General features: G+C 69.3%; 57 protein-coding genes and 1 tRNA gene (1 of these 58 running past the window's edge). 24 read left to right on the forward strand and 34 right to left on the reverse strand.

The features are described from left to right. Positions 1 to 271 precede the first annotated feature (271 nt). Entirely contained in the window at positions 272 to 1,372 is a 1,101-nt protein-coding gene (locus OO71_RS35455; RefSeq protein ID WP_033294473.1) for a LacI family DNA-binding transcriptional regulator, read from the reverse strand. Between the two features lie 176 nt (positions 1,373 to 1,548). Here OO71_RS35455 and OO71_RS35460 point away from each other — a divergent pair, with 176 nt between their 5' ends. From OO71_RS35460 to OO71_RS35470, 3 genes are read left to right on the forward strand one after another with little or no spacing between them, the layout of a single operon-like run. After that, complete coding sequence (locus OO71_RS35460; protein WP_033294386.1) at positions 1,549 to 2,460, forward strand: metal ABC transporter solute-binding protein, Zn/Mn family; 912 nt, start codon at positions 1,549 to 1,551, stop codon at positions 2,458 to 2,460. Further along, entirely contained in the window at positions 2,460 to 3,296 is an 837-nt protein-coding gene (locus OO71_RS35465; RefSeq protein WP_033294387.1) for a metal ABC transporter ATP-binding protein, read from the forward strand. Before OO71_RS35460 ends, OO71_RS35465 begins: the two co-directional genes overlap by 1 nt. A gap of 3 nt (positions 3,297 to 3,299) precedes the next feature. Further along, complete coding sequence (locus OO71_RS35470) at positions 3,300 to 4,175, forward strand: metal ABC transporter permease (RefSeq protein ID WP_033294388.1); 876 nt, start codon at positions 3,300 to 3,302, stop codon at positions 4,173 to 4,175. On the opposite strand, the gene OO71_RS35475 is transcribed toward OO71_RS35470, so the two are convergent. The 3 genes from OO71_RS35475 to OO71_RS35485 are packed head-to-tail and all read right to left on the reverse strand — an operon-like array spanning position 4,172 to position 8,020. Then, complete coding sequence (locus tag OO71_RS35475; RefSeq protein WP_033294389.1) at positions 4,172 to 5,485, reverse strand: alginate O-acetyltransferase AlgX-related protein; 1,314 nt, start codon at positions 5,483 to 5,485, stop codon at positions 4,172 to 4,174. The genes OO71_RS35470 and OO71_RS35475 overlap by 4 nt on opposite strands. A 50-nt stretch (positions 5,486 to 5,535) precedes the next feature. Then, positions 5,536 to 6,759 carry a DUF445 domain-containing protein gene (locus tag OO71_RS35480; RefSeq protein WP_033294390.1) on the reverse strand — a complete coding sequence of 408 codons (1,224 nt, stop codon included), beginning with the start codon at positions 6,757 to 6,759 and terminating at the stop codon, positions 5,536 to 5,538. Between the two features lie 40 nt (positions 6,760 to 6,799). After that, positions 6,800 to 8,020 carry a DUF445 family protein gene (locus OO71_RS35485; RefSeq protein WP_033294391.1) on the reverse strand — a complete coding sequence of 407 codons (1,221 nt, stop codon included), beginning with the start codon at positions 8,018 to 8,020 and terminating at the stop codon, positions 6,800 to 6,802. 128 nt (positions 8,021 to 8,148) lie between these two features. Here OO71_RS35485 and OO71_RS35490 point away from each other — a divergent pair, with 128 nt between their 5' ends. Beyond that, the gene (locus OO71_RS35490; protein WP_033294392.1) at positions 8,149 to 9,660 is read left to right on the forward strand and encodes a coiled-coil domain-containing protein; all 1,512 of its coding nucleotides are present in this window, start codon (positions 8,149 to 8,151) and stop codon (positions 9,658 to 9,660) included. Between the two features lie 67 nt (positions 9,661 to 9,727). Further along, entirely contained in the window at positions 9,728 to 10,378 is a 651-nt protein-coding gene (locus OO71_RS35495) for a class II aldolase/adducin family protein (RefSeq protein WP_033294393.1), read from the forward strand. 2 nt (positions 10,379 to 10,380) lie between these two features. Here the strand turns inward: OO71_RS35495 and OO71_RS35500 are convergent, their stop codons facing one another. The 7 genes from OO71_RS35500 to OO71_RS35530 all read right to left on the reverse strand — a co-directional run bounded on the left by OO71_RS35500 (position 10,381) and on the right by OO71_RS35530 (position 16,945). Then, entirely contained in the window at positions 10,381 to 10,752 is a 372-nt protein-coding gene (locus OO71_RS35500; protein WP_051792622.1) for a hypothetical protein, read from the reverse strand. A 320-nt stretch (positions 10,753 to 11,072) separates the two neighbouring features. Further along, a complete protein-coding gene (locus tag OO71_RS35505) occupies positions 11,073 to 12,506 on the reverse strand; it encodes an MBOAT family O-acyltransferase (RefSeq protein WP_033294394.1) in 1,434 nt (477 codons plus the stop codon). Positions 12,507 to 12,650: 144 nt separating this feature from the next. Beyond that, positions 12,651 to 13,322 (reverse strand): TetR/AcrR family transcriptional regulator, encoded by a 672-nt coding sequence (locus OO71_RS35510; protein ID WP_033294395.1) that lies wholly within the window; start codon positions 13,320 to 13,322, stop codon positions 12,651 to 12,653. Between the two features lie 16 nt (positions 13,323 to 13,338). After that, the gene (gene rlmB / locus OO71_RS35515; protein WP_033294396.1) at positions 13,339 to 14,295 is read right to left on the reverse strand and encodes a 23S rRNA (guanosine(2251)-2'-O)-methyltransferase RlmB; all 957 of its coding nucleotides are present in this window, start codon (positions 14,293 to 14,295) and stop codon (positions 13,339 to 13,341) included. 31 nt (positions 14,296 to 14,326) lie between these two features. After that, positions 14,327 to 15,703 (reverse strand): cysteine--tRNA ligase, encoded by a 1,377-nt coding sequence (gene cysS, locus OO71_RS35520; protein WP_033294397.1) that lies wholly within the window; start codon positions 15,701 to 15,703, stop codon positions 14,327 to 14,329. 42 nt (positions 15,704 to 15,745) lie between these two features. Beyond that, the gene (locus OO71_RS35525) at positions 15,746 to 16,432 is read right to left on the reverse strand and encodes an HAD family hydrolase (protein WP_033294398.1); all 687 of its coding nucleotides are present in this window, start codon (positions 16,430 to 16,432) and stop codon (positions 15,746 to 15,748) included. A 78-nt stretch (positions 16,433 to 16,510) separates the two neighbouring features. Continuing rightward, positions 16,511 to 16,945, reverse strand: coding sequence for a cupin domain-containing protein (locus tag OO71_RS35530; RefSeq protein WP_051792623.1), 435 nt, complete (start codon positions 16,943 to 16,945; stop codon positions 16,511 to 16,513). 104 nt (positions 16,946 to 17,049) lie between these two features. On the opposite strand from OO71_RS35530, the gene OO71_RS35535 reads away from it, so the two are divergent. Then, complete coding sequence (locus OO71_RS35535; protein ID WP_051792624.1) at positions 17,050 to 17,667, forward strand: TetR/AcrR family transcriptional regulator; 618 nt, start codon at positions 17,050 to 17,052, stop codon at positions 17,665 to 17,667. On the opposite strand, the gene ispF is transcribed toward OO71_RS35535, so the two are convergent. Genes ispF through OO71_RS35550 form a run of 3 tightly spaced genes read right to left on the reverse strand, consistent with a single transcriptional unit; the run spans position 17,612 to position 19,278 of the window. After that, complete coding sequence (gene ispF / locus OO71_RS35540) at positions 17,612 to 18,073, reverse strand: 2-C-methyl-D-erythritol 2,4-cyclodiphosphate synthase (RefSeq protein WP_033294477.1); 462 nt, start codon at positions 18,071 to 18,073, stop codon at positions 17,612 to 17,614. The genes OO71_RS35535 and ispF overlap by 56 nt on opposite strands. A 5-nt stretch (positions 18,074 to 18,078) precedes the next feature. Beyond that, positions 18,079 to 18,735, reverse strand: coding sequence for an IspD/TarI family cytidylyltransferase (locus OO71_RS35545; protein ID WP_033294399.1), 657 nt, complete (start codon positions 18,733 to 18,735; stop codon positions 18,079 to 18,081). A 51-nt stretch (positions 18,736 to 18,786) separates the two neighbouring features. Further along, positions 18,787 to 19,278 (reverse strand): CarD family transcriptional regulator, encoded by a 492-nt coding sequence (locus tag OO71_RS35550; RefSeq protein WP_033294400.1) that lies wholly within the window; start codon positions 19,276 to 19,278, stop codon positions 18,787 to 18,789. Positions 19,279 to 19,575: 297 nt separating this feature from the next. On the opposite strand from OO71_RS35550, the gene OO71_RS35555 reads away from it, so the two are divergent. After that, positions 19,576 to 20,154, forward strand: coding sequence for a copper chaperone PCu(A)C domain-containing protein (locus OO71_RS35555; protein WP_033294401.1), 579 nt, complete (start codon positions 19,576 to 19,578; stop codon positions 20,152 to 20,154). A 55-nt stretch (positions 20,155 to 20,209) separates the two neighbouring features. Then, entirely contained in the window at positions 20,210 to 21,571 is a 1,362-nt protein-coding gene (gene radA, locus OO71_RS35560; RefSeq protein ID WP_033294402.1) for a DNA repair protein RadA, read from the forward strand. Here the strand turns inward: radA and OO71_RS35565 are convergent, their stop codons facing one another. The 6 genes from OO71_RS35565 to OO71_RS35590 form a co-directional block, all read right to left on the reverse strand. Then, positions 21,572 to 22,636: a hypothetical protein gene (locus OO71_RS35565; protein WP_033294403.1), complete on the reverse strand. Its 1,065-nt coding sequence runs from the start codon at positions 22,634 to 22,636 to the stop codon at positions 21,572 to 21,574. Further along, positions 22,633 to 23,238 carry an RNA polymerase sigma factor gene (locus OO71_RS35570; protein ID WP_033294404.1) on the reverse strand — a complete coding sequence of 202 codons (606 nt, stop codon included), beginning with the start codon at positions 23,236 to 23,238 and terminating at the stop codon, positions 22,633 to 22,635. Before OO71_RS35570 ends, OO71_RS35565 begins: the two co-directional genes overlap by 4 nt. Before the next feature lie 39 nt (positions 23,239 to 23,277). Beyond that, the gene (locus OO71_RS35575; RefSeq protein ID WP_033294405.1) at positions 23,278 to 23,811 is read right to left on the reverse strand and encodes a hypothetical protein; all 534 of its coding nucleotides are present in this window, start codon (positions 23,809 to 23,811) and stop codon (positions 23,278 to 23,280) included. 126 nt (positions 23,812 to 23,937) lie between these two features. Beyond that, entirely contained in the window at positions 23,938 to 26,472 is a 2,535-nt protein-coding gene (gene otsB / locus OO71_RS35580; protein ID WP_033294478.1) for a trehalose-phosphatase, read from the reverse strand. A gap of 39 nt (positions 26,473 to 26,511) precedes the next feature. Beyond that, the gene (locus OO71_RS35585; protein ID WP_033294406.1) at positions 26,512 to 27,963 is read right to left on the reverse strand and encodes an alpha,alpha-trehalose-phosphate synthase (UDP-forming); all 1,452 of its coding nucleotides are present in this window, start codon (positions 27,961 to 27,963) and stop codon (positions 26,512 to 26,514) included. An 83-nt stretch (positions 27,964 to 28,046) separates the two neighbouring features. Next, positions 28,047 to 29,552, reverse strand: coding sequence for a threonine/serine exporter family protein (locus tag OO71_RS35590; RefSeq protein WP_033294407.1), 1,506 nt, complete (start codon positions 29,550 to 29,552; stop codon positions 28,047 to 28,049). A gap of 200 nt (positions 29,553 to 29,752) precedes the next feature. On the opposite strand from OO71_RS35590, the gene OO71_RS35595 reads away from it, so the two are divergent. Beyond that, positions 29,753 to 29,828, forward strand: a tRNA-Thr gene (locus OO71_RS35595). A 93-nt stretch (positions 29,829 to 29,921) separates the two neighbouring features. Here OO71_RS35595 and dacB read toward each other — a convergent pair. Then, positions 29,922 to 31,457: a D-alanyl-D-alanine carboxypeptidase/D-alanyl-D-alanine endopeptidase gene (gene dacB / locus OO71_RS35600; RefSeq protein WP_033294408.1), complete on the reverse strand. Its 1,536-nt coding sequence runs from the start codon at positions 31,455 to 31,457 to the stop codon at positions 29,922 to 29,924. Positions 31,458 to 31,968: 511 nt separating this feature from the next. Here dacB and OO71_RS50555 point away from each other — a divergent pair. Beyond that, the gene (locus tag OO71_RS50555; protein ID WP_281178505.1) at positions 31,969 to 32,529 is read left to right on the forward strand and encodes a S41 family peptidase; all 561 of its coding nucleotides are present in this window, start codon (positions 31,969 to 31,971) and stop codon (positions 32,527 to 32,529) included. 42 nt (positions 32,530 to 32,571) lie between these two features. Here the strand turns inward: OO71_RS50555 and OO71_RS35610 are convergent, their stop codons facing one another. Together OO71_RS35610 and OO71_RS35615 are read right to left on the reverse strand one after the other, a co-directional pair. Then, positions 32,572 to 33,189 (reverse strand): DUF4190 domain-containing protein, encoded by a 618-nt coding sequence (locus OO71_RS35610; protein ID WP_033294409.1) that lies wholly within the window; start codon positions 33,187 to 33,189, stop codon positions 32,572 to 32,574. 112 nt (positions 33,190 to 33,301) lie between these two features. Next, the gene (locus OO71_RS35615; protein ID WP_033294410.1) at positions 33,302 to 33,868 is read right to left on the reverse strand and encodes a helix-turn-helix domain-containing protein; all 567 of its coding nucleotides are present in this window, start codon (positions 33,866 to 33,868) and stop codon (positions 33,302 to 33,304) included. Between the two features lie 110 nt (positions 33,869 to 33,978). On the opposite strand from OO71_RS35615, the gene OO71_RS35620 reads away from it, so the two are divergent. Continuing rightward, positions 33,979 to 34,533 carry a TetR/AcrR family transcriptional regulator gene (locus OO71_RS35620; RefSeq protein ID WP_033294411.1) on the forward strand — a complete coding sequence of 185 codons (555 nt, stop codon included), beginning with the start codon at positions 33,979 to 33,981 and terminating at the stop codon, positions 34,531 to 34,533. Positions 34,534 to 34,858: 325 nt separating this feature from the next. Further along, a complete protein-coding gene (locus OO71_RS50560) occupies positions 34,859 to 35,005 on the forward strand; it encodes a hypothetical protein (RefSeq protein WP_156096726.1) in 147 nt (48 codons plus the stop codon). 421 nt (positions 35,006 to 35,426) lie between these two features. Here OO71_RS50560 and OO71_RS35625 read toward each other — a convergent pair whose 3' ends face one another. Continuing rightward, complete coding sequence (locus tag OO71_RS35625; RefSeq protein WP_033294412.1) at positions 35,427 to 35,639, reverse strand: hypothetical protein; 213 nt, start codon at positions 35,637 to 35,639, stop codon at positions 35,427 to 35,429. A gap of 517 nt (positions 35,640 to 36,156) precedes the next feature. Between OO71_RS35625 and OO71_RS35630 the strand changes: the two genes are divergently transcribed. Then, on the forward strand, positions 36,157 to 36,711 hold the full coding sequence (locus OO71_RS35630) for a hypothetical protein (RefSeq protein WP_033294413.1): 555 nt from the start codon (positions 36,157 to 36,159) through the stop codon (positions 36,709 to 36,711). A gap of 30 nt (positions 36,712 to 36,741) precedes the next feature. Here OO71_RS35630 and OO71_RS35635 read toward each other — a convergent pair whose 3' ends face one another. Together OO71_RS35635 and OO71_RS35640 are read right to left on the reverse strand one after the other, a co-directional pair. After that, the gene (locus OO71_RS35635) at positions 36,742 to 37,566 is read right to left on the reverse strand and encodes an acyl-CoA thioesterase (protein ID WP_033294414.1); all 825 of its coding nucleotides are present in this window, start codon (positions 37,564 to 37,566) and stop codon (positions 36,742 to 36,744) included. Between the two features lie 21 nt (positions 37,567 to 37,587). Next, entirely contained in the window at positions 37,588 to 38,316 is a 729-nt protein-coding gene (locus tag OO71_RS35640; protein ID WP_033294415.1) for an alpha/beta fold hydrolase, read from the reverse strand. A gap of 47 nt (positions 38,317 to 38,363) precedes the next feature. Here OO71_RS35640 and OO71_RS35645 point away from each other — a divergent pair, with 47 nt between their 5' ends. Beyond that, positions 38,364 to 39,635, forward strand: a complete 1,272-nt coding sequence (locus OO71_RS35645; protein ID WP_033294416.1) for a cytochrome P450 — start codon at positions 38,364 to 38,366, stop codon at positions 39,633 to 39,635. Between the two features lie 839 nt (positions 39,636 to 40,474). Here the strand turns inward: OO71_RS35645 and OO71_RS35650 are convergent. Together OO71_RS35650 and OO71_RS35655 are read right to left on the reverse strand one after the other, a co-directional pair. Next, positions 40,475 to 41,236, reverse strand: a complete 762-nt coding sequence (locus OO71_RS35650; protein ID WP_033294417.1) for a maleylpyruvate isomerase family mycothiol-dependent enzyme — start codon at positions 41,234 to 41,236, stop codon at positions 40,475 to 40,477. 92 nt (positions 41,237 to 41,328) lie between these two features. Beyond that, complete coding sequence (locus tag OO71_RS35655) at positions 41,329 to 42,327, reverse strand: small ribosomal subunit Rsm22 family protein (RefSeq protein WP_033294418.1); 999 nt, start codon at positions 42,325 to 42,327, stop codon at positions 41,329 to 41,331. A gap of 135 nt (positions 42,328 to 42,462) precedes the next feature. Here OO71_RS35655 and OO71_RS35660 point away from each other — a divergent pair, with 135 nt between their 5' ends. Genes OO71_RS35660 through OO71_RS35670 form a run of 3 tightly spaced genes read left to right on the forward strand, consistent with a single transcriptional unit; the run spans position 42,463 to position 44,576 of the window. Next, positions 42,463 to 42,891, forward strand: a complete 429-nt coding sequence (locus OO71_RS35660; RefSeq protein WP_033294419.1) for a YciI family protein — start codon at positions 42,463 to 42,465, stop codon at positions 42,889 to 42,891. Further along, positions 42,888 to 43,244 carry a YciI family protein gene (locus OO71_RS35665; protein ID WP_033294420.1) on the forward strand — a complete coding sequence of 119 codons (357 nt, stop codon included), beginning with the start codon at positions 42,888 to 42,890 and terminating at the stop codon, positions 43,242 to 43,244. Before OO71_RS35660 ends, OO71_RS35665 begins: the two co-directional genes overlap by 4 nt. A 54-nt stretch (positions 43,245 to 43,298) precedes the next feature. After that, the gene (locus OO71_RS35670; protein ID WP_033294421.1) at positions 43,299 to 44,576 is read left to right on the forward strand and encodes an RNA polymerase sigma factor; all 1,278 of its coding nucleotides are present in this window, start codon (positions 43,299 to 43,301) and stop codon (positions 44,574 to 44,576) included. A gap of 408 nt (positions 44,577 to 44,984) precedes the next feature. Here the strand turns inward: OO71_RS35670 and OO71_RS35675 are convergent, their stop codons facing one another. Further along, on the reverse strand, positions 44,985 to 45,725 hold the full coding sequence (locus OO71_RS35675; RefSeq protein ID WP_084145508.1) for an IclR family transcriptional regulator: 741 nt from the start codon (positions 45,723 to 45,725) through the stop codon (positions 44,985 to 44,987). A gap of 926 nt (positions 45,726 to 46,651) precedes the next feature. Here OO71_RS35675 and OO71_RS35680 point away from each other — a divergent pair. The 4 genes from OO71_RS35680 to OO71_RS35695 are packed head-to-tail and all read left to right on the forward strand — an operon-like array spanning position 46,652 to position 50,653. Then, positions 46,652 to 47,878 (forward strand): MurT ligase domain-containing protein, encoded by a 1,227-nt coding sequence (locus tag OO71_RS35680; protein ID WP_033294423.1) that lies wholly within the window; start codon positions 46,652 to 46,654, stop codon positions 47,876 to 47,878. Then, positions 47,871 to 48,578 (forward strand): type 1 glutamine amidotransferase, encoded by a 708-nt coding sequence (locus OO71_RS35685; RefSeq protein WP_033294424.1) that lies wholly within the window; start codon positions 47,871 to 47,873, stop codon positions 48,576 to 48,578. Before OO71_RS35680 ends, OO71_RS35685 begins: the two co-directional genes overlap by 8 nt. A 29-nt stretch (positions 48,579 to 48,607) precedes the next feature. Next, a complete protein-coding gene (locus OO71_RS35690) occupies positions 48,608 to 49,981 on the forward strand; it encodes a HAMP domain-containing sensor histidine kinase (protein WP_245633889.1) in 1,374 nt (457 codons plus the stop codon). A 3-nt stretch (positions 49,982 to 49,984) separates the two neighbouring features. Beyond that, positions 49,985 to 50,653, forward strand: coding sequence for a response regulator transcription factor (locus OO71_RS35695; RefSeq protein ID WP_033294426.1), 669 nt, complete (start codon positions 49,985 to 49,987; stop codon positions 50,651 to 50,653). On the opposite strand, the gene OO71_RS35700 is transcribed toward OO71_RS35695, so the two are convergent. From OO71_RS35700 to OO71_RS35710, 3 genes are read right to left on the reverse strand one after another with little or no spacing between them, the layout of a single operon-like run. After that, entirely contained in the window at positions 50,646 to 51,047 is a 402-nt protein-coding gene (locus OO71_RS35700) for a CoA-binding protein (protein ID WP_033294427.1), read from the reverse strand. The two genes, OO71_RS35695 and OO71_RS35700, sit on opposite strands and share 8 nt — an antisense overlap. Before the next feature lie 41 nt (positions 51,048 to 51,088). Then, the gene (locus tag OO71_RS35705; RefSeq protein ID WP_033294428.1) at positions 51,089 to 51,655 is read right to left on the reverse strand and encodes a hypothetical protein; all 567 of its coding nucleotides are present in this window, start codon (positions 51,653 to 51,655) and stop codon (positions 51,089 to 51,091) included. Positions 51,656 to 51,697: 42 nt separating this feature from the next. Beyond that, positions 51,698 to 52,201 carry a VOC family protein gene (locus OO71_RS35710; RefSeq protein ID WP_033294429.1) on the reverse strand — a complete coding sequence of 168 codons (504 nt, stop codon included), beginning with the start codon at positions 52,199 to 52,201 and terminating at the stop codon, positions 51,698 to 51,700. Positions 52,202 to 52,355: 154 nt separating this feature from the next. Between OO71_RS35710 and OO71_RS35715 the strand changes: the two genes are divergently transcribed. After that, positions 52,356 to 53,153 (forward strand): 2-keto-4-pentenoate hydratase, encoded by a 798-nt coding sequence (locus OO71_RS35715; protein WP_033294430.1) that lies wholly within the window; start codon positions 52,356 to 52,358, stop codon positions 53,151 to 53,153. Beyond that, complete coding sequence (locus OO71_RS35720) at positions 53,150 to 53,911, forward strand: 2-keto-4-pentenoate hydratase (RefSeq protein WP_211260778.1); 762 nt, start codon at positions 53,150 to 53,152, stop codon at positions 53,909 to 53,911. Before OO71_RS35715 ends, OO71_RS35720 begins: the two co-directional genes overlap by 4 nt. Here the strand turns inward: OO71_RS35720 and OO71_RS35725 are convergent. Together OO71_RS35725 and OO71_RS35730 are read right to left on the reverse strand one after the other, a co-directional pair. Then, complete coding sequence (locus OO71_RS35725; protein ID WP_033294431.1) at positions 53,901 to 54,764, reverse strand: alpha/beta fold hydrolase; 864 nt, start codon at positions 54,762 to 54,764, stop codon at positions 53,901 to 53,903. The genes OO71_RS35720 and OO71_RS35725 overlap by 11 nt on opposite strands. Continuing rightward, complete coding sequence (locus OO71_RS35730) at positions 54,761 to 55,222, reverse strand: DUF1579 family protein (RefSeq protein WP_033294432.1); 462 nt, start codon at positions 55,220 to 55,222, stop codon at positions 54,761 to 54,763. The genes OO71_RS35725 and OO71_RS35730 overlap by 4 nt, the downstream gene beginning before the upstream one ends. A 53-nt stretch (positions 55,223 to 55,275) precedes the next feature. On the opposite strand from OO71_RS35730, the gene OO71_RS35735 reads away from it, so the two are divergent. Further along, positions 55,276 to 55,637, forward strand: partial view of a MarR family winged helix-turn-helix transcriptional regulator gene (locus OO71_RS35735; RefSeq protein WP_084145506.1) — the 5' portion only. 133 nt of this gene lie beyond the right edge of the window; the window shows 362 of its 495 coding nt (coding positions 1–362); it begins with the start codon at positions 55,276 to 55,278; its stop codon lies beyond the right edge, outside the window.

Consider the following 55,637-nt stretch of genomic DNA (forward strand, 5'->3'; position numbering starts at 1 on the left):
ACGGTCTGAATGGCTTGTCAAGGCGGGAAAGATGCCTTGACAAGCCATTCAGACCGTGTGGGGGCTTCGGATCGGGGTGCAGGGCGGGGGCTGGGTGCCGGGTCTCGTTGGGTGCGTCGGCTGCGGTGGGGTGGTGGGGGAAGGCTGTGAAGGTGGCCTTCACGGAAGGTGGGGAAGTCCGTGAAGGGAACCTTCACGGAATGTGGGTCTGTGAAGGGAACCTTGAGGGAATCTGATTCCGTGAAGGTGGCCTTCACGGAACTTTGCCGGGTCAGCCGCCGAACCAGGGTTCTTCTACTGTGCGGGGTGGGGCGGAGGTGCGGCCTACGCGTAGTTCCGTGGGGAGGGTGATGATTTTCGGGCCTACGCGTTCGGCGGAGCCCAGTAGCAGGCGGCCGGCTACTTTTCCCTTTTCCAGTACCGGTTGGTGCACTGTGGTGAGGCCCGAGCGTTCTGCTTCGGCGATGCCGTCGAAGCCGGTTACCGTCAGGTCCAGCGGTACTCGCAGGCCGCGGCGCTGGGCTTCGGCCAGTGCGCCAAGTGCGAGGATGTCCGAGGTGCATACCAGGGCGGTGACCTGCGGGTATGCGTCCAGCAGCTGCCGTGCGGCGGAGGCGCCGTCGTCTACCGTGTGGTCGAAGCGTTCCACTACTGGCACCGTTGCCCAGTCGACTCCGGCTGCGGAAAACGCTGCCGCCAGTGCTTCCAGGCGGGTGCGCTGTACGTGGAAGTGAGCGCCGCTCTGGCGTTCTGCCGTTACGAAATCGTCGTTGCGTTCGCGGGCCAGGCGCATGCACAGCACGCCTACCTGCCGGTGCCCGAGGGCTATCAGGTGGTTGGCCAGCTGGGTGACCGCGGCGGCGTCGTCCGGGCCGACGCGGTCGACTCCTTCGATGCGGGGCTGGTCGATGATCACGGTGGGTACCGGCCGTTCGAGCACCGCGGCCAGATGCGGGTCGTCGTCCGGGACGGAGTACACGACGAAGCCGTCCACGCCTGCGCGGTGTACTGCGGCGACGTCCTCGCGGCCGGGGCTTGCCGGTACCAGGTGCAGCCCGACGCCTGCGTCCTCGCACGCCAGCGCGAGACCTTCGAGCACGCCGACGGCGGCCGGGTCGCGGAAGGCGTACGAGAGGTTCTCGGTGAGCAGCAGTCCCACCGCGCCGGCCTTGCGGGTGCGCAGCGAGCGGGCCACCGGGTCGGGGCCGGGATAACCGAGCCGCCGGGCCGTCTCCAGTACGCGCCTGCGCAGTTCGGGCGACAGCTGGTCCGGGCGGTTGTAGGCATTGGACACTGTGGTCCTCGACACCCCGAGCTCCGCCGCGAGCGACGCCAATGTCGCCTGCCTCCGGGTGCGAATAGGACGGCCCATCCGCAAACCGTAACGGTTCAGATCGTTTTCCAGAAGCGACACCCCTGTGGTGAGTGTCTCGATCCCCTGGGTGACGGTGAGCGCTTCGACCACCCGGTGGAGTGAGGTTCGTCGTTCGGATGGGGTAAAGTGAATCTGACAACGGTTTCCATTAGCGGTTCTACCCAGGAGTGCTCATGACTTCCCGCCGCACCACGAGCGTCCTCGCCGCCGCGTCGGCGCTGGCCGTGTTCGCGCTCGGCGCGTGTTCCGGCTCGTCCTCCACCGGATCCGGGTCCGGCTCGGGTGCGGGTGACCAGGTCAAGGTGGTCGCCTCCACCGACGTGTGGGGCAGCGTCGTGTCCGCCGTCGGGGGCGACAAAGTGCAGGTCAAGTCGATCATCCACGATCCGTCGGCCGATCCGCATTCGTACGAGTCCACCGCCGACGACGCCCTCGCGGCCAAGAACGCCCAGCTCACGCTGGCCAACGGCGGCGGGTACGACGCGTTCTTCACCAAGCTGTCCGGTGAGGCGGCCTCGGCGAAGAAGCTCGTCGCCTACGACATTGCCGCGCCGGGCGAGGAAAACGAGCACGTCTGGTATGACCTGCCGGGCGTCGCGAAGGTCGCCGACCAGGTCGCCGCCGCACTCGGCGAGATCCAGCCCGCGGCGAAGCAGACCTTCGCCGACAACGCCAAGACCTTCAAGAGCCAGCTCGAAGGTCTGGTCAAGAAGGCGGGTGACCTGGGGGCCGCGCATCCGGACACCAAGGTCGTGGTCACCGAGCCGGTCGCGCACTACCTGCTCAAGAGCGCCAAGCTCACCGACGTCACGCCGAAGGCCTTCTCCGACGCGATCGAGAACGAGACCGACGTACCTGCCGGGGCGGTCGCCGAATTCACCAAGCTGATCAAGGAGAAGCAGGTGAAGGCGCTGGTCAACAACGTGCAGACGGTCACCCCGCTCACGACGCAGGCGGTCACCGACGCGAAGGCGTCCGGGGTCGCGGTGGTCGACGTGGCCGAGACGCTCCCGGCGAACGTCACGGGTTACATTGACTGGATGACGAAGGAAGTGGACTCGCTGGCCGGGGCTCTGACCAGCTGATGTCCGCCCTGCTTCCCGAAGCCGGCCCTGCGGTCCGCGTCCGCGGGGCCGGTCTCGCCTTCGGCAGCCGCACCCTCTGGTCCGGGCTGGACCTCGACGTCGAGCCGGGCGAGTTCCTCGCCGTCCTCGGCCCGAACGGGTCCGGCAAGAGCAGCTTCCTCAAGGCACTGCTCGGAATGCAGGCCCTGTCGGCGGGAACGGTCGAGATCGCGGGCAGGCGCCCGGGCGGGGCCAACCGCAAGATCGGCTACATCCCACAGCAGCGCGCGATCGACGACTCCCTCACGCTGCGCGGCGTCGACCTGGTCGGCCTCGGGCTCGACGGCCACCGCTGGGGCACCGGTCTCGCCGGAATGCGCGCGCGGCGGCGCCGGGTGGCCGAGGTGATCGAGTCGGTCGGCGCGACGCGGTACGCGAAACAGCCGGTCGGGCGGCTGTCCGGCGGCGAGCAGCAACGGCTGCGGGTGGCGCAGGCATTGGCGGGCGACCCGGCGGTGCTGCTGTGCGACGAACCGCTGCTGTCGCTCGACCTCGCGCACCAGCGCGCGGTGAGCGAGCTGATCGACGGGCGGCGCCGCGATTCGGGTACCGCGGTGTTGTTCGTGACGCACGAGATCAACCCGGTGCTGCAGTTCGTCGACCGCGTGCTGTACCTGGTGAACGGCCAGTTCCGGATCGGCAAGCCGGACGAGGTGATGACGTCGGAGACGATGTCGGACCTGTACGGCACGAAGATCGAGGTGCTGCGCGTCGGCGGCCAGATCCACATCGCCGGTGCGCAAAGTGCGCTGTGCGAGGACGAACCGCACCACCACGAGCAGGAAGCAGTGAGCTGAGCCTTGGACGGCATGTTCGACTTCGCCAAGACGTGGGAGCTGATCGCGGCGCTCGACAGCGTGCGCACTGCACTCGTCGCGGCCGCGGTGCTCGGGTTGCTCGCCGGGGTCCTCGGCCCGCTGATCGTCATGCGCCGCATGTCTTTTGCCGTGCACGGCACGTCGGAGCTGGCGTTCACCGGTGCGGCCGGTGCGTTGCTGCTCGGCGTGGGTGTGGAGTACGGCGCTTTGGCCGGCGCGGTGGCCGCGGCGCTGCTGCTCGGCATCCTCGGCATCCGCGACGCCGACCGCGATTCGGTGATCGGCGTGATCCTGTCCTTCGGGCTGGGGATGGGCGTGCTGCTGCTGTCGTTCTACAAAGGACGGTCGGCGAACAAGTTCGGCATTCTGACCGGCCAGATCATCACGGTGGACAGCACTAACCTCACGGCATTGGTCGTCTCGGCGGCGGCGGTGCTGGCGGTTCTGGCGCTGGTGTACCGGCCGCTGCTGTTCGCCAGCGTCGACCGAGCAGTGGCCGAAGCTCGGGGTGTGCCGGTGAAGACGCTGACGGTGTTGTTCGCGCTGCTGGTCGGCGTGGCGACGGCGTTGAGCGTGCAGGTGGTGGGCTCGCTGCTGGTGGTCGCTTTGATGGTGACCCCGGCCGCGGCGGCTGCACGAGTGACGTCGAGTCCGTTGCGCGCCACGGTGTTGTCGGTGGTTTTCGCCGAGGTTGCCGCGTTGGGCGGCATCATTCTGTCGCTGGCGCCGGGCAAACCGGTGAGCGCCTTCGTCACGGCGATTTCGTTCTTGATCTACCTGGTGTGCCGGGTGATCGCGTGGGTACGTGACCGTCGTCGTGGTGTGCAGGCGAGTCCGGTGGCTGTCGCTGTCGGTTAGCGGATCGGGTGTTCGGCCAGTGCCGTTTTCACCGCGGAGATGAAGCCCTCGTCGGTGAACGGCACCAGTCCGCCGTTCACATTGCGTTCCACCGCTTGCAAAACCACGACGTGCGAGTTCACGAACTGGTTCACGGCTTGTTCCTTCGGGGTCTTCTCCGTGGAATAGGCGAGATACGTCAGATTCGTGAACGCCGCCTCCAGATACCGCGATGATGCGAGGCTGAACGAATCGCCGTACACCAGGGTCGGCTGGTTGATCGTGCCGGTGATCGGGGTGCTCGTGCGGTGTACCGGCTCGTCGATGGTGGCGAGGAAGTCCGAGGCGCGGTCGGTGACGCCGTCCGGGCGCAGGTCGTAGCGTGTGTTCGATTTGGTGCCGGTTTTGCCCACCAGCAACGGCAAATCGGCGACCGCCTGGTAAAGCCCGTCCTTGGTGCTCGTCCAGGTGTTGGTGGTACCCGGCTTCACCGCGTCGGCGACCGCGCGGGTGAGGACCAGGCCGCCCTCGTCCTGCCAGTGTGTGTCGTTCGGGGCGTAGATCGGGTGGCCGGCGCGGGCGGCGGCCGCGGCCAGCGCCGGGCGCAGGTCGAGGGAATGCCCGACGGTGGTGATCTTGTACCAGTTGTTCGGCGCGGCTTCCTGCGAGCATTCCTTGCCGGGGTAGCTGGCGGGCAGGTACTGCGGCACCATCGTCGTTTTGTCCGGTGTCACCACGAAGACGAACTTCCGCCCGGAAGCTTCCACGGCCGCGCGCAGCTCGTCGACCCGCTTCAGCGTCGTGTCGATGTCCTGGGTCGGCGCGCACTTCGACTCGGTGTCGTAGCCGTAGTACAGCCAGCCGTCGCTGCCCTGGATGACCTTGCGGTACCCGCCCTGGCTCGAGCCGGGCAGGCTCGGCGCGGGGCCCGCGTTCGGGGCCCCCGGCTGCTGCAGCGGCGGTGCCGGGATCGGCCCGGAGCTCGCCGCCGGGCTCTGGTCGAGCGGAGCGTCCTCGCCGAAGAACGTCTGGCTGATCGCGCTCGCCGTGGCGATGGCGCCGGCGCGGAAGGACAGCTGGTCGGTGGCCCAGTTGGGCAGTCCGGTGAAGAACGCGAAGCCCGCGGACAGCCTCGGGAAGCCAGCGAGCTTGTGGTTCTCGATCTCACTCGGCCGGACGCCGACCACCCACAGCAGGCTCGGCGTCGTGAAGAACACCAACGCGCTGATCAGGGCGGTCAGCTGCCGTTTGCCATGCCGCGGACGGTGCAGCGCGTGCTCGCGGGGCAGGTACGCCTCGTGGACGGCGGGCAGCTGAGGTGGCTCGGACACGCGTTCACGTTAGTCAATTCGGGTGAGCCAGGTGCGAACACCACCGAAAATCAGCCGAGCATGAGCAGAACCTGCAGCTCACCGACCAGGAACCCGATCACGCCGCCGACCGCGATCAGCTTCCACTCGTCCTGCCGGAACGCCGGCCGGAGCAGCCCTTCGAACTCCAGCGGCGTGAGCGCGAGCATCCGCTGCTCCACCATCTTGGCCACGTCCATCGCCTCGGTCAGGTACCCCTCGGCGTGCCGCGCGGTGAGCGGCAGCTCGGCCAGCGCCCGCTGCGCCGCGGCGTGCTTCATCTCCTGCAGCCGCTGCGTGCCGACCGCGAGCGCGACCACCGGTTTCGCGGCGCTGACCTGCTGGTCCACCGCGTGTCCGACGGCGTGCTCGACCATTGCCACGAGCCGGTCCGACTTCGGGCCGCGCAGCAGGGCGTCGAGCAGGTTCGGCACGGTCAGCACCTCGTTCGCGACCAGCTCGCCGTACTGGCGGGCCACCTCCGCCCGCCGCCGCTGGAACTTGCCCTGCAGGATCACCCGGCCCAGCCGTACCGGCTCGCGCGGCAGGAAGATCATCTTGATCGCCAGCCAGTCGGTGAAGAGACCGATCGCGCCGCCGAAGATCGGCAGCACCAGCGGCTGCTTCGTCAGCGCCCACACCAGCGCCTGCACGAGCCCGAGCACGAACCCGAAGACGATGCCGGCGCGGGCGATGAACGTCATCTCCGGCCGGGAAGTCTCCCGGATCAGCCGGACCAGCAGCGCGCGGTCGCGGGTGAGCCGTTCGACGGTCATGTGCCGGACGTCGAGGACCTCGTCGAGATTGTCGCGGACCTCGTCGAGGAATTCCCGGACCAGCTGCGGCGCGCTGACCTGGATCTGCTTGATCAGCATTTCCTGCGCAATCGTGGGCAGCATCTCCCACAACCGCGGATGATGCTGTTCGAGCACCTCGCGGGCAATGCCGTCGACCGCGCGCAGCAGCGGCTGTTCGAGCTCGCGGGTGATGATCACCGGGTCGACCCTGGCGAAGACCTCTTTGATGTCCAGGAGGTTCGCGGTGAGCAGGTCAGTGGCGATCGCGGCCATCCGGCCACCGTGCTTCGGGACCACGCCCTGCCAGCCGAGCACCGGGGGAAGGCCGACGAATTCGAGCGGGCGGAACATCATCTCGATCGCCACGCGCTTGGTGACATACCCGATCAGCGCGGCGACGAACGGCATCGAGGCATACACCGGCCAGTGCCGCGCGAGGTCGTCCAGCACCGCGTCCACCGGGCCTCCCTCCCGCTCCCGGGGAAACGGTAGCGCGTGGTCAGTGGAGCAGAAGCAGGACCTGCAGTTCGCCGACCAGCCCGCCGATGATCGCACCCACCGCGATCAGTTTCCATTCGTCCTGTTTGAACGCCGGCCGGAGGATTCCTTCGAACTCGACCGGCGTGAGCTGCTGCATTTTCTCGACGACGGTATTGCGGACGTCGAGTGCGCCGGTCGCATAACTCTCGACGTGTTTCACCGTTTCCGGCAGATATTCGATGGTCTTCTCCGCGGCGGCCTGTTTCATCTGCTGGTATTCCCGGCCGCCGACGGTGAGCGCGACCAACGGCTTGGCGAGGCCGGTCTGCGCGTCGATGGTCCGCCGCACTTCCCGCGTGACGAGGGCGAACAGTTTGTCCGCGCGAGGGCCGGTGAGTACCGCTTCGAGCACATTCCGCACGGTGAGGACTTCCTCGGCAATCAACGCGCCGTAATCCGCGGCGACCTGCTCGCGGCGTTTCTGGAACATGCCCTGCCAGGTGAAGAATCCGAAACTGCGCGGCTCCCGCGGGTAGAAGATCATTTTGAGGGCAAGCCAGTCCGTGACGAAGCCCGTGACGAAACCGAAGATCGGCATGATCACCGGTTGTTTCGTGAGTGCCCACGCGACGAGCTGGACGAGTCCGATGACGAATCCGAACCAGATTCCGCTCCGGGCGATGAACCGGAACTCGGGCGCGGCGACCTCGCGGATCAGCCGGCAGGTGAGCGATTTGTCCCGGACCATGGCGTTGATCAGCATGTCGTTGACGTCGAGGACCTCGTCGACATTCGCCGACACCTCCCGCAGCAGCCGCTTGACCACTTCGGGCGCCTGCGCGCGGACGCGGTCCACGAGCAGTTGCTGTGCGCGGGCGGGCAGCAGCTCCCACAGCCGCGGCTGGTAGGTCTCGAACACCTCGCGGGTGACCTCGTCGACCGCTTTGAGCAGCGGTTCTTCCAGCTGCGCGACCATTTCCTCCGGATCGAGCCTGGCAAAGACCTCACGCGGGTCGAGGAGGTTCTTGGTGAGCAGGTCGACCGCGGTGGTGGCCATCCGCCGAGCGTTCGCCGGGATCACGCCCTGCCAGCCGAACACCGGGCGGAGGCCGCGGAACTCGAGCGGGCGGAACATCATCTCGATGGCTACGCGTTTGGTGAGGTAGCCGATGAGTGCCGCGATGAACGGCATGGTCGCGTACACGTGCCAGTGCGCGGCGAGGTCGGCGGAGAAGGTCATCCGCCCTCCTTTCGCCGTGCGGTCCGGTCGGGTAGACAGGATGCCATGCGTGACGGCCCGATTCGCGCTTCGTAATGCAGCCGTTTGGCGGTACGTGCTGGCGGTGCCCCGATCACTAAGGTGGCCCGATGGTCGCGCCCGAAAAGCCGCAGCACCCGTCCTTCGCCGTCACCAGGCGGGGCTATCACCAGGAACAGGTCGATGAACGTTTCGCGGAGCTGAACCGCGAGCTTCACACGACGTCGAGGGGCCGGGACGAGGCGATCGCCACCGCAGGCGAGCTGACCAAGGCCCTCACGACGGCCCAGAACGAGCTCACCGAGGCAAAGGCGGCGCTCGTCCGCGTCACGTCGAGCCCGGCGGGGGCCGGGGCGATCTCCGAGCGCGTGCGGATGATGGTCCAGCTCGCCGAGGAGGAGATCGCGGACCTGCGCCGTTCCGCGGACGCCGACGCGACGTCGACCCGGTCGGAAGCCGACCGCTACGCCCACGACACCTTGCGCGCGACGGACAAGGCGGCCAAGGACGCGGAAGCCGAACGGCAGCGGCTGCAGGCCGAGACCGAGGCGGACGTCACCGCTCGGACCGCGGCGCTCGAGTCGCACATCGCCGCCACGGAGGAGGACCTGGCGGCGCGGCAGGCGGACATGGAGTCCCGGGTCCGGGCCGCGGACGAGGAGATCGCGACCCGGCTGGCCGACCTGGAGTCGCGGGTCGCGGCGGGTAATGAGGACATCGCGACCCGGACGGCTGCGGCCAATGCGGACATCGAGTCCCGCACCGCAGCGGCCGACACTGCCCGTCGCGAGGCCGACGAGACCGCCGCCGCTGCCCTCCGCGAGGCGGACGAACTGGCTGCCGCCGCCCGGTCCGACGCGGATGCCGAAGCCCTCCGCATCCGCACCGAAGCGGATCAGGCTGCCGACGCCGCGCGTCGTGAGGCCGACGAAGCCGCCGCCGCAGCCCGAGCCGAAGCAGACGCCGAGGCGTACCGCGCCCGCACCGAAGCCGACGACGAGGCGCTGCGACTCCGCACGGAAGCAGACGCCGAGGCCCTGCGAATCCGCACCGAAGCCGACGAAGCCGCAGCCACCGCCCGTCGCGAGGCCGACGAAGCCGCCGTTGCCGTTCGCGTCGCAGCCGACGAAGCTGCCGCCGTGGCCCGGTCCGCCGCCGACGACGAGTCGACCCGAGCCCGTGCCGAAGCCGACGCCGCCGCGGAAGCAAAGTCCGCCGCCGCACGCGCTGATGCCGACCGTCGCGCGACCGAAGAGATCGCCATCAAGAAGTCCCAGGCAGAGACCGCACTCGCCGACGCGCTCGGGAAGCAGACCGAAGCCACCAACGCGCGCACTCAGGCGCTCGACTTGCGCACGAAGGTCGCAGATCGCATCGCCGCGACGAACGAAGCGGTACAGGAAGCGTTGCGGTTGCTGAGTTCTTCGGAGGACGGTGCTGCCGCGGATTCGGAATCAACGGCGGATTCGGATTCGGCGGAGGTCTCTGCTGCGTCCACTGTGGACCAGTCGGTGAGCCGTCCGGTCGTGGATCTGCCGCAGCCGACCGGCTCTTCCCCGGACGCCGACTCGCCAAAGGAGCCGCGCGGCAACGGCCGCCGCCCGAGGGCAAGCCGCCCCTGACCTTCTTTCCACAAAGGACTCATCGCGGCCGCGGTAAACTCCCCTTGTCCCGCGCAAGGAGGCCGCGATGATCCTGGAAAACGAGCGGGCCGCGGTCTGTGCCTACGCCCGCCGTCTCCTCGCCGACGGCCTGGTTGCCGGAACCTCGGGCAATGTCTCGTTGCGCGCCGGTAACCTGGTCGCCGTCACCCCCACCGGCGTCGACTACGCCACCCTGACCCCGGCCGACATCCCGGTGGTGAATCTGGCCGGAGCCGTCGTATCCGGCTCGCTGAAGCCGACGAGTGAACTCCCGATGCACCTGGCCGTGTACACGAGAGCCACGGATCCGGACGGTTTGCCCGTGACCGCAGTGGTGCACACCCATTCCGCCCACGCGACCGCAGTGTCCACTTTGGTTAGTGAAGTCCCGTCGATCCATTACGCACTGGCGACAATAGGCCCGACGGTCCGCGTGGCTCCGTATGCGACTTACGGAACTCCCGAACTTGCCGGGGCAATGCTGTCGGCATTGACCGATCGCCGAGGCTGCCTGCTGGCCAACCACGGCACTGTCACCTACGGCGATTCGCTTGCCGCTGCGTACCACCGAGCGCAGCAATTGGAGTGGGCCTGCCAGGTATGGCTGCTGGCCCATTCCGCGGGCACCCCGAAGTTGTTACCGGGGGCGGAAATGGAGCGGGTGGTGGAAAAGCTGAAGGGGTATGGCCAGGGCTGATCTTACTTCTGCTCACCTGGATCCCCCAAGCCGAAAACCTCGTCCCGCACCCGTCTGGACTCGTCGTCGTCAAGCCACTCGACGTGGTAGGTGTCCTCCCCGGCGCTCAGCCTGCCCTCGCCCCATTCGAGGACCTCGTCCGCCAAATCGGCAGCTTCGGTGACCCGGTCCGTGAAGCCGAAGCCTGGAAGGTCGTAGTACTCCTCGACCTGCTCGGACGGCTCCGACCACCGCCGCCACCACAGCGCGCCACCGACCTGCCAGGCAGAAGGGCTCATCCGCACGAAAACGTAGCCGGTCCCGCCGTCCTCGGCAGTGAGCCGACCGGCGCGCTCGCGGTAGGGATCGAAACGATGATCAGGAGGAGCATTCAAGTCCGCCGGTTGCCAAGGCGTGGCCCTATCTTTCCGGACCCATCCGTCGGTGACTATGCCCGCGTAGCCGAGTCGGAGCGCATGGCACCCGCTTCACCTGGCCTTCGTCAAGGCCGGGTCCCCACACCTGCTGGTGGTAGGCTGGCCGGGACACGGCAGTCAGGTCCCATGGCAGACGATGATCGCATGCGGGCTCTTCGTCGGCATCCAGGACGATCAATATGCCTATGCAACCTGGACGCGCCGCCGCGTACCCTTCAATTCCGTCGACTTTGGTTGTGGAACTCTTTCCGTTGAGTGGGATCGGCTTTCCGCGGACATCAGAACTGGTAATACAAAAACGGGCTGAAGGTCCCCGTGGCAACCAGAATTGCCGCGTAAACCAGCCCCACCGTCATTACCCCGATGCGTAGCACCGTTGCCGGGCGGCTGCGGGACGATTCCAGCAACGGCCCCGTCACCGGGTGGGCCGGGAGGACGAACACCAGGAGCGCCGCCAGCAGGATTACCAAGCGCTGGTTCGTCAGTGCGCTTTCCACCACGTCGCCCAGCCCGGCGAAGTCCGGGAGCAGCATGTGGCCGATCATGGACAGGGCGTGGGCCAGGTCGGGCGAGCGGAACAACACCCAGCCGATCACCACCAGGAGCAGGGTCAGGACACGGCGGGCGGCTCGGGCGATCGGGTTGGCCGGGGTGCCGCTCAGTGCGAAGCGGCGTTCGATCACCAGCAGGGCTCCGTGGTAACACCCCCAGATCAGGAACGTCCATTGGGCGCCGTGCCAGAAACCCGTCAGTACGAAGACGATGCACAGGTTCCGGTACGTCTTGCCCGCGCCCGAGCGGTTGCCGCCCAGTGGGATGTACACGTAGTCGCGGAACCAGCGGGACAGGGACATGTGCCAGCGGCGCCAGAATTCCGTGATCGTCACCGACGAGTACGGGCGCGCGAAGTTTTCCGGCAGCCGGAAGCCCAGCATGCGGCCGAGGCCGATGGCCATGTCCGAATAGCCCGAGAAATCGAAGAACAGCTGCAGCGTGTACCCGATTGCGCCCAGCCATGCGGTCGCGAACGTCATCTGGTTTGCCGGGGTCGAAAAACAGGCTTCGACCATCGGGCTGAGGGAGTCGGCGATGATCGACTTCTTGCACAGGCCCAATGCGAACCGGGGGAAACCGGCGGCGATGTCGTCGAGGCGGTGGGACCGGCGCTGCGGCAGCTGGTCGGCGATTTCGCGGTACCGCACGATCGGGCCCGCCACCAGCTGCGGGAACATCGCGATGTACGCCGCGAACGAGACCGGGTTGCGCAGGGCGTGCCGTTCGCCGCGGTAGATGTCCACTACGTACGAAATATGGTGGAACGTGTAGAAGGAAATGCCGATCGGCACCACGATGCTCGCCACGCCGACGTCGCCGCCGAACCAATGCGCGACGGCCGCGATCTGCTGCGTTGCGAACCCCGCGTACTTCCAGATGACGAGAACCAGCACGTCGAGCGAGACGACGCCGATCAGGATCCGCTTCCGGCGCGTCCCGCGGACGTCCCACGGGCTGGGTTCGAGCGCGGGTCCGGCGAAGAAGTTCACCGCCATGCAGAGCAGCAGCAGGAAGAGGTACGGCCCGGCGCCGATCGTGTAGAACAGCAGGCTCGCGACCGCCACGATGCCGTTGCGCCAGCTGCGCGGGCACACCAGTACCGCGATCAGCACCGCGGGCATGAAGTACCACAAGAACAGCGGCGACACGAACGACATCGGTGATGGACCCCCTCGGTTCCGGAGGAGACCTTAGCCCGAGTGGGTGGCGCCGCGAACGCATCGGTGCACGAATCACCGTCGGTAACGGCCTTTCGTCCCTGCGCGGCACCAGCAGGCCGGGCACGGCAGCGAGCGCTCAGCTCAACCGCTGATCCGCGTCAACCACTCACCCAGCAACGACTTCTCCGCCCCCGTCAGGCCTTCCACCTGCGGCAATGCCGCCTGCAACGCCGTCGCCACCGCGGCCGGACCCGGCGTGCGGGACACCGGCCGGTCGGTACTGATCGCGGCGATCACCGCTTCCCGGGCGGTCGGCGACAGTGCTGGGTCTCGCTCGGACACCGGCGTCGCGATCAGGCTCAGCGTCGTCCCGGAACCGGCGGCGTGGATCAGGCCCGCGGCGAGTGGTTCCGGTACCCGCAGACGTCCGGCCTCGGCGACGCGGCGCACGCGGGCCGACAGCATCTCCAGGGAGGCTGCCAGCGCCGGCGACGGCGGACCGTCTGGGCGGGGCCGGGTATTCATCAGCAGGTACAGCGCCGGGTTGGCCAGCCCGAACTCGACGTTCAGGTCCCAGCCTTGCCGTAGGTCGTCCAACGGGTCGGTGACCGGCGGGAGCGCGGTTTTTACAGCCAGGTAATCCGAGAAGCCCTGCACCGCGATTGCGTCCAGCAGGCCGTCCTTGTCGCCGAACAGGCGGTAGATCGTCGGTGGCTGGACGCCTGCTGCCGTGCTCACCGCGCGCGTCGAGACCGCCTCGCCCTTCGCCAGGAGTTCCAGGGCGGCCGTGATGATGCGGGTGCGGGAGGTCATGGCGAGTGAACGAGCGTCAGACCCGTCCGGCCGCGCGGCGCCGGCGGGCGACCTCGGCCAGCAGGACCCCGGCCGCCACCGAGGCGTTCAGGGATTCCACCCCGGCCGCCATCGGGATCGACACCGTCGCGTCGCAGGTTTCCCGCACCAGCCGCGACAGGCCGCGGCCCTCCGAGCCCAGCACGATCACCAGCGGGTCCGCGGCGAGGTCCAGCGAGTCGATGTCGACCGTGCCGTCGGCGTCGAGGCCCACGATCATCAGGCCCTTCGACGCCCACGCGCGCAGCTGGCGCGTGAGGTTGGTGGCGACCGCGATCGGCAGCTTCGCCGCGGTACCCGCGCTCGTCCGCCAGGCCACCGCGGTCATCCCGGCGCTGCGACGCTCCGGCAGCAGCACGCCGTGCGCACCGAACGCCGCGGCCGACCGGATCACCGCGCCCAGGTTGCGCGGGTCCGTGACGCCGTCCAGCGCGACGAACAGCGGCGTGTTACCCGAGTCCTGCGCGGCCTGCATCAGATCGTCCGGATGCGCGTATTCGAACGGCGGGACCTGCAGACCCAGCCCCTGGTGCATCGCGCGGTTGGTCTTGCGGTCGAGCTCCTCGCGCGGGATCTCCAGGATCGAGATTCCCTTGTCACCGGCCAGCCGCACCGCCTCGTTCACGCGGTCGTCGATGTCGATGTTCAGCGCGACGTACAGCGCGGTACCCGGCACGTCCGCCCGCAGCGCCTCGACCACCGGGTTGCGCCCGGCGATCAGCTCCGGCCGGTCGGCCTTCTTCTGCCGCGCCTGGTCGCGCGTGCGGGCGGCGTTCGCGGCGCGGTGCGCCTTGTGCCCCGGCCGGTCTTCGGCCTTCGGCGTGGGGCCTTTGCCCTCGAGCGCCTTGCGCCGCTGCCCGCCCGAGCCCACGACGGCACCCTTCTTGGAGCCGCTCTTGCGGACGGCGCCCTGACGCCGTGAGTTGCCTGCCATCAGTCCTCAATCCTTCGCTGCCGCAACGGGGTCAGGCGTTCCTGACCGTCCACTGCGGACCGTTCGGGGTGTCCTCCACCGCGATGCCCGCCTCGATCAGCCGATCGCGGGCGGCGTCCGCGCGGGCGAAATCCTTCGCCGCACGGGCCTCCTGGCGCTCGGCCAGCTGGGCTTCCACGAGCTTGCCAAGCGCGTCGCGGACGGGCGCGTCCGAACCGCCGTCCGACCACCGCGGCGACAGCGGGTCGAGACCCAGCACGCCGGTCATCGCGCGCACCGTACCGGCCAGTTCGAGCGCCTTCGTGGTGTCGCCTTCGTCCAGTGCCGCGTTACCGTCGCGCACCGTGTTGTGCACCACGGCGAACGCGGCGGGCGTGGCCAGATCGTCGTCCATGGCCGCAGCGAACTCCGGCGCGACCTCGCCCACCGGAGCGTCCCCGGCCCGGCGCAAGAACGCCTCGATCCGCCGATACCCTTGTGCCGCTTCGGAAACCGCGCCGTCGGAGTATTCGACGGTGGACCGGTAATGCGGCTGCACGAGGTAGTACCGCAGCTCCGGCGCCCGGTAGCGCTCCAGCATCGCCGGGATCGAAACCGTGTTGCCCAGCGACTTCGACATCTTCTCGCCGGACATCGTCACCCACGCGTTGTGCAGCCAGTACCGCGCGAACCCGTCGCCGGCCGCATTCGACTGCGCGCGCTCGTTCTCGTGGTGCGGGAACACCAGGTCGACGCCGCCGCCGTGGATGTCGAACTCGGCGCCGAGGTAGTTCGTCGCCATCGCCGAGCACTCCAGGTGCCAGCCGGGTCGCCCGTCACCCCACGGCGTCGGCCACGACGGCTCGCCCGGCTTCGCGCTCTTCCACAGCGTGAAGTCGCGCGAATCGCGCTTGCCGCGCGTCGGCGTCTCGCCCTGCTGGACCTCGTCGAGCTGCTGGCCGGACAGCTGCCCGTACTCCGGGAACGACTTCACCGAGAAGTACACGTCACCGTCGGCGGCGTACGCGTGCCCGCTCTCGATCAGCCGCTCCATCAGCTCGACCATCTGCGTGACGTGCCCGGTGGCGCGCGGCGTGACCGACGGCGGGAGGCAGCCGAGATCCTCGTACGCCTGCTCGAACGCCCGCTCATGCGTGGCTGCCCACTCCCACCACGGACGGCCCGCGTCGGCGGCCTTGGTGAGGATCTTGTCGTCGATGTCGGTGACGTTGCGCACCAGCAGCACGTCGAGTCCACTGTGGAGCAGCCAGCGGCGCAGCACGTCGTAGTTCAGCATCCCGCGGACGTGCCCGATGTGCGGAACACCCTGCACGGTGGCCCCACACACGTAGATCGACGCCGTTCCGCTGCGGACGGGAGTGAACTCCCGGGGGGCACGGGTCGCGGTGTCGTACAGGTGCAAAGCCACGTACAAAGGGTACGGGGTCGGTGTGGGCGACGTCGCAGGACGTCAGAGCACGCCGTGCGCGCGCAGTGCGCCGAGCAGCGCGTCCGGCCGTTCTGCCGTGGGCAGCGGGTCGACGAGGGCGAAGCGGCAGCCCAGCGCGCGGGCGCCGCCGTCGGCCTCCTCGCTGTCACCGACCATCAGCGTCTCCTCGGCCCGTACGCCCAGCCGGTCGATCGCCGAGGCGAAGATCTCCGGCTCCGGTTTCACCGCTCCGACCTCGTAGGACAGCGTGAACTCGGCCACTTGCGCGTCCCAGCCGCGCTGGCTGAACGCGGGCCGGATGTCGAACGCGATGTTGCTGAGCACCCCGGCCTTGCGCCCGCTGCCCGCGACTGCCTTGAGCGCGGCCTCGGTGTCCGGGTACGGCGTCCACTTGCCGGGGGTGATGAGCTGCGCGTACAGCGATTCCGCCTGCTCGCGCCGGGGGACCCCGGACAGCCGCAGCACCTCCAGGTACACCTTCCGGTGCAGCGCCGGGTCGCGGTCGCGGTTGTGCCAGGCGTACAGGTGTTCCTCGTCGAGTTCGACGGACTGCCCGACCGGCGCCGTCATCCGCCGCATCAGCTCGGCCTGTGCTTCGACGTCGAGGGTGACCCCGTCCTCGTCCCGGACGTCGGCGAGCCAGGACTCGTCCTGCTCGAGCCGGAAAAGGGTGCCGGAGAAGTCGAACAACACCGCGTTGATGGCCACGCACCAACCCTATCCGGCAATCCGGGTACTCCGCCGCCGGTTTGTGGCGCCCGGCTCACCCGGTGGTCTGGACCGCGCTCACGCCGGGACCGAGTCGAAGCGGCCTTTCAGGCGGGCACGCAACTCCTGAGTCGGCGTCCCGTCCGCGAGGCCGCCGCCGAGTTCGGCGAAGAACCCTTCGAGACCGGCGGGGGTGACGAGGATCAGCGCGCGGGCGTCGGCGCTCGCGCGGAAGCCGTGGCGGGTGCCGCGCGGGACGTACACCCAGGTCCCGGGCTCGACCTCGAACTCCTCGGTGCCGATGGTGAAGGTGAACTGGCCTTCGAGCACCTGGATGCATTCCTCGCGTTCGCGGTGGATGTGCGGCGGCGGGCAGGCGGCGTTGCCGCGGAAGTCGATCAGCTCGAACGCGCCGCCGGTCTGCGCGCCGCTCACCGCCACCCGCCCGATGACGGGCAGCTCGCGGCCTTCGTCGGGACCGATCACGAGGGGTTGGATTTGCTGCTCGGTCATCTCAAGTCCTCTCCGGGCTGGCACTCGACTGCTATCCTGTCACTCAACTGCCTTCGTGGCACATGAGTGACAGTAATCCGGCGAGAGAGCGAGGTCAACGGGCGATGAGTCGGGACAGCCAGAAACGCCGCACGCGCAAAGCGCTCGTCGAGGCGGCGGGACGGCTGATCGCGGCGGGACAGCGGCCGTCGGTGGCCGAGGTCGCGGATGCCGCCGAGATCTCCCGGCGCACGGCGTACCGGTATTTCCCCAGCGCAGAGCAGCTGTCGGTGGAGGCAACGCTGGAGGCGACCCGGCAGAACATGGAGCTGTCGATCGAAGCGGGCAAGCCCGGCGAGCCGGTGTCCGGCCGGGTCGAACGCCTCGTCGACGCGCTCTCCCGGATGACCCTGGACAACGAAACGCTGCTCCGGCAGATGATCCGCTTCACTATCGACCGCGACGCCATCGAGCCGGGCGTGCCGCCGCGGCCGAGCCGACGGCTGGAGTACGTCGAACGTGCACTGGCTCCGCTACAGGACGAACTGGCGCCGAACGAACTCGACCGGCTGGCCCACGCCCTCACCGTCGTCATCGGCATCGAGTCGACGATCGTGCTGCGGGACATCTGCGGCCTCGATTCCGCGGAAATTCTCCGCGTGCAGCAATGGGCCGCGCAGGCGTTGGTCAGCGCATCAGCAACGCCGTCGCCACCGCGGCAATCCCCTCACCGCGACCGGTGAGGCCGAGGCCGTCGGACGTCGTACCCGACACGCTCACCGGGCCGCCGACGGCGTCGCTCAGCACGCGTTGTGCCTCGTCCCGCCGCTTGCCGACCCGCGGGTGGTTGCCGATCACCTGCACCGTGGCGTTGGACACGCGCCAGCCCCCGGCTTCGAGCAGCGTGCGGACCTCGGCCAGCATGTCCGCGCCGTGTGCGCCGTCCATGCGCGGGTCGCCGGTGCCGAACACCGCGCCGAGATCGCCGAGACCGGCAGCGGACAGCAGAGCGTCACACAGGGCGTGCGCTGCGACGTCGCCGTCGGAATGCCCGGCGCACCCGTCGACGTCCGGCCACTTCAGCCCGGCGATCCAGCATTCCCGGCCCGCTTCGATCGGGTGGACGTCGACACCATTGCCGACCCGCAGCTCGTTCACAGGGGATCCTCCCGGTCCCCGCCCGCGACGAGCGCTTCGGCGAGGGTCAGTTCGAAGGCGCTCGCGACGCGCATCGCGTCCGGATCGCCGGGGACGGTGATGGCGCCTGCCGTGTCGGCGAGGCCCGGGTCGGCGGACGTCTCGAGCGCAGACCTGAACGCGCGCAAGGAAAATCCGATCGGAGTCTGCGCGCTGCGAAGGCTGTCCCGGTCCACGGTGGCGGTGACAACGCCGGTCTCGTCCGTGGTTTTCACCGTGTCCGACATCGGGAGCACCGGCACCACGACGGACGCGCCTTCACGGACCGCGTCCAGCACGTGACGGACAGTCTGTGGCGGAGTGAACGCCCGGAGCGCGTCGTGCACCAGCACGGTTGCGCCGGGAGACAGCGATGGCTCGACGGCGGTGAACACCTGCCGGAGCGAAGCGCCGGACTCGACCCGGCAGGGCAGCCCGCCGAGGGCCGCCGAAAACGACTTCGCACACCGCTCGGGGGCTGCGACGATGACCAGATCGATCTCCGGTACGCCGAGCAGCCCCCGCACGGTGTGCGAGAGAAGTGCAGCACCATCGACCTCGGTGAGCGCAAGCCCGGGATCGGCCGGATGGTGTGCGACAGTCACGAACGCGACACTGACTACCTGCTGGTTCATCAGGTCGTGATCGTAGGGAACCGGTCCGGCGAGGCGAACCGGAGGACCCGGTCAGACCGTCGCGGTCTCCAGAACCTCGTCGAGAAGTGTTTCCGCCTTGTCCTCGTCGGTGCCTTCCGCAAGCGCGAGCTCGCTGACCAGGATTTGCCGTGCTTTCGCCAGCATGCGCTTCTCGCCGGCTGAAAGTCCGCGGTCCTTTTCCCGCCGCCAGAGGTCGCGCACCACTTCGGCCACCTTGTTCACGTCGCCCGAGGCGAGTTTCTCCAGGTTGGCCTTGTACCGACGAGACCAGTTCGTGGGCTCCTCGGTGTGCGGAGCACGCAGAACATCGAAGACCTTGTCCAGTCCTTCTTGCCCGACGACATCACGCACACCGACGATCTCGGCGTTGTCTGCGGGCACGCGAACCGTAAGATCCCCTTGCGCGACTTTGAGGACGAGGTACTTCTTCTCCTCGCCCTTGATCACGCGGGTTTCGATGGCTTCGATGAGTGCGGCACCGTGGTGCGGGTAGACGACGGTCTCTCCGACCTTGAAAACCATGTGTCCTCTGCCCCTTTCGCTGACTCCATCCTAGCACGGTCCCGAGACGGCCACCTAGCGGCCCGGGATCGTCGTCGCAGGTCAGCGGCCTGGACTGGGGTTGACAAACCGGAGCGGCCCGTGCTCATGCAGGTGAGCCGGGAACGGCTGCCCGGCACCGGAATCCCCATTCCGGAATCCACAGTGGACAGTGGTGGAGCGGCGAGCCGCCGATCGACCCCCACCGGTTCCACGTGCGCGGACGCGCCCGGCTAGTCTTCGACGGGACGAGTGCCGTTGGAAGGGAAGGACTCTGACGTGAGGCTGCAGAATCGCCGCGTGCTCGGTGCCGGGGTGGCGGCGCTCGGTGCCGCACTCGTGCTCGCCGGTTGCGGAGCCGGTCAGATCACCCAGACCGACACCCAGGAGCCCGCGGTCAACGGCACCTACGCGCAGGTGAAGACCATCGTGCTGCGCAATGCGGCCGTGCAGTACCCGGCGCAGGGTCCCGGCTACGCGGCAGGCCAGCCCGCGCCGCTCACGCTCACCATCGTCAACCAGGGCCAGCGTGACGACAAGCTCGTGTCGGTGATGTCGGAGGGCACCACCTCGCCCGCGCAGCTCTCCGGCGACACCGCGATCGTCGCCGGCCACTCGCTCGTGATCGGCCCGAAGGACGCCACCGAGTCCACCGCCGAGCACGCCCCGGCGTCCTCGAGCGCACCCGGCTCGGGCGCCACGCAGACCGACCTCGGCGTCGGCAAGGTCGTGCTGCAGGGCCTCAAGCAGCCGCTGTGGCCGGGCGCCACGATCAAGGTCGTCTTCACGTTCCAGAACGCCGGTCCGATCTCGGTCGACCTGCCGGTCGCCGCGCCTGCCACCACCTCGGCGCACTGACCCGGCACACTGACGTTCCGCGATTCTGTCGGTACCCGCCGCTAGCCTCGCTCCTGTGGTGAAGAAGACCAGCACCGTGCACCGGTGCGCGGAATGCGGATACGAGACGCCGAAGTGGGTCGGGCGCTGCCCGGAATGCCAGGCGTGGGGCACGCTCGAGGAACGCGGTAACGCCAAACCGGCGATCGCGCGGGTGGCCGCCGGGGCGCCGAGTGCGCCCGCACGGCCGATCGCGGAGGTCGACGTCGAGGCCGCCAGGGCCAAGGCCACCGGCGTGGCCGAGCTCGACCGCGTGCTCGGCGGCGGTCTCGTTCCCGGCGCGGTGGTGCTGCTCGCCGGTGAACCCGGGGCAGGCAAGTCAACGCTGCTGCTCGAGGTCGCCTACCAGTGGGCGGTCACGGCGGGGCGGGCGCTGTACGTCACGGGCGAGGAATCCGCAGGTCAGGTCCGGTTGCGGGCCGAGCGCACCGGCAACGTGCACGGGGAGATGTACCTCGCCGCGGAGAGCGACCTGTCGTCGATTCTCGGGCACGTCGACGCGGTGAAGCCGGGCGTGCTCATCGTCGATTCGATCCAGACCATGGCATCACCGCAGGTCGAGGGCTCGCCGGGCGGGGTGACGCAGGTACGCGCGGTCACCGCGGGGCTGGTCGCGCTCGCGAAGGAACGCGGGCTGCCGGTGGTGCTCGTGGGGCACGTCACGAAGGACGGGTCGGTCGCCGGTCCGCGCGTGCTGGAGCATCTCGTGGACGTCGTGCTGCAGTTCGAGGGGGACAAGCACTCCACGCTGCGGATGGTGCGCGGCATCAAGAACCGCTTCGGCGCGGCGGACGAGATCGGCTGTTTCGAGCTCACCGAGGAAGGCATCGTCGGCGTACCCGATCCGTCCGGGCTGTTTCTCAGCCGCACGGCGGAACCGGTGCCGGGCACGGCGGTCACCGTTGCGGTGGAAGGCAAACGGCCGCTGCTCGGGGAGGTGCAGGCGCTCGTGTCGAGCAGCGGGATGCCGCAGCCGCGGCGCGCGGTGAGCGGTCTCGATTCGGCACGCGTCGCCATGGTGCTCGCGGTGATGGAAAAGCGCGGCCGGATGAAGCTGGGCGACAAAGACGTGTACGTCGCCACCGTCGGCGGCATGAAGATCACCGAGCCGGCCATCGACCTCGCGCTGGTGCTCGCGCTCACCTCTTCACTGCACGACGTGGCGCTGTCGCCGCGGCTGGTCGCGGTCGGGGAGGTCGGGCTGGCGGGAGAGGTCCGGCGGGTGCCGAACGTCTCCCGCCGCCTTGCCGAGGCGGCCCGGCTTGGGTTCACGCATGCGCTGGTACCGCCGGATTCGGGCAAGCTCCCGGACAGTATCCGGGTGCTGGAGGTGCCCGACGTGGCGAGTGCGCTCAACGCGGCCAACCACGCGAAGTGATCAGCCCGGCTGGTTGGTGATCTCGTAGGTGTACTTCGCCGAGCTGATCCTGGTGCCGGGTTGGAAGCCGTACGCCTGGTTCATCGCCAAGGCCTGCACCTCCACCAGCTGGTTGGTCCTGCGGTCGACGGTCGCGATCAGCTTCACCCACCCGCTGACCGAGATGAACTCCGAATCCGTCGCCGACGACCGGTGGAAGCCACTGTCCGGGTTCCCCATCGCCGAGATGAGCGCGGCCCGCAGCGGGGCCGGAGCCTGCCCGGAGGCGAGCACGCTGAGGATCATCCCGGTTGCGCTCTGGTAGGGGAACCTCATGTCCCGCTGCGGTGCGCCGTAGGTCTCCGGCTGAGCCAGTGGCCCGTATTCGTGGGACCCCTGGGCGGCCATGTCGGTCATGATGCGTTTGATCAGCTTGTTGGCCTCGAGCGGCAAGGAATCGATGAACGTCGGGTCCGGCCGATACCAGCCGGTGCTCAGCGTCGGGCTGGGGTACGGGAAGGCCCCGGCGAAATGTCCGCCCGGCCCGGTCTCCTCGAGCGTCGCCGGCTCGGGCGGCTGGTCGACGACCGCGCGGAGGACGCCGCCGATCGGCTGCGCCCCGGCCATCCGGGTCCAGCGGCGTTTCCACAGCCCGGACGGGTCGGACGGAATCCACCAGTCCACTCGTTGCGGCACGGAGAACGCCGTGCGCCCGTTCACCACCACGGTGCCGGTGTACTCGTTCACGACGTGGGTGAACGGCGCTCCCGCAACCCGGGTGGACGATTGCGGACCGGCGGGGGCGACCGTGGTCGAGGAGTTGCTGATCTCCCGTGCCACGACGACGCCGCCGGTCACCACGATGACGGCCGCAGCCACGGCAATCCACCGCCACGCGCCGGTACGCGTTTTCCTTGGCGGGGAAGACGAATCGGCCGAATCGCTCTCCGCGTCGGCCGCGCGCATCAGGCTCGCCCGTGCCCGGTCGAACTCCGTCCGGTCGGCGCTGCGGTGCGGATGCAGTGCGGCCAATGCCTCGTCGAGCTCGGCGTCGGACCACAGGTGCCGGACATTTTCGTCTCTCACAGTTCCTTCGCCTCCTCGCGGTTCGATGCGGCTGCGTTCGTGCGCAGCCATCGGCGGATCCGGTGCAGCCGGGACCGGACGGTGCCCGGTGGTACGCCGAGTGCTTCGGCGACTTCCACCGGTTCCAGCCCCGCCCAGGAAACCAGCAGGAGCGTGTCGCGGTCGGCCACGCTGAGCTTGGCGAGCGCTCCGGCGAGCTGGGCCGCGCGAGCCTGCGCGTCCACTTGCTCGGCGACGCGGGTGTCGTGCCCGCCGTGGCCGCGCTCGCCGGAGTTCGCCAGCCGCGCCGTGGCCCGCAGCGCCCGGGTTTCGCTGCGGACGTGGTGCCGCAGCAGGTTCGTCGCGATCCCGTACAGCCACGAACGCGCGGTGCCGAGCTCCGGCCGGTACGACTCCCGCCGCCGCAGCGCGACGAGGAACGTCTCGGCGACGAGGTCGTGTGCGGTCTCCGTGCCGACGCGCCGCGAAAGGTAGCGGTGCATCGCGGCGGCATGAGTGTCGAACAGCCGTCCGAAGGCTGGGGCCGGATCGGGTCCGCCCAGGTCGGGGCGGTCCTGCGCGCCGGGTAACACCGGGTCGGGACCGTCGTGGATCACCTGCATACCGGCAATTGCCCGCAGCGCTCCGCAGCGTTCACGGCATCACCAGATCGGGTGATCGCTGAACTTCTCGAGCGTGCTCACTGACGGCCGGACGTACCAGAGCCCCGCCGCGTACCCGGCGAGGCCGATGGCGAAATTCGCCCCCGTCGCCAGCAGTTCGGTGAGGCCGAGCCTGCCGTGGTCGCCCCACAGGTCCACCAGCGCGGACAGCGTGAGGGCGAACAGGCAGCTGATGCACAGCGCGGTGAAACAGGCGGTGAGCACCGTGCGGGTGCTACGGGCGCGGGCGATGACCAGGTAGTCACCCTGCAGGCAGCGGCGCGCGGACAGCACTACCAGCGCGGTGGCGGCCACCGACAGCGCGGGCAGCAGCAACCCGAGGGCGCCGAGCGGTACGCGCGGGAGCCCGTGCCCGTGCAGCGGGCGGTTGACGAACACGGTGAGACCGAGCACGAGCAGCGTGCCGATGAGCAGCGCGACCCCGGTGACCAGGGAACCTGCGCGTACCCGGGCGGCGAAGAGCGCCGGCAGCGGAGCGTACTCCGCGGCCTGCTGCCCGTAGTACTGCTTCACCCGTCACCTCCGCGCCGCAACCCGAATGAACGTGCAAATGCTCGTGAAGACCACCTTAACGGAATCGGATTCCGGCAAGGAGGCCTTCACGGCACTTGTCACCGAGGTGTGCTAACGCCGTGCCCGTCAGTCCTTGGCCGCGAGCAGGTTCGCGCAGCGGATGAGCCCGAGGTGGGAGTATGCCTGCGGGTGGTTGCCCAGTGACCGTTCGGCGACCGGGTCGAACTGCTCCGGCAGCAGCCCGGTGGGACCGGCGGCGTCGACGATCTGCGTGAACAGCTCCTGTGCCTCGTTGCTCCGCCCGGTGCGCAGGTAGGCCTCGATCAGCCAGGCCGCGCAGATGTGGAACCCGCCCTCACCGCCGGGCAGGCCGTCGTCGCGGCGATAGCGGTACACCGTCGACCCGCTGCGCAGCTCCGCCTCGATCGCCGTGACGGTCTTCTGGAACCGCTCGTCGGCCGGGTCGATGAGACCGGTGAGGCCCACGAAGAGCGAAGCCGCGTCGAGGTCGGTGCCGTCGTAGGCGGTGGTGAACGCCTGCACCTCCTCGTTCCAGCCGTGTTCCAGCACGTCGGCCTTGATCCGGTCGCGCAGCTTTGGCCAGGCACCCGGGATCCCGCGGCCGTACTCGTTGCCGAGCTTCACCGCGCGGTCGATCGTCACCCAGCACATGACCCGCGAGTACACCCGGTGCCGCGGCACGTGCCGCTCCTCCCAGATGCCGTGGTCCGGCTCGTTCCAGCGCCGCGTGACGGCCTCGGCCATCGCCCGCACCAGCTGCCAGTCCTCGTCCCTCAGCTCGCCGCGGACCTCGGCCAGCGTGCCGACCAGCTCCACGACCGGGCCGAACACGTCGAGCTGGACCTGGTGGTTGGCGAGGTTGCCGACGCGTACCGGCCGCGACCCGGCGTACCCGGGAAGGGATTCGATGACCGCCTCGGCCCCGATCACGCTGCCGGCCAGCGTGTACAGCGGGTGCAGCCGTTCCGGACCGGCCAAAGTGGACAGCACGCCGTGCAGCCAGCGCAGGTAGCCCTCGGCTTCCTCGAGCGAACCGAGGTGCACGAGCTCCCGCACGGTCATCGCGGCATCGCGGATCCAGCAGTAGCGGTAGTCCCAGTTGCGGACCCCGCCGATCTCCTCCGGCAGCGACGACGTCGCGGCGGCCAGCACGCCGCCGGTGTCGGTGTTCACCAGCCCGCGCAAGGTCAGCGCGGACCGGCGCACCAGCTCGGTCTCCACGGTGGGCAGCTTGAGCTTCGCCGCCCAGTCGCTCCAGTACCGGCCCGCGCGGTCGCGACGGTCCACTTCGGACAGTTCATGGTCGCTGAGATCCGTGGTACCGCACCGGAGTTCGAGCACCACCGGCTCTTCCGGCTTCGGCTCGACGAGCGCGGTCGCGGTGTCGTGCAGACCGTCGGACGTGATGGACCATTCGACGCCGGGCGCCCGCAAGACGAACGGCTCCGACGTGCCGAGCACGCGCAGGCCCTCGGCCTCGGCGACCAGTTTCACCGGCACGCCACCGAATTCCGGCCGCGGAGCGAACACCACCTGCGCCGACGTCTCGCCGGAGATCACCCGCACGATGTCGGTGCGGTGTGCGGGACTTTCCGGTTCGAGGTAGTCCGTGACGAGCAGCCGGGACCAGCGGGTCTCGACCGTCATCGTGTTCGGCAGGTAGCGCTGCCCGAGCGGAAGCCCGTTGCGGTGCGGCTTGATCGAGAAGTGCCCGGCACCCGGTCCGCCGAGCAGGTCGGCGAACACCGCGGGCGCGTCGGCACCCGGGTGACACAGCCAGGTCAGCCTCGCATCCGGCGTGACCAGCGCGACCGAACGCTCGTTGGCGAGCATCGACAGCCGCTCGATCGGCGGCGCCGATTCGCCGTACAGCCAGTTGCGCCGCTCTTCGAGCATGAAGGCGAGCACGATCGCGACGTCGACGGTGTCGGGCACCCGGTAGGCGGCCAGCGATTCGCCGTCGCCGACCTTGATGCCGAGGTCCGGCCCGGACAGCCGGGCGAACGCCTTCTCGTCGGTGACGTCGTCGCCGAGGAAGATCGCGGCGGTGGCGCCGACCTGGTGGCGGAGAGCGTCGAGCGCGTTTCCCTTGTCCGTCTGCACGACCGCGAGCTCCACCACCTCCTTGCCGTCGGTGGTCGACACGCCTTCCCACTTCGCCGGTCCGTCGTGCACGGCGGCGAGCACGCGGCGGCCGGCGGTGTGCTCGGCGCGGCGCACGTGCACCGCGATGCTCGCCGGCTTGACTTCCAGCGACACCCCGGGCACGTCGAGCACCAGCTGTTCCAGCTCGTGCTCCAAGCGCCGGTGCAGGGACTTCGCCTGTTCGTCGAGGGCATGGATGAACCCGATGTCGAACTCGGACCCGTGGCTGCCGACCAGGTTGACCTCGGCGGGCAGCCGCGACAGCGTCGCGAGGTCCCGCAGCGCCCGCCCGGAAATCACGGCGGTGGTGGTTTCGTGCAGGCCGGCGAGAGATCTGAGCGCCCCGACGGACTCCGGCAGCGGCCGGGCCTCGTCGGGGTTGGCGGTGATGGGGGCCAACGTGCCGTCGTAGTCGCAGGCGACCAGCAGGCGCGGGGTACGGGCGATCTGCACGATCGCGCGCCGTAGTTCCGCGGGCAACGCCTCGGCGGTCAACACTCCTCCTCAGGAGGTCCAGCGCGGTACGGGGGGAGGTCAGTCGACCGGCTCGGCGCCCAGTGCCTGCAGGAACGAGCGCGCCCACCGGTCGACGTCGTGGGTGAGGACCTGGCGACGCATGGCGCGCATCCTGCGTCGGCCCTCGGCGGGGTCGAGCGTAATGGCAGCCTCCAACGCGTTCTTCACCCCGTCCAGGTCGTGCGGATTGACGAGAAAAGCGCTGGTCAGCTCTGCCGCCGCGCCGGCGAACTCGCTCAGCACGAGCGCCCCGCCCAGATCGGGGCGGCACGCGACGTACTCCTTGCAGACGAGGTTCATCCCGTCGCGCAGCGGTGTCACCACCATGACGTCGGCCGCGGAGAAGAACGCGGCCAGTTCGGTGCGGTTCACCGACTGGTGCAGGTAGTGCACGACCGGATGCCCGACACGCGCGAACTCGCCGTTGATCCGGCCGACCATCTGCTCGATCTCGCCGCGCATCCGCTGGTAGTGCTCGACGCGTTCGCGGCTCGGGGTGGCCAGCTGCACGAACGTGACGTCGCCGGGTTCGAGCCGCTCCTCGTGCAGCAGCTCGTGCAGGGCCTGCAGGCGCAGGTCGATGCCCTTGGTGTAGTCGAGCCGGTCGACGCCGAGCAGCACCGTCTTGGGGTTGCCGAGGCTCTGGCGGATCTGCTTGGCCCGCTCGGCGACCCCCTTGCTGCGCGAAAGGGTGTCGAGACCGGCCGCGTCGATGGAGATCGGGAACGCGCCGACGCGCACCGTGCGGTCGCCGACCTGCACCATGCCCGGCCGCGACCGCACGCCGACCGCGCCGCGCGTGGGTTCGAGGCCGACGAGCTGCCGGGCCAGCCACAGGAAGTTCTGCGCGCCGCCGGGGCGGTGGAAGCCGATCAGGTCCGCGCCGATCAGCCCGCGCACGATCTCCGCCCGCCACGGCAGCTGCATGAAGAGCTCGACCGGCGGGAACGGGATGTGCAGGAAGAAGCCGATGCGCAGGTCGGGCCGCAGTTCGCGGAGCATCGTGGGGACGAGCTGCAGCTGGTAGTCCTGGATCCACACGGTGGCGCCGTGCGCGGCGACGGATGCGCTGGCCTCGGCGAACCGGCGGTTGACCCGCACGTAGCTGTCCCACCACGCACGGTCGAACACCGGCCGCGCGACGACGTCGTGGTACAGCGGCCACAGCGTGGCGTTGGAGAAGCCTTCGTAGTAGTCACGGACCTCGGCCGAGGTGAGGGAAACCGGGTGCAGCACGAGACCGTCGTCGTCGAACTCGTCCACGTCGACGTCCGGAACGCCCGGCCAGCCGACCCAGGCGCCTTTGCGGGACCTGAGGAAGGGTTCGAGCGCGGACACCAGCCCGCCCGGGCTGGCCGTCCAGCGGCGCTCGCCGCCTGCCGTGTGGTCGAGGTCGACGGGCAGCCGGTTGGCGACCACCACGAAGTCCGCGGACGGTGCGCTGTTCCGGTCGGCGATCACGTCAGTCACTCCAGCTGCTCCCTCGTCATCGGCGGGTCGCGGCCCCACTGAAACCCTAGCGCGCGAGGTGTGACCGGCCGGTGACCATCCGGTTACTCCAAACGCCGTTCCGTGGGCTCCATCGGCCCGGCGAGGCGGGGTCCGGCCAGCTTGCGCTCGAGCCTGCCGAGACCGCTGCGGACCGGCTGCGCGAGGTATTCGCCCAGTACAACGCCCGCGGCGAGGGCGAGCCCGATGGCGACCGCGGTCATCAGGGTGGAGATGTTGCCGCCCGGCTCCACCCCCAATTGGTATAGACCACGATAGGTGGAGAGGCCGGGTAGCAGGGGAGTGATCCCGGACACGGCCACCACGAGCGGGGTCACCTTCAGCCGGCGCGCCATCACTCCACCGCAGAACCCGACGAGCGTCGCCGCGATCGCCGACGAGCTGACGGCGTCGAATCTCGCCAGCATCAACCCGCCGTACACGAGCGCCCCGATCGAGCCCGCCGCCGCGGCGACGAGCATCGCGCGCATGGTCGAGTACGACGCGATCGCGAAGCAGGCCGCCGCACCCGCACCGCCGATCACCACGAGCGGCAACTGCTGCGGCGTCGACCCGGCGGCTTCCGGCAACGGTGTCCGCGGCAATCCGACGAGCACTGCAATCCGCAGCGCAAGCACGACTCCGGCAATCAACCCCGCACTCATCAGCGCGGTTTCCATGGTGCGTCCGGCGGCCGTGACGTTGTACCCGGTGATCGCGTCCTGCACCGCCGAAACGGTGGAAAGCCCCGACAGCAGCACGGTGACGGCCGCAGCGACGACGAGTGTCGGCCGGTCGGTGGTGAGGATGTCGCTGCTGACGATCACCATCGCGGACAGCGTCGCGAACAGCCCGCCGACCACCTGCTGGAAGAAAAACGGCAGGTTGAAGCGGTTGAGCAGGCGCCCGATCCGGTCGATCGCGGAGGATATGACCAGCGCGACGAGCGCGACGTCGAGCCCGCCGCCGAGCAGCAGCGTGATGAACGCGGCCAGCCCGCCCCAGGCGATGGTGGCGATCCAGCGCGGGTACGGATGCGGCGCCGACGTGATCCGGTTGAGCTCGGTGTGCGCCTCCTCGGCCCCGATCTTGCCGCGGACGATCTTGCGCACCAACGCTTCCGCCTGGGTGAGCCGGGTGTAGTCGAGGCTGCGCGACCGCACGACCCGCAACGCGGTGACCGGCGCGAGGTCGGTACCACGGTGACAGGTGACGGTGATCGACGTGAAGATCACGTCGACCTCACAATGCGGCAACCCGAGCGCAGAGGTGAGCGCGAGAATGGTGGCGGTGACGTCGGACGCACCGGCGCCACTGGCCATCTGCACCTCGCCGATGCGCAGGGTGACATCGAGAACGAAGTTGACGGTCGCATCGTCCGGCGGCTTGGGCCCGAGCGCCTCCTCCGCCTCGACGGCAGGCTGTTCGGCAGTCGGCGCCTCGAGAATGTGCCACGCCCGGCGACGCAACAGATTCGGCCGATGCCGCTGACTGGACCGCGGGTCCGGAGGCTCGAGAATCGGCCACCGTCTACGCCCCCCGCCCTGGCCGGCACGCTCGTTGATCTTCATGATCGATCCCCACCTCCTCGTTCGTTCCCGGGGACCATCGGCGCCAGTGCCTCGGCCGTTGCAGTGGCGTGCCCCACACCTGAAGACGATCGTGCCGCAAGCCGCCGGATCGCGCCGCTTTGCGCCCCTGAGCTGGTCCACCGCGACTCTTTGCAAACCGCCCGATATACTGCGACGCGCCCCGTTCGGTGTGGGGGTGTGCCGGTATAGCTCAGCTGGTAGAGCATCTGTCTTGTAAACAGAAGGTCAGGGGTTCGAGCCCCCTTGCCGGCTCCACTTCGCAGCTTCGTTTTTGGCGGCGTGATGGATCCGCCCGGTTCCACCTGTTCGGGGAACCGGGCGGCGACGGTCATCGTCGGGGGTGGGCTCTCAGCAGGCCTTGACCCATGAACACTCGCGAGCGGTATCGCCCGGCACTGCCGGGACGTCACCACGCCCGGCGGATTTGGCCCGCGCGGTGTCCCCGGGCCCGGAGGCAAGCCGGACGGCGACCGCGTCCTCCACGTCTCGCACCGAGCTGGCCAGGAAGTTGTTCTCCACCATGGAAAACACCAGATGCTCGCCGTTGGCGGTGGTAACGTAGCCGGACAGCGCACTGACCCCGGTCAGCGATCCGGTTTTGGCGTGCACGTTGCCTGCCGCCGGGGTGCCGGTCATCCGCTTGCGGAGAGTGCCGCCGACCAGCCGGTCCGGATTGCCGGCGATCGGCAACGCCTCGTACCAGGTCTGGAACCACGGCCGGGACTTGACCGCCGTCAGCAGGCCGGCCAGCTGGTCGGTGGTCACGATGTCCATCCGGGACAGCCCGGAACCGTCCACGGTCTGGAACTGCGCGGGATCCAGGCCCAACGACGACAGTTTCGCTTTCAACGCGCGCACCCCGGCGTCCCAGCTGCCCTCACCGCTTACCTTGCGCCCGGCGGATTTGGTGAGAATCTCGGCGTGCAAGTTGTTGCTCAGCTTGAGAAACGGCACCAGCAACTGGCTCAACGGCATGGATTGGCGATCGGCCACCGGGGTGGCTGATTCGGGGGCAGCGCGGTATGTCGTACTCCCGAGCACCCGCACACCGCGTTCCTCCAACGCCTTGCGAAACACCGAGGCGACCAGCGCGGTCGGGTTCCACACCGACATGAATTCGTTGACTGCCGCGCCGCCCGCGGGAATCGAACCGGACACAGTGATCGTGTTGGTGCCGTGTTCACGGTCGACGGTCACGGCCGGCTGCGAGCCGGCGGCCGACGTCGTCGCGGTGTTGACGATGCGCACGTAGCTGGTCGGCGGGTCCACGGCCACGGCGGCGGGCTTGCCGTTCTGGCCGGGCGCGACGCGGATGATCACCGAACCGGCGTCGTAGTCGGTGTCCGGGGAGATGGTCAGCGCGGAGACCTGTGCGTTGTAGGAATAAGGCTCGTCGTCCCACGCCCAGCCGGAACCGAGCCGGACGTGATCGAACCAGGTGTCGTCGGCGACGAGATCGCCGGTCACGACTTTCACCCCGCTGGCGGCGACCTTCGCCGCCAGCTCCTGGTAATCCTTGGCCAGCATCGTGGGGTCGCCGGTGCCCTTGAGATAGAGATTCCGTCCATCGGTGGACACCGTGGTGGTGAATCGATGGTCCGGACCAAGGACGTCCAGCGCGGCCGCCGAGGTCAGCAGCTTGGCATTGGACGCCGGTACGAGCCGGTTACCGGCATTGCGGGAGTACAGGGTGGCCCCGGTGTCGGCATTGCGCACGATCAGCCCGACTTGGGCGCCGGCAAGCTTGGGATTTGCGAGCAGAGCATCCAGATCCGGCCCGAGTCCGGTGGAATCAGGTCCGGCCGCCGCTGCGCCGGGCATGCCGAGTACCAGAAGCGCGGCCCCTGCGGGCACAAGACGCCGCCAGCCGATTTTTCGTCCCATGTGGTTCCCCTCGCACTGTGTCAGTTGCCGATCGGACGACGGCCTGCCGCAGAATCCCGGGAACCATACACCGGGCGAGCCCGAGTGTGGAAAAGTTTCCGATGTGTTGGTGTGACAGGGAAACTCTTGCTGTCTCATCCGGTGTTTTGGGTGAGCAGGCTTGCCGAGGTCCGCGCAATTCGGCCTGCACCATCGACCCCGCAGACGTATCTCATCGGGGCACTGAACCTGCTGCGACTGCATTCGATCGACCGCGACCGCGTGGATTGGCCGAGAGCGGAGGCGGCGGCTCTCCGCAAGGCAGCGGATGTCACCGCCACCGCCGGGACGTACTCGATGATCCGGCAGGTGATTGCCGAACTCGGGAATCCGCACCCGATGCTGGCCGGTCCGGCGCAGGCGCGGCCGCCGATGCCGACGGCGATCGACGTGCCGATGAGCCATGCGTTGGACGGGGTGGCCGTCGTGACGGTGCCCGGATTTCTCGCTGATCCGGCGGGCGAGCGGCGGTATGTGGCGGCGGGAGTGGCCGCACTGCAAGCGGTCGAGGCTCAAGCGACGTGCGGCTGGGTCGTCGACTTGCGTGACGACACCGGCGGCGACATGTGGCCGATGCTCACCGTGCTGGCGCCGCTGCTGGGTGACGGCGTCATCGGGTCATTCACCGGACCCCGGGTCACCCCGAAGACGTGGTCGGTGCTCGACGGCAGAGCACTCCTCGACGGTTCAGCCCCCGCGGAGGAGACCAATCCGGTACGGCTCACCCGGCCACGTCCGCCGATCGCCGTGGCTCACATCGCGGCACACTGCGAGTTCCGGCGAAGCGACGCTCGTCGCGTTCCGGGGAATGCCGCGCGTCGAGACGTTCGGCGCGTCCACCGCCGGCGTCGCCACAGGCAACGAAGTCTTCTCCCTGAGCGACGGTGCAAAGCTGCTCGTCACGAGCGTTGTCGACGTCGACCGCACCGGCCGGGTCTACGGGAACGTGGCGATCGAGCCGGACCACCTGGTGTCACCGGCCGACGCGGAAGCCGTTGCCGTGCAATGGGTACGTGCGAATGGCTGCGGCTAGCACGATGAGCCCACCACCTCGCGTGGCGGGCCCATCGTCCGGTCAGAAGCCGTCGCAGGAGGCGGTTGCGAAGTTGCCCGACGCTTGGGACGTCTTGGCTTCCTTGCCATCCACGACGACCTTGCACGTGACGTCTCCGCCTTCGGTGCCGGTCGTCACGGTGAGGGTGCCGCCCTTGATCAGGCCCTTCGTGGTGAGATCTTTGGACCACGGAAGGGTTTTGGGCTGTTCCTGGCTGGTGGAGACGCCGTTGTCGCCGAGAGTGGTGTACGTGATCGAGGCGTCCTTCGCGGTGCCGGTGACCTCGTAGTGGACCGTCACGGTGCGGTTCGCCTCGGTGTTGACGTCGTTGACCGCCTTGGTGAACGCCGTCGCCCACACGATCGCGATGATCAGGCCGATCACCGACAGCACGAGCCCCGCGATGGCGATCCCCTTGTTCGTCGCCTTCTGGGCGCGGACCCGGGCGATCCCGAGTGCGGAGAAGATCACGCCGAGGATCACCAGCGGCCATGCGATGAGGCCGATGATGGGGATGAACGAGAAGATCAGGCCGAGCAGTCCGAGCACGAACCCGGCGGTGCCGAGACCGTTCTTCGGCTGGAGTTGCTGGGTTTGCTGGGGCGGGTACGGGGGCGGAGGGTAGTCAGGGGCGGACATGGGTGCCTTTCGTGATCGGTTGTGCAGAAAGTGGTCGCGTGGGCGGCCTCGGGTGTTACGCACGATCACCCGATAGAGTCGCCGACCGGCCTTCCGCACTGGGGATTCCCGGTCACGTCGTCCGCGGCCGGACGTGCGCCCGTTCCCCCTCCATCCCGAAGAGGATCAGCACTTCGACCGCGCGCCCGTCCGCCGAACCGAGCCAATGCGGTTGCGTGGTGTCGAACTCTTCGGCTTCCCCTGGCGAGATTGTGCGGTCGCGGTCACCGACGATCAGCCGGAGCCGTCCGTTCAGGACGTACAGCCACTCGTGACCGCTGTGGGTCTGCAGCGTCGGCTCGCCGGTCGCGCCTGGGACGAGCATCTTGTACGCGTGGATCCCGCCGGGGCGCCGGGTGAGCGGGATGAACGTCATGCCGTGCCGGTGGATCGGATGCAGGTGAATCCGCGGGTCGCCGGTACGGGGCGCACCGACGAGATCGTCGAGCGGAACGTCGTAGACCTGCGCGAGGGGCAGCAGCAGTTCGAGGTTGGGCCGCCGAAGCCCGCTTTCGAGACGGGAGAGGGTACTTTCCGAAATCCCGGTCTCCCGCGCGAGCGCGGCCAGCGTGACCCCCCGTTGCCGGCGCAGCGCCCGCAACCGCGGCCCGACCGCGTCGAGTACCTCGTCGATCTCCATGCGCTCCAGCCTTGCCGGTTGTCGTGCTACGTCCATAGTGGACCTCCGCGGTCTCATGGCGCGCTGTTCGGTAGGTCTTTCCCGGCTGTTTTTCGCGTAGCGTTGACGGCATGAGCGTTGGAGAGGGGCCTCGGCGGGCGGATGCGCGGGAGAACCGGGAGCGGATCGTCGAGATCGCGCGTGAGGTGGTCGCCGGGTCGGGTGAGCTGCGGCTGAACGCGGTGGCGAAGCGGGCGGGCGTCGGCCAGGGCACGCTGTACCGGCACTTTCCGACGCGCGAGGACCTGCTGGCCGAGGTGTACCGGCAGGAGGTACAGGAACTGGTTGCGCTCGCCCCGGACCTGCTGACCTCGCACGGACCGGTCGACGCGCTGGTCCGGTGGTTCGACCGCTTGGCCGACTACGCAAAGGTCAAACGAGGCGTCCTCGCGGCGGTCGAGGTGGCCGTGTGGAAGGACCTGTCGAAGGAAAGCCACGGCCCGATCGGCGACGCAATAACCGTCCTGCTGGACGCGGGAAAGTCCGAGGGGACCATTCGCGCAGACATCGACGCCCGCGACCTGATCACCCTGTCGGGCTATCTGACCCGCCTGGACGAGGACGAGTGGGACACCCGCGCGCGGCACCTGCTGGACGTTCTGCTGAACGGAATCCGGACCCACTGAGCCGGCGGTTTTCTGCGCGGGACCAAGGTGCTCCCGAGCGGGCGCGGGTGGAATCGGGCACGAATCTTGATCACGCGGTGCTGCCGAGGTGACCGACTCCGCTGGTCGGGCGCGGGCGGAACATTTGGCCGGAGGCCAAGAACTGGGCCGACAACCGCGGCGGACCTCCTCGGCCATGAACGATGACTGACCTTGGTGCGGGGTCCGCGGGTTCACCGCACGTCAGGCACCGTGGCTAGGAAGATTCGCGTGCCTGGTTGCCGCAGCGGATGCTGATCTTCCTGTCGAGTAGCCATGCCGGGGACTGCTAGTTCGGCTGGCCGCGGTGACGAAGTTGATCTTCCTGTTGAGTGCCCTGCCTACATTTGCTTGTTTGGCCACTGCCACGGCGGGCACCGACCTGCCGGTCTGGGCTGTTGTTCGCCTGGCTGCGATGGCCAAGGTTGTTTTGCCGGTCGAATGCCGGGCCTGATTGCTCGGCTGGATGCGGCGGTGATAGTTGTCCTGGCCGGTCGAGTGCCGGGATTGTTTGCTCGGCTGGATGCCGCGGTGAAAGTTGCGCTAGCCGGTTGAGTGCCGGGGCTGTTTGCTTGGCTGGCCGCCGTGGTGAGTGTTGCGCTAGCCGGTCGAACGCCGGGCCTGATTGCTCGGCCGGCCGCCGCGGTGAAAGTTGCCCTAGCCGGTCGAGTGCCGGGGCCGTTTGCGCGGCTGGATGCCGTGGCAGAAGCTGATCCACCCACGAGACTCCGCGGCGAGGGCTGGACCATCCGCCGGGCGCAGCAACCGAGGCAAATCACCAGCCATCAGCGGCAAAACCCCACTCTGTGTCCATAGTGGACCCGACATCGCAACTCCCCCCGGCCCGGCCCCGGATGACCGAACGGCGACCAGGCTCAGGACGCGACAGCGAGGCGGACCCGGCGGTCACGGGCATACGAGACCAGTTCCCGGACCTCGTCGGTGGTGATGATGCGGACGGCGTCGTCCAGTACCTCTGCGGTGGCGACCTGAAGTGGCCACGACCGCAGGCCAGGGGCGGGTTCGTGCCAGAACCACTGGCCCTGTGTGAGGTCCTCGGCGGCGACGGTGGGTTCGTCGGTTTTCATGCCCGCAGCCTAACCGGGACCACCGACAGAAAATCGCTCTGCCGGACATTGCGCGGTACCCGGGTGGGGTTTGGTGCGCGGAAGGCCGGTGGGCGAGGTGGTTCGTGCAGGTCGACGGGCGGTCCGGGGAGGTACGGGTGGCGCGGGTCACGTTGGGCAGGCGCCGATTTCCGGCCGACGGACGGGCTGGGAAACCCGAGCGGCAAGAGTAAACCGGGGCGCGGCGCCGCCACCGCCTCGCGCGGGTCGTCAGGTCCGGCACGGCCGCCATCGGCTCGCGCGGGCACGGATCAACACGGTCGTCAGGTCCGGCACGCTCGTCACGGCCGCCATCGGCTCGGCGGGCACGATCAACACGGTCGTCGGGTCCGGCGCGCTCGTCACGGCCGCCATCGGCTCGCGCGGGCACAATGCCTGGTCTTCCGGGTGGATTTTGCGTGGTCGGGCGGCCTGCCCTAGGCTGCGCCGGTCACCGCCGCACACACCGGGGGTTTCCGGGACGAAGGGAACGGTGCGAATGGCTTTGCGTGACGCCGAGGCGTACCGCGACGTCGATCTTCCGACGATCATCCGGATGGAGCGGCGGCTGCCCTGGTACGGCTGGCCGCATCTGCCGCTCGGGCTGCTGGTCTGCGTGGCCGCGATCCTTGCCGCCTACCGGGTTCCGGTGTCGTATCACCTCACCACCGCGCTGGTCGCGGGTAGCGGGGTCGTCGGCGGGTTTTCCGGTTACGGCTGTGGTCTGGTGATGGTCAGCACCCCGGACCTCGTCAAGACCGGGTACCTGCAGTGGCGCCGCACCCGCGTGCTGCGGGCGTTGCTGATCGTGCTCGGCGGGCTGTCCGCGGCGTCGATGGTGGTCGTCGTGGCGTGTCACATTTCGTTGCTGGCCGGGGCTTCCGGGCAGCATCCGTTCCGGCTTTCCCTGCAGGCCGGGCTTTACCTCGTGCTCGTGGTGGCCAACACCGTCCTCGCCGGGCTCGAGGCGTGGCAGCTGTCGAAGGTGCTGCGGCCCCCGGCTGCCGACCCCGACGAGAAGCACGCCGGGCCGGTGCGCGTCCGGCTCGGCTGAGCGTCTACATCGGACGGACACAAAGGACGGTCAGCGCCTGCGCAGCAGCACTTCCTGCGTGACGGACGCGACCAGGCGCCCGTCGGTCGTGAAGAACTCGCCGTGCGTGAGGCCGCGGGTGCTCGCGTAACTCGGGCTTTCCATGTCGAACAGCAGCCATTCGTCCGCGCGGAACGGCCGGTGGAACCACACCGCGTGGTCCAGCGATGTCAGCTGCGGCTCGCCGGGATCGTTGCGATGCGGCAGGAGGGCGGTCCCGGCCAGGCGGATGTCCGAGATGTAGGTGAGCGCGCAGACGTGCGCCAGCGGGGTGTCCGGGAGCGCGTCCTTCGCCCTTACCCAGATCTGCTGGCGTGGCCCGCGGCCGGTGTCGGGCACCCCGGTCTCGGGGTCGCTCACGAACCGCACCTCGATCGCGGACAGCACGATCGGCGACCGGTCCTGCTCGACCACGGCGACCTCGTCCGGCGCCGGGACGTCCGGCATCCGCGCCTGGTGTGCGCTGCTCTCGGCCTCGACCTGGAACGACGCGGACAAGCTGAAGATGCTCTCGCCGTTCTGGATCGCCACGACCCGGCGCGTGGTGAACGAACCGCCGTCGCGAGTGCGCTCCACCTCGTAGATGATCGGCATGTCGGTGCGGCCGCCGCGGATGAAGTAGCCGTGCAGCGAGTGGACGTGCCGCGCGGCAGGCACGGTCGCGCCGGCCGCGGTAAGCGCTTGCGCCGCGACCTGACCACCGAACGCCCGTTGCGGCGAGCCCTGGTGGCACCATCCGCGGAACAGGTTCAGCTCGAGTGGTTCGAGCTTCAGCAGCTGGTCGAGCCCGGGCCGGATCGGATCGATGGTCGTCACCGGCCCAGTCTAAGCGGCCGCTCAGTCATCTCGCGGGGTGAGCAGCGGCACGATCGCGGCTGGATCCTGGACGTGCGCGTTGTGCCCCAGCCCGGCCAGGACCACCGCATTGTCCGCCAGCGCCTGCAACTGCTCCGGACGCGACATCGGGTCGTTCTCACCCGCCGCGAGTACCACCGGACACCGCGCGTCCGCCAGCAACCGCGGCATGTCCGGTCGTCCGACGCCGAACGCGGCCGAGTCCAGCGTGAGCCGCCAGCCGTCCGGGGTCTCGGTGACGCCGTCCGGATCTGCGGTGGTCAAGCCGGTGAGCCCGGCTACCTTCAGGAACGCGGCTTCTGCCTCCTTTCGAGTGTCGAACAGCCGCGGTGGCCGCTGCGCCTGTGCGGCGGCGCGCGCGAGGTCGTCGTCGCTCCACTCCACCTTGACGCCCAGCGCCAGCACCCGGCTGACGTCGAGCCCGTACCGCCCGCTCGCCAGCTCCAACGCGACGACCCCGCCGAGCGAATGGCCCGCGATGACGATCGGGCCGGGCTCGTCCAGCACGTCGGCCACTGCGGCGGCGAGCGCGTCGAACGAGTACGCAGGCAGCGGTGCCGAGCCGCCGTGCCCGGGCAGGTCGGGAATGAGCACCCGGCGGCCGAGCAGGCCCGCGGCGGCGTCCCAGACTGCGCCGGTGGCGCCGAGACCGTGCAGGAGCAGGACCGGCGGTTTGCCGGTTCCGGTGGTGCGCAGCTTGAGTTTTTCCACCGGACGGATCTTTCCGCAGGCGGTGGTGCCGGGGCTAGGGTCGGAACGTGTCGAGTGCTGTCATCGCCGACCCGGACACCTACGTGACGGGCGTGCCCCACGAACTGCTCGCCCGCCTGCGCCGCGAAACGCCCGTGACGCGGATCGGCGATTTCTGGGCAGTGCTGCGGCATGCCGAGGTACGGCAGGTGCTGCGCAGTCCGGCGGTGTTCTCCTCCCAGCTCGGCGGTACCCAGGTCCGCGACCCGGCCACGGCCGAGGACCTGCGGTACGTGCGCCGGATGATGCTCAACATGGACCCGCCCGAGCACGGCAGGCTGCGTGGGCTGCTCACGAAGGCGTTCACCCCGCGCGCGATCGGCAGGCTCACCGAACGGATCGAGGGCTGGGCGCGCGACCTCGTGGCGGCCGTTGCCGACCGTGGTGAATGCGATTTCGCCAAGGACGTCGCCGCCGACCTGCCGTTGCTGACGCTCGCCGAGGTCTTCGGCGTGCCGGAGCAGGACCGGCGGCTGATGTTCGACTGGAGCAACCGCGTGATCGGCTACCAGGACGCCGAATACGCGGTGAGCGCGACTGTCCGTGCCGACGACGTGACCGACCTTGCGCGGGCCGCGCTGGCGGTGCGCCCGGAACCTGGTCCGGGCGGGCAGATGCCGGATCCACGCAGCCGCACCGGAATGCCCGACCTGTATGCCTACGCGCACGCACTCGGCGAACACAAGCGCACGCACCCGGGCGACGACGTGATGAGCAATCTGATGCAGTACGTCGACGACGACGGCGGCCGGGTGTCGATCGAGGAATTCGAGAACCTGTTCTGGCTGTTTTCCGTGGCAGGCAACGAAACTCTGCGCAACGGCCTGCCCGGCGGGATGGCCGCGCTGCTGGCGCACCCGGAGCAGTACCGCAAGCTGCTCGCCGACCGGACCCTGCTGCCCGGCGCGGTGGAGGAAATGCTGCGCTGGTGGACGCCGGTGATGAACTTCCGCCGCACCGCGACGCAGGACACCCGGCTGTCCGGGGTCGACATCAAAGCCGGGGACAAGGTGGTGGTGTGGTTCTCGTCGGCCAACCGGGACGAGTCGGTGTTCCCAGACCCGGACGTCTTCGACGTGACGCGCGCACCGAGCGAGCACCTGACGTTCGGCCACGGCCCACACTTCTGCCTCGGCTCCCACCTCGCGCGAGTGCAGATGCGCGCGCTGTTCGAGGCCGTGCTCGACCGGCTCGGCGAGGTTCGGCCCGCAGGTGAACCCCGCCGGTTGCGGTCGAACTTCCAGAACGGGATCAAAAGCCTCCCGATCCGCTGGGACTGACCTGCGGTTGGTGGCGGAAGGTGGGTCGGTTCGGCTGCGGTGGGTTGGGCAGGGGTGGCCTCCTCCTGCTATCGGGGCGCGTGTGCGGTGTGGGGTTGGTTGAGTTCGGTCGGTGGGGGTCGCTGCGGTTGGCTGGGGGTGGCACGTCGGCCGAGGTCGGTCGATGGTGGCTGCCGTGGTCAGCCAGTGGCGCCGGGTCGGGCGAGGTCGGTCGACGGTGGCGGCCGTGGTGGGCCGGTGGCGCCGGGATGGGTGAGGTCGGGTGGCGGCCGTGGTCAGCCAGCGGCGGCGGGTCGGGCGAAACGGAGCTGCAGCGGCCGTCGGAGCCGACTGCGGGCGGCGGGGCGGCCGGAATTGACCTCCGGCGGTAGCCGCCGTTGAGTGCCGCGTCGGTCGCTGCCTGCCGATGGCGGACGCCGGGGCTTTCGGGTGCGCTGGGCTGGCCGAAGTCGCCCAGCTGCGGTTACTGGGGGTGGACCAGCGGTGCCGGGTCGGAGGGGGTCGCCCAATGCTGGACGCCGTGGTGGGCCAGCGGTGCCAGGTTGGGCGGGGTCGGTAAGTGCTGGCTGTCGGGGTGGGTCGGTGGTGTCGGGGCAGGTGGGGTTGGCCTGCGGTGGTTGTCGAGGTTGGCTGGCGGTGCCAGGTTGGGCGGGGTCGGTAAATGCTGGCTGCCGGGGTGGGTCGGTGGTGTCGGGGCGGGTGGGGTTGGCCTGCGGTGGTTGTCGAGGTTGCCTGGCGGTGCCAGGTCGGCCGAGGTCGGCTGGTCGTGGCGGTCAGGGTTGGGTGGCGGTGCCGGGGCGGTCGAAGCCGAGTTGCTGCGACCGCTCGGCGGGGACTGGTCAGCCGAAGCTGACCAGTGAAAGCCAGCGGTCCAGGAACTCCGTGTCTCCGCTGCGTTGGGCGGTCTCCGCGGGCAGGCGGCCGTAGATCATCAGCAGGAGGTCGGCCAGCGGGGCTGCCACGGTGACCGTCGCGGTCCCCGCTGGTGGGCCTGGGTGCCAGCCCAGGACTTCGCCGGTGAGGTCGACCGTCCACGAGGCTGCGTGGTCCGTCGGGGAGAGGTGGATGGTGCGGCCCGGGGCGAGCAGTTCGCGGCGTTCCGGGAAGTACTCCAGCATCGCCGGCAGCGAGCCCAGCTCGAGCCATTCCTCCAGCGCGTCGTGCGCCACCTCCGGGGTGACGGTGAACTTTCCGCCCGCGGCCATGGTCGCGTCGGCGCGGTGGACTGTCGTCTCGTTCATGAAACGTCGTGCATAGAACGCTGCCCGGGGCTCGCCGTCGGGGATCGGGGTGAACACCTGCGCGTCCGGACCCGCTTCGCGCAGGGTCGCCGCCAGCATCCGGGCACCGTCGGCGAGCCACGTCGCCGGGCGTGGGACGTCCACCGGCTGCCGCAGCTCTTCGTCCGGCAACGGGTGGTCGGCTCGCGTGCGGACGGTCTCCTCCGCCCACCGGTGCCCGGTGCCGATGTGGTTGAGCAGCTGCCCGAGGTTCCAGTCCGGACAGGACGCGATCCGCGTCGCCCGGTCCGCGCCCTCGACGGCCGCCGCGAGCAGCTCCGTCTGCCGCACGATCTCGGCGCAACGCTGGTCGAAGTCCATGGGGTGTCCTCTCCGGTTCGGGTCCGTTGACACCGAGTGGTCGGAGCCACCGGAGCCATCCGGACGCCGCGCCCCGAAGAAGTTTCCCGGAGTTAATCCACGCTCCAGGCGTCGCTCCACTCCGCATTGCGAGCCGCGCGGTATCGCACGCCGTGCCGCTTCGACACGACGGTGCCGGGGGCCAGCCCGTCGACGGTGCACAGCTCGAGCTGCACGAACCCCTTGTGCTTGCGCGGATGCCGGATGATCCGCGCCGACGGCCGGTCGACCGGAGCCGACGTGGCTGCCACGTACGAGAACTTCTCGTCCTCGAATCCGAGCGTTCCGGACTTGATTCGCCGGTGTACCCCGCTGCGTGGCAACCGGGCGGCGAAGTGACACCAGTCCTCGCCCGGGGTGATGGGGCAGCTGCCGTCGTGCGGGCACGGCGCAACGACGCGGCGGCCCGCTTCGCGTAGGACATCGCGAGCTGCGCGAATGCGCTCGAACCCGGCAGGCGTGCCGGGCTCCACGAGCACGACCGTGCCGGCTTTCGCCGCGAGCCACCGGACCACGTCGGCGCGGCCGGGCTCAGGCAGCTCGCCCAGGACATACGACATCGTGACCAGGTCGGCCTCCGGCGCAGCCGAGGCGGAATCGACCAACCCGCGCTGCCAGGTCGCGGCTCGGACGGCAGGCTCGACGGCGTTCGCTGCCAGCTTGCGCCCCAGCGCCAGCGCACCAGCCACCTGCTCGACGACGGTGCATTTCTCCAGCGAAGGCCATACTGCGGCTGCTGCCCACACCGCGGCCCCGGTGCCGCCGCCGATGTCGACATGGGTCTTCGGCGCGTACCCGGGCGCGGCGGCAGCCACCTCGTCCAGTACAGCGCTGACCGCCGCGTATGTGGCCGGCATCCGATACCCGGCGTACGCTGCGACGTCCAGCTCCGAGGTGAGGATCGGCGACGTCGCTGAGTCGCCTTGTCGATAACGCTTGCTGAGCCGGTCGACGGCCTGCGCAAGCCGGGATTCGGGGTACCGGCCGAGCTCGTCGTCGAGGGCGGAGCGGAGATCGTCGGGGAGGGTTGCCACGGACGAGAATTCTCCCATGCCCGTTTTGTCCCCAGGGGCTCGCCTGACCTGCTAGTTTCGCGGCGGGGAAAAAAGTTTGGGGACCGTGTCGATCCGGCGGGCAGCCGTTCGACGCAGGAGTGAGAGAAAGCCGAGAGCGAAGGGGAACCAGAGATGCGTTTCATGGTGATCATGAAGTCCAGCGAGGAGAGCGAAGCGGGCGAGATGCCCAGCACGGAGCTGCTCGCCGAGATGGGGAAGTTCAACGAGGAACTGGTGCGGGCCGGCGTGATGCTCGCCGGGGAGGGCCTGCTGTCCAGCGCGGAGGGGGCGCGCGTGCGGTTTGGCGGGACTGCTGAACCATCGGTGATCGACGGTCCGTTCGCCGAGACCAAGGAACTGGTTGCCGGGTTCTGGATCCTGCAGGTCCGCTCGCTGGAAGAAGCGGTGGAATGGGTGAAGCGCGTGCCGAACACCGACGGTGCGCACCACGAGATCGAGATCCGGCGCATTGCCGAAGCCGAGGATTTCGGTGACAACTTCACCCCTGAGCTGCGGGAAGCCGAGGAGAAGCTGCGCGAGGAAGCCGCCAAGAACGCATGAAGTTCATGGTGCTCGTGAAGGCGAACGCGGCATCGGAGGCGGGAGCGGTGCCGAGCCGGGAGCTCATCGAGCAGATGAACCGGTTCAACGAGGAACTCGCGTCGTCGGGACACCTGGTCCAGACCGCAGGGCTCACGCCGAGCGCGGAGGGCGCCCGGCTGCTGTGGTTCGAGGGCGACAGCGAGCCAGAAGTGGTGGACGGTCCGTTCGCCGAGACGAAGGAGCTGGTGGCCGGGGTCTGGATCCTGCAGGGGGAGTCGGTCGCGGAGATCGTGGAGCTGATGAAGCGCGCGCCGAACCCCGACCGGCAGGCAGGCACCGTCGAGATCCGCCCGATGATCGACGCGTTGTGACGGCTCGCCCGCCCGAGGGTTGCCTCGGGCGGGCCGGGGCTGTCTGATGGGGCCGTGGACACGCATGGTGCCGTGGAGGCGGTCTGGAGGATCGAGTCGGCGCGGGTGATCGCGGGTCTCGCGCGCATGGTGCGCGACGTGGGCCTCGCCGAGGAGCTGGCGCAGGACGCGCTGGTTGCTGCGCTCGAACAGTGGCCGGATACCGGCGTGCCGCGTAACCCGGGTGCCTGGCTGATGACCATCGCGAAGCGGCGGGCCATCGATCTGTTCCGGCGCAACGAGACGCTGGGCCGCAAACTCGACGAGATCGGCCGCGAGCAGGAGCAGCTCGGCGAGGGCGTGCTGCCCGACTTCGACGCTGTCCTCGACGACGAACACATCGAGGACGACATGCTCCGCCTCGTGTTCACCGCCTGTCACCCGGTGCTGTCCACCCAAGCGCGCGTGGCGTTGACCTTGCGCATGCTCGGCGGGCTCACCACCGACGAGATCGCGCGCGCGTTCCTGGTGAAGGAATCGACTGTCGCGCAACGCATTGTGCGGGCAAAGAAGACGCTGGCCGACGCCAAGGTGCCGTTCGAGGTGCCGGTTGGTGACGAGCGCGTGGCGCGGGTGCCCGCCGTGCTCGAAGTGATCTACCTGATCTTCAACGAGGGCTACTCGGCGACGCGCGGCGACGATTGGATGCGCCCCGCGCTGTGCGAGGACGCGATGCGGCTTGGCCGGGTGCTGGCCGGGCTGATGCCTGCCGAGCCGGAAGTGCACGGCCTGGTGGCGCTGATGGAAATCCAGGCTTCGCGGTCGGCGGCGCGCACCGGCCCGAACGGGGAGCCGGTGCTGCTGATGGACCAGGATCGCGGCCGTTGGGACCGCCTGCTGATCCAGCGTGGTCTTGCTGCGCTGACGCGGTCGGAACAACTCGCTGACGGCGCGTACGGGCCGTATTCCGCGCAGGCTGCGATCGCTGCGTGCCATGCCACGGCGGTGACGCCCGACGAAACGAACTGGACGCGGATCGCCGCGCTGTACACGGGTTTGGCGCAGCTCACGCCGTCGCCGGTGATCGAGCTGAACCGGGCCGTCGCGGTGTCGATGGCCGAGGGACCGGAGGCCGGGCTGGCCCTGGTGGACCGGATCGCGGACGATCCGGCGCTGAAGAACTACCACCTGCTGCCGAGCGTGCGCGGCGATTTCCTGTACAAGCTGGGCCGCCGTGACGAGGCGCGCGCCGAATTCGAACGCGCGGCCGAGATGACGGGCAATGCGCGCGAACGGGCGCTGCTGCTCGAACGGGCCGAGTCGTGCAGCAAACAGGAAGCGGGAACGAGGTAGGCGGGCACCGGTCGGTGCGGTCGTGATCTGCATGGGGGAAACGGTGCCGCACGGGTCTGACAGTTTTCGCGAATCGGGGGGTTGGGGCTCGGGGTTGTCCACAAGTCGGTGCGGCTGTGGACAACCTGGCCTTGGCGGGCTTGGGGTTGCCGGATGTTCGGTACGTTCGTGGTGGGCGGCGATGTGACCCGGGATTGTGGCTTGCAAGGAGGGAGTTGTTGGTGTGATTGGTTGATGGGGAGGTTCGCTTGGGTGGCTGAAGTTCCTGCCGGGGCTTGGTGAAGCGGCTGATGTGGTGGCGACCGGCGACTGGACTGTAAGCCGGTGGACGATGCCAACGTCACCAAGTCAGGCCAGTGGTTCGTCGGCGCTCTGGTGGGTTTGGCCGGGGTGTCGTCGGACTGTGGGTCAGCGGGTTCGTACGTAGCCCAGTCGCATGGAGAGGGCGGCTGCTGTTCCGGCTACCGTTGCGCCGAGTTCGTCTGCTCGGCGGAGGACGCGCGGTGCTGGGCCGGCGATGCTGATTGCGGCGATCGGGCGTCCGGAGTGGTCGCGGACGGCTGCGGCGACGCAGCCGACGTCCGGTTCGTTCTCGACGTCGTCCACGGCCCAGCCGCGGCGGCGGGTGCGGGCCAGGTCGTCCAGGAGGCGGACTGGGTCGTTGATGGTCTTGAGGGTGAGGCTGTCGAGCTTCATGCGGCGGACGCGTTCCACCCGGTCGGCCTCCGGCAGGGCTGCGAGCCATGCCTTGCCCAGTGACGTCGCGTGCTGGGGGCGGCGCGTGCCCAGGCGGCAGGCCAGGGTTACCGCGCTGGCGCTGCGTTCGGTGGCGACGTAGACCATGGCGTCGTTGTCCGGGACGGCGAGGTACGTCGTCTCGCCGGAGCGTTCGGCCAGGGCGGACAGGTAGCGCGGCGCGCAGCGGTGCAGGTCGGTCGCGGCCATTGCGCGGGCGCCCAGTTCGACGAGCCGTGTGCCGAGCCGGACGCGTCCGGTGACGCTGTCTGCCTCCAGGTACTCGAGGCGCTTCAGGGTGCCGACGATCCGGTACGCCGCACTGCGCGACAGGCCCAACTGTCGGGCCAGGGCGTTGGTGGAGATTTCCTGGTGCTGCCCGACGTGCTCCAGCACTGCGAGGCCGCGTTCCAGGGTGCCGCTCTGGTCGAGCTTGCGTGGCTCGGCTCCCCGTGGCTCGGTCCTGCGTGGTTCCGGACCTCGTGGCTGTGGACTACGTGGCTCGGTCCCGCGTGGCTCAGGGCTGCGTGACTCCGGACTGCGTGACTCCGGACTGCGTGGCTCCGCGCTGCGTGAGTCCGGACTTCGGGAGTCTGTCCCGTGTGGCTCGGCCTCGCGGGTGTTCGGCCTGCGTGGATCCAGACCGGTTGGAGTCATTGCTGAGGAGGTCGCGGCGCGTGCGTCCGGCCTGCTCGAATCCGCACTCCGCGGATTCGAGCTGAGCGAATCCGTCCTGCGCGCGTCCGGCACCCGCGACGTCGCACCGGGCGAGTTCATCCCGCGCGGCTCGGCCAGACGCGAGTCCGTTTCGCGCGAATCCGTCCCACGTGTGTCCAGTCCCCGCGCCACGGTCCCGCGTGACTCCGGCCCCTGCGTCACCACGCCACGTGACTCCGGCCCCTGCGCCACCGTCCCGCCGGACTCCGGCCCCTGCGCGACCACCCCACGTGACTCCAGTCCCTGCGTCACCAACCCGCGGGACTCCGCCCCCCGAGTCTCGACCCCCCGAGTCTCGACCCCCCGAGTCTCGACCCCCCGAGTCTCGACCCCCCGAGTCGCCACCCCACGCGACTCCAGCCCCCGTGTTACGTCCACGTTCGCCTCCGCCTCGGCTGTTGCGCTGCGTTCCCGGTCACCGGTGCGTGGTGCCATCGAGCGGGGTTGGACGCTAACACCTCCGATGTATAGACGGAAGATCTTGACCGAAGTCTGTCATACCCTCTGACAATCTTGCGCCAAATGGTTCAACCTCCGATCGGTAAGACTGCTTACAAATGGTAGCGGAGATTGGAGTCACGCTCTCAGGAAAATCACAGCGCCTTGGGCGCACGGTTTGGGTGATGTCCACACGTCTGCGCACCCGGGCGTCGGTCGCTGCCGGGCGGCTGGCTGCGTGGTTTTCACGTACCGCTCGGCTCGGGCACGGCGGCGTGATCGGCGGTCGCGTCACGCTCAAGCTTGACCCGCAGGCCTTGCGGAGGCTTGGGCGGGAACGCACGGTCGTGATCGTCACCGGTACGAACGGCAAGACCACTACCGCGCTGATGCTCACCCGCGCGCTCGAGGCGCTCGCCGAGGTCGCGCACAACGGGGACGGCGCGAACATGCCCGATGGGCTCGTCGCCGCGCTCGCCGCTCGTCCGCATGCGCCGTATGCGGTGCTCGAAGTGGACGAAACGTACGTTCCCTGGGTGGCCGAGCAGGTGCAACCCGCGGCGCTCGTGCTGCTCAACCTCAGCCGGGACCAGCTCGACCGCGTCGGCGAGGTCCGGATGATGGAGCGCTACCTCCGCGCCGCTTTCGCCGGGCTGCCGCGCACGGTTGTGGTCGCGAACTGCGACGACGTCCTGGTCACCTCGGCTGCGTCTGCGGCTGCCCGGCCGGTGTGGGTCGGTACCGGGCGGCGGTGGTCGGGCGATTCCGTTTCGTGCCCGCGCTGTGGTGGCGCCATCGCGCACGCCGAGCGCGAATGGCGTTGTGCCGCTTGTGCTTTCTCGCGTCCGGAGCCGACCTGGAACCTCGACGGCGAGCTCGTCACCACGCCCGGCGACCGGCGCGTGGACCTGGACCTGCGGCTGCCCGGCGAGGCCAACCGGGCCAACGCCGCGCTCGCGCTCGCCGCCGCGCAATGCGTGGGGGTGCCGCCGCACACCGCGGCTGCTCGGCTGCGCACGATCACCGATATCGGCGGCCGGTATCGCACCATCCGACGCACGCGGCATTCCGTTCGGCTCATGCTCGCCAAGAACCCGGCTGGCTGGGCGGAAACCCTGCGCGTGCTCGACGAGGACACACCCGTAATTGTCGCGGTCAACGCGCAGGAGGCGGACGGCCGTGACCTGTCGTGGCTCTGGGACGTGCACTTCGAGCGGTTGCGCGGCAGGCAGGTCGTGGTGACCGGTGAGCGGTCGGCAGACCTTGCGGTACGGCTCTGCTACGCCGAGGTCGCGCACTGGTCGGCGCCGGATCCCGTACGCGCGATCGACACGCTGCCGCCCGGCGGCGTCGAGCTCGTCGCGAACTACACCGCCTTCCGTGACCTCGTGAACCGGTTGCCCGATGTCTGATTCGACGGTCGGCATCGGCCTTCTGCTACCCGAAGTCCTGGGTACCTACGGCGATTCCGGCAACGCGCAGGTGCTCTGCAAACGCCTGCAGTGGCGCGGTTACGACGCCGAAGTGGTCCCCGTTACGCTCGACAGCACGGTACCGTCCACATTGGACCTCTACCTCCTCGGCGGCGGCGAGGACATGGCGCAGGTGCTGGCCGCCGACTTCCTCCGCAACTCGAAGGAGCTGCGCAGGGCCGCCGCCGCGGGTGCGCCGGTGTTCGGGGTGTGCGCCGGGCTGCAGATCCTCGGCACCTGGTTCCGCGGCATCGACGGCGTCGACCACCCGGGCCTCGGCCTGCTCGACATCGCCACCTCGGCCGCCGAGGAGCGCGCGGTCGCGGAGCTGGTCGTCGAGCCGGAATTGCTCGGCGCGCCGCTGACCGGGTTCGAGAATCACCAGGGCGCGAGCGTCCGCGGCCCGGGCAGCACGCCGCTGGGTCGCGTCGTACGGGGAACCGGCAACGGCGACGGAACCGAAGGCGCGGTCACCGGCCATGTTGTCGGCACCTACCTGCACGGCCCGGCGCTCGCGCGTAACCCCGAACTGGCCGACCTGCTGCTGTCCTGGGTGCTCGGGCATTCGCTGAAGCCGCTCGAGCTGTCTGAGGTGGACACCTTGCGCTCTGAACGGCTGGCAGCGCGCCGTACGCGATGACGCCGCTGACTGCTCGTTACGCTGCGTCCGTGAGACTCCTCGCCGCCACCGGCGTTCGGATGCGGACAACCGGGGTTGCCGTCCTCGCGCTCGCGCTGGCCATCGCGACCGCGTGCGTTGTCGTCGTGCTGCTGTTGGAGCAGTCGCTGGACAGGGGTGTCACGGAGAGCGCGCGCAGTACGGCGCGTCAGGTTGCGATCCAGCTCGTCCGCGCCGGCGCGCGTGACCTGTCGCCGAGCGACGTCGCCAGCACCGGTGACACCGAAGCTGTCACCCAGGTGCTCGGCCCCCAGAACACACCGATCGCGAGTGACCCGGCGATCGTCGGCGGTCCGGCGCTCACCCGCGCGCGTCCGCAGCCCGGGCACGAAATCGTCGAAACGCTGCCGCTCGGCCTCGATGGCGACGGCAGCGACTACCGCGTGGTCTCCCAAGGCGTGAACGGGCCGGGCGGACCGTTCACCGTCATCTCCGCGCGGTCACTCGAACCGGTGGCCGAGGCATCCACCCGGCTGACCCTGCTGCTCGGGCTGATTTCCTTGCCGCTGCTGGGAATTGCCGGTTTCGCGGTGTACCGCTCGGTCGGGTCGGCGCTGCGTCCGGTGGAGCGGATGCGGCGCACTGTCGCGGAAATCTCGACGCGCGATCTCACCGCACGCGTACCGCTGCCGCCCGGCGGCGACGAGGTCCACCGGCTTGCGGTGACGCTCAACGAGATGCTCGACCGGCTCGCCTCCGCGCAGGCTGCGCAGCGCCGGTTCATTTCCGACGCGAGCCACGAACTGCGGTCGCCGCTGTCCACCATCAGCACCGCACTCGACGTGTCGAACCAGCATCCGGAGACCGCCGACGACCTGGTCCCGGTGATCACCCGCGAGACCGCCCGGTTGCGCGAACTGGTCGACGACCTGCTGATGCTCGCCCGCACCGACGACGCGACCGACCGGCCCGCACGCACCGAGGTGGATCTCGACGACATCGTGCGCGCCGAGGCCGAGCGCATGCGGGCGGAGACGATGGTGGAGATCGAGGTGCGGGCCGGACCGGCGAAGGTCCGCGGCAGTGAGGCCCAGCTCCGCCGGGCCGTGCGCAACCTGGTCGACAACGCTTGCGGGCACGCGCGCGAGCGGATCCGGATTGCCAGTTCCGTGCAGGAGGGGATTGTCGTGGTGGAGGTGAGCGACGACGGTCCTGGCGTCGCCGAGGCCGACCGGGAGCGGGTGTTCGAACGGTTCGTGCGGCTGGACGCGTCGCGCCGGCGCGGCGGGACCGGGCTCGGACTGGCGATCGTGGCGGGGATCGCGGCCCGGCACGGCGGCAGCGCGCGGTATGCGGCCGTGGCCGACCCGAGCTACCCCGGCGCGCACTTCCGGATCGAGCTACCCCCGATCGAGGAGGACTGAGCAGTGCGGTTGCTCATCGTGGAGGACGAGCTGGAGTTCGCCGAGACCCTTCGCCGCGGCCTGGTCGCCGAGGGGTTCACGGTGGAGGTGGTGCACACCGGCCGGGACGGGCTCTGGTCGGCAATGGAGCACGACTACGACACTGTGGTGCTCGACATCATGCTGCCCGAGCTGTCCGGGTACGAGGTGCTGAAACGCTTGCGGGCAGCCGAAAACTGGACGCCGGTGCTGATGCTCACGGCGAAGGACGGCGAGTACGACGAGGCCGACGCCTTCGACCTCGGCGCCGACGACTACCTCTCGAAACCGTTCTCGTTCGTCGTCCTGCTGGCCCGCCTGCGGGCACTCCTGCGCCGCGGGGCTCCGGCCCGTCCGGCCGTGCTGACTGCCGGTGACCTGCAGCTCGACCCTGCCGCCCGCACTGTCCACAGAGGAGAGACCCGGATCGAGCTGACCGCGCGCGAGTTCGGCCTGCTGGAGTTCCTGTTGCGCCGTCAGGGAGCGGCGCTGACCAAGAACGAAATCCTCGGCCACGTCTGGGACGCCCACTACGAGGGCGACGAGAACGTGGTCGAGGTCTACGTGGGTTACCTGCGCCGGAAGATCGACGTGCCATTCGGTACCCGGACGATCGAAACCGTCCGCGGCGTCGGGTACCGGCTGGTCACGTGACCGAAAGCCCCGCCACCGCACGGACGACCGCGGTGCAGTGGTCCTCCACGTACTCCAGCCCGCCCTCTTCGGCGATCCGGCGGGCTTCCTCGGACACGATGCCTTGCTGCAGCCACAGCGCTTTCGCCCCGATCGCGACCGCGGAGCGGGCGATGCCGGGGGCCTCGGCAGCCGGGCGGAAGACGTCGACGAGGTCCACCGGCTCCGGGATGTCCTCCAGCGACCGGTACACCTTCTCGCCGAGCAGTTCGGTCGCCGACGGGTGCACCGGGATGATCCGGAAACCGTGCGCCTGCAGGGAAGCCGGTACACCGTGCGCGGCCTTGTCCGGGTCGCGGCTCAGGCCGACGACTGCGATCGTCCGCGCGTTCGCGAGGATCTCTTCGGGCTTCATACGCCGTCCAACATCGGGCCGGGAACCGGAATTCCGCGTGGTCACAGACGCCACAGCCGCAGCCCGCGAACGCGGTACACCGGCCACAGGACGTGCCACGGCGACCGGCGCAGGAACGCCGAACTGCAGGTGAGGATGTTGCGCGCGACGGTGGTCGCGACGTCGTGCCGGTCCGGCCACACCTCGCCGCGCGCGCCGAGCGCCAGGCGGAACACCGTGAGCAGGCCGCGGCCTTGCAGGTCGTACCGGGCGCCGGTGTCGCCTGCGTCGGGCAGCAGCTGGGCGATCTCGGTGTGGAACGCCCTGGCGACAGTGGCTCCCGCGGGCACGTCGGCGACGCTGCCGACGATCGCGGGGCCGTGCAGCCGTCGTACGAACCGTTTGAGCAGCCGCCGCTCCCACCACGGCAGCACGCGGCGGTGGGCCAGCAGCGCGGCGCACTCGCCGTGCCCGATGGTGAACACGGCGGCCAGATCGTCGAACCGGCTCACCGCAGCCGGCTCTTCGAGATGCAGCTTGACCTCGAAGCGGATCCGCGCGACCAGTTCGTCGAGCACCTCGCGCCGGTCGAGCCGCGCCTTCTTCCGCGATGCCACCCAGTCGCCCATGGGTGCCCACTCTGATCGCGGCGGCGCGCCGAGTCCAGTGGTTCAGCCGATCTTCGAGCCGTACATCTCGCCGAGGTCGTCGGCGATCAGCTCGATCCGGGCGCCGTCCGGGTCGGTGAAGTAGATCGACGTGCCGCTCTCCAGCTGGTACTCGACCCCGGCCCGGTCGAGCCGTTCACGCGCGGCCGACCAGTCCTCCGGCGTGAGCGACAGGGCCAGGTGGTGCAGGCCGCCGAGCACCTCCGCGTACGGGCCGAGGTCGAGGCCCGGCAGGTCGAAGAAGGCGACCGCGTTGCCGTTGCCGACGTCGAAGAAGAAGTGGCTCGACCCTGGGTAGTCGCGGTTTTCGAACAGTTCGGTGAGCGGGAAGCCGAGCACGTCCTGGTAGAAGGTGATGGTTCGCTCGACGTCGCTGGACAGCAGCGCGGTGTGGTGGATGCCGCGGCCCACGGTGGCCGGGCGCTCCGCCGTGGGGTGCAGATGCTTGTCCCGCAGCTGGTCACGGGCTTGCGTGAGCTGGTCGACTTCGGCCTGGGTGGGTGCCATCTCGGGTCACGTCCTCTCTGCGGTGCCGGTACTTCGAAAGGTACGCCGAAAAACTCTTTCGCGCAAGAGGTTATCTGGCGAGAGAACTGCGGCGTACCACTGAATGGAACGTCCGAGTTGGTGTCCCGGCCATCGGGGAGGCAGAGTTCCGCCCGTGGAACCCGCTGAGCTGCAGGACGCTGTCGCGCTGCTGACCCGCGCGTACGAGCGTCGCGAGCCGATCGACCCGCTCGTGAAGACCTTCCCCGACGCGACCCCCGAGGACGCCTACCGCGTGCAGCAGGAGCAGGTGCGCGCCTGGGTGGCCGCGGGGGATGCCGTGCGTGGGCACAAGGTCGGCCTCGCCTCCGCCGCGATGCAGCGGCAGATGGGCGTCGACCAGCCCGACTACGGCCACCTCACCGGCTCGATGTTCCACCTGGAGCACCAGCCGATCCCGACCACGCAGTTCCTGCAGCCGCGGATCGAGCCGGAGATCGCGTTCGTGCTCGGCGCCCCGCTGCGCGGTCCGGGCGTCACCGTGGCGGACGCCGTCCGGGCGGTCGACTTCGTGCTGCCGTCGCTGGAGATCGTCGATTCGCGGATCCGCGACTGGAAGATCACGCTGTTCGACACCATCGCGGACAACGCGTCGTCCGGCGGCGTGGTGCTCGGCAGCCGCCCGACCGCGTTGCGCGACGCCGACCTGCGGCTCACCGGCTGCACGCTGCACGTCAACGGCGAACTCGCGGCGACCGGCGCCGGTGGCGCGGTGCTCGGGTCGCCGATCAATGCCTTGGTGTGGCTGGCGAACACGGTCGGCCCGCTCGGTGTGACGCTGGAGCCGGGGCACGTCGTGCTGCCCGGTTCGATGACGTCCGCGCAGCCCGTGCGGCCCGGCGACACCGTCGTGGCGACCATGGCCGGGCTGGGCAGTGTGACCGCGGTGTTCGCTCCGGAGGAGGACAAGTGACGACCGGAATCCGTGCCGCAGCACAGGATTTGCTGGACAGCAAAGAGGAACGCGCGCAGCTGACGGAGTCGTGGCCCGACCTCGACCTCGCGACCGCGTACGCGATCCAGGACGAAGCTCTTCGGTTGCGCCGGGAGCGCGGCGAGACGGTGATCGGCGTGAAGCTAGGGCTCACGTCGCGCGCGAAGCAGCAGCGGATGGGTGTCGACGCGCCTTTGCTCGCCTGGCTGACCGACGCGATGGTGCTCCCTGCGGGCGCGCCGGTTCCGGAGCTGATCCACCCGCGGGCCGAACCGGAACTGGTGTTCGTGCTCGGCAAACGGCTGGCCGGCCCCGGCGTCACCGCGGCGACCGCGCTCGCGGCGGTTTCCGAGGTATACGGCGGAATCGAGATCATCGACAGCCGGTACCGCGACTACCGTTTCACGCTGCCGGACGTCGTCGCGGACAACGGTTCCTCGGCGCTGTTCGGCCTCGGCCCGGTCGGCCTTCCACCGTCCTCTTTGGACCTTTCGCTGGAAGCCGCGCTGGTCGAAGTGGACGGTCAGATCGTGGACACGGCCACCGGTGCGGCCGTGCAAGGACATCCGGCCGAAGCCCTTGCGCTGGCCGCGAATACCTTGGCCGCCCGCGGGATCGCGCTCGAACCGGGCTGGATCGTGCTGACCGGCGGGATGACCGACGCCGTCGAACTCCGGCGTGGATCACGCGTTGCCGCGCACTTCTCGCACCTGGGTTCGGTGACGATTACCGGCTGACCGTGGCGATTCGGCTGATTCCGGCGATCACCCGTGGCCACACTTCGCGTGGCAGATCGTGACCCATGCCGGGCACGATGTCGAGGTCGGCGCCCAGTGCGCGAGCCGTGGCGCGCCCGCCGGACACGTGTACGAGCGGGTCGGCCGAACCGTGAATCACCAGTGACGGCAAGGAAAGCCGTCGCAGATCGGCCGTCCGGTTGCGCGCCGACAGGATTGCCGCGAGCTGCCGTAACACCCCGGCCGGGTTGAGCCCGCGGTCGTACGTGCGTTCGGCGCGGCTGCGGAAGTTGTTCTCGTCGAAGGGAAACCCGGGCGAGCCGATCAGCCGTGACGTGCGGACCAGCTGGGTCACGTAGTCCTCGCGCGTGCGCGGACCCGGCGCCAGCATCGCGAGCGCGGCGCGCGGGCTGGGCAGGCCGACGGTCCGCGCGCCGGTGGTCGACATGATCGAGGTGAGCGACCGGACCCGCGCCGGATGCCGGATCGTGAGCTCCTGCGCGATCATTCCGCCCATCGAGGTGCCGACCACGTGTGCGCGCTCGATGCCGAGCCCGTCGAGCAGCACGGCCGTGTCGTCGGCGAGGTCGGCGAGCGAATACGGCGCGGACCTCAGGAAATACGCCCGCGGCAGGTTGACCCGGCCGGTCCACCACGTCGAGCGCCCGACGTCCCGGTTGTCGAACCGGAGCACGTAGAACCCGGCGGTGGCGAGCTGGGTGCAGAACTCGTCGTCCCACCAGATCATCGGCGCGGCCAGGCCCATCACGAGCAGCAATGGCGGGTCGGCCGGGTTGCCGAACGACTCGTGGCACAGGGTGATGCCCTCGGTTTCGAGGGTCTGCTCGGTCATGCCCGGGTGTACTTCGCGCGCAGGAACGGGCGGAAGTCGAGGTCGTCGCCGAGCCGGACGTCGATCTCGTGGGTGAGCAGGTCGCCGTCCGGGGTGATCCGGTGCTGCGCGACGCCACGCTCGGTGTGCTTTTCGAAGTGAAGGGTCCCGTCACGCCAGCTGCCGCGGGAGGGCTGGCCGGGTGGGAAACCGTAGCTGTCGAAGCCGTACCAGAGCGTTTCGCCGGTGGCCGGGTCGACTGTGAAGACGTGATGCGCCAGCAGCCGGGAGCCGTCGTCGCGGGTCTGGACGTAGTCCTCCAGCACGGCGAACCCGTCGAGCGCGCGGCGATAACTGCAGGTGGCAGTGGCTTGCGCGGCGGGCGCCCACGGCGCCGCGGCCAGATCTTCGGTGCCGGACCAGTCGCCGACCAGCGCGGTGAGCGCCTCGTGCGCGGTACCGACGGCAGGCAGTTGCATCGGGGGTTCCCTCCTTTTCGACAGGCGCCTGTCGAAATGTCACACTAGCACGCGTGACCCGTGCGGAACGCTTCACTCAGCTCGTCAACGAGGTCTTCGTGGCCAATGGTGCCCTGCTCAACGTCGGGGACGAGCTCACCGCGGAAGTCGGGCTGACCGCCGCGCAATGGCAGGTCGCCGGATTTCTCGAAGACGGCCCGGCGAGCGCCGCGGAGCTGGCGCGGCGACGAGGTCTACGGCGGCAAAGCGTTCAGGAGACCGTGAATCGCTTACTGCGCAACGGAATGCTCACCCGCGCTCCGAATCCCGCCGACGCCCGTGCGCCGCTGCTTCATCTCACCGCGAAGGCGACCGCAGCGCTGCGCATTCTGGACGAGCGCCAGGTCGCGTGGGCGGACGCGGTTGCGTCCGGGTT

Source organism: Amycolatopsis jejuensis, from assembly GCF_000717335.1.
Classification (GTDB): domain Bacteria; phylum Actinomycetota; class Actinomycetes; order Mycobacteriales; family Pseudonocardiaceae; genus Amycolatopsis; species Amycolatopsis jejuensis.

Bases quoted from the DNA above. Each gene is read 5' to 3' on its own strand.
- OO71_RS35455 (WP_033294473.1), bottom strand. From the start codon at position 1,372: ATGGGCCGTCCTATTCGCACCCGGAGGCAGGCGACATTGGCGTCGCTC.
- OO71_RS35460 (WP_033294386.1), top strand. From the start codon at position 1,549: ATGACTTCCCGCCGCACCACGAGCGTCCTCGCCGCCGCGTCGGCGCTG.
- OO71_RS35465 (WP_033294387.1), top strand. From the start codon at position 2,460: ATGTCCGCCCTGCTTCCCGAAGCCGGCCCTGCGGTCCGCGTCCGCGGG.
- OO71_RS35485 (WP_033294391.1), bottom strand. From the start codon at position 8,020: ATGACCTTCTCCGCCGACCTCGCCGCGCACTGGCACGTGTACGCGACC.
- OO71_RS35490 (WP_033294392.1), top strand. From the start codon at position 8,149: ATGGTCGCGCCCGAAAAGCCGCAGCACCCGTCCTTCGCCGTCACCAGG.
- OO71_RS35495 (WP_033294393.1), top strand. From the start codon at position 9,728: ATGATCCTGGAAAACGAGCGGGCCGCGGTCTGTGCCTACGCCCGCCGT.
- OO71_RS35505 (WP_033294394.1), bottom strand. From the start codon at position 12,506: ATGTCGTTCGTGTCGCCGCTGTTCTTGTGGTACTTCATGCCCGCGGTG.
- OO71_RS35510 (WP_033294395.1), bottom strand. From the start codon at position 13,322: ATGACCTCCCGCACCCGCATCATCACGGCCGCCCTGGAACTCCTGGCG.
- rlmB (WP_033294396.1), bottom strand. From the start codon at position 14,295: ATGGCAGGCAACTCACGGCGTCAGGGCGCCGTCCGCAAGAGCGGCTCC.
- OO71_RS35530 (WP_051792623.1), bottom strand. From the start codon at position 16,945: ATGACCGAGCAGCAAATCCAACCCCTCGTGATCGGTCCCGACGAAGGC.
- OO71_RS35535 (WP_051792624.1), top strand. From the start codon at position 17,050: ATGAGTCGGGACAGCCAGAAACGCCGCACGCGCAAAGCGCTCGTCGAG.
- OO71_RS35545 (WP_033294399.1), bottom strand. From the start codon at position 18,735: ATGAACCAGCAGGTAGTCAGTGTCGCGTTCGTGACTGTCGCACACCAT.
- OO71_RS35550 (WP_033294400.1), bottom strand. From the start codon at position 19,278: ATGGTTTTCAAGGTCGGAGAGACCGTCGTCTACCCGCACCACGGTGCC.
- OO71_RS35570 (WP_033294404.1), bottom strand. From the start codon at position 23,238: ATGCAGGTGATCCACGACGGTCCCGACCCGGTGTTACCCGGCGCGCAG.
- OO71_RS35590 (WP_033294407.1), bottom strand. From the start codon at position 29,552: ATGAAGATCAACGAGCGTGCCGGCCAGGGCGGGGGGCGTAGACGGTGG.
- dacB (WP_033294408.1), bottom strand. From the start codon at position 31,457: ATGGGACGAAAAATCGGCTGGCGGCGTCTTGTGCCCGCAGGGGCCGCG.
- OO71_RS50555 (WP_281178505.1), top strand. From the start codon at position 31,969: ATGTGGCGGCGGGAGTGGCCGCACTGCAAGCGGTCGAGGCTCAAGCGA.
- OO71_RS35610 (WP_033294409.1), bottom strand. From the start codon at position 33,189: ATGTCCGCCCCTGACTACCCTCCGCCCCCGTACCCGCCCCAGCAAACC.
- OO71_RS35615 (WP_033294410.1), bottom strand. From the start codon at position 33,868: ATGGAGATCGACGAGGTACTCGACGCGGTCGGGCCGCGGTTGCGGGCG.
- OO71_RS35620 (WP_033294411.1), top strand. From the start codon at position 33,979: ATGAGCGTTGGAGAGGGGCCTCGGCGGGCGGATGCGCGGGAGAACCGG.
- OO71_RS35625 (WP_033294412.1), bottom strand. From the start codon at position 35,639: ATGAAAACCGACGAACCCACCGTCGCCGCCGAGGACCTCACACAGGGC.
- OO71_RS35630 (WP_033294413.1), top strand. From the start codon at position 36,157: ATGGCTTTGCGTGACGCCGAGGCGTACCGCGACGTCGATCTTCCGACG.
- OO71_RS35650 (WP_033294417.1), bottom strand. From the start codon at position 41,236: ATGGACTTCGACCAGCGTTGCGCCGAGATCGTGCGGCAGACGGAGCTG.
- OO71_RS35655 (WP_033294418.1), bottom strand. From the start codon at position 42,327: ATGGGAGAATTCTCGTCCGTGGCAACCCTCCCCGACGATCTCCGCTCC.
- OO71_RS35660 (WP_033294419.1), top strand. From the start codon at position 42,463: ATGCGTTTCATGGTGATCATGAAGTCCAGCGAGGAGAGCGAAGCGGGC.
- OO71_RS35665 (WP_033294420.1), top strand. From the start codon at position 42,888: ATGAAGTTCATGGTGCTCGTGAAGGCGAACGCGGCATCGGAGGCGGGA.
- OO71_RS35680 (WP_033294423.1), top strand. From the start codon at position 46,652: ATGTCCACACGTCTGCGCACCCGGGCGTCGGTCGCTGCCGGGCGGCTG.
- OO71_RS35685 (WP_033294424.1), top strand. From the start codon at position 47,871: ATGTCTGATTCGACGGTCGGCATCGGCCTTCTGCTACCCGAAGTCCTG.
- OO71_RS35700 (WP_033294427.1), bottom strand. From the start codon at position 51,047: ATGAAGCCCGAAGAGATCCTCGCGAACGCGCGGACGATCGCAGTCGTC.
- OO71_RS35705 (WP_033294428.1), bottom strand. From the start codon at position 51,655: ATGGGCGACTGGGTGGCATCGCGGAAGAAGGCGCGGCTCGACCGGCGC.
- OO71_RS35710 (WP_033294429.1), bottom strand. From the start codon at position 52,201: ATGGCACCCACCCAGGCCGAAGTCGACCAGCTCACGCAAGCCCGTGAC.
- OO71_RS35725 (WP_033294431.1), bottom strand. From the start codon at position 54,764: ATGACCGAGCAGACCCTCGAAACCGAGGGCATCACCCTGTGCCACGAG.
- OO71_RS35730 (WP_033294432.1), bottom strand. From the start codon at position 55,222: ATGCAACTGCCTGCCGTCGGTACCGCGCACGAGGCGCTCACCGCGCTG.